This window comes from Burkholderia sp. 567 (assembly GCF_040545115.1).
Classification (GTDB): domain Bacteria; phylum Pseudomonadota; class Gammaproteobacteria; order Burkholderiales; family Burkholderiaceae; genus Burkholderia; species Burkholderia ambifaria.
On sequence record NZ_JBEPLG010000010.1, the window covers coordinates 225,330 to 280,859 of the forward strand.

Here is a 55,530-nt window from a genome sequence, read left to right on the forward strand (position 1 = left end):
GCACACGGCCGAAGGCTCGTGGGCGCCGGCGTCGAAGCGCTTCGTGCCGCGTTCCGACCTGGCCGTCTACGGCCGGCAGGTGTTCCGCGCGCCGCTGATCGGCGAAACCGGTGCGGACCCGAAGACGTACGGCAAGACGCTGTTCGAAACCGACGCGGTGCGTGCGTGGGTCGACGATCGGGCGGGCGAGGACGACGTCGTGATCGTGTCGTTCAAGTCGAAGATGAACACGATCGGGCCGAGCGTGATCGACGGCCTCGTGCAGGCGATCGAACTCGCGGAGAAGGATTACAAGGGCGTGGTGATCTGGCAGCCGACGTCGCTGAAGCTCGGCACGCCGGGCGGCCCGTTCTCGGCCGGCGCGAACCTCGAGGAGGCGATGCCCGCGTTCATGATGGGCGGCGCGAAGGGCATCGAGCCGTTCGTGAAGAAGTTCCAGGAAGGCATGCTGCGCGTGAAGTACGCGAACGTGCCGGTCGTCGCGGCCGTGTCGGGCATCGCGCTCGGCGGCGGTTGCGAGCTGATGCTGCACAGCGCGAAGCGCGTCGTGCACGTCGAGAGCTACATCGGTCTCGTCGAAGTGGGCGTCGGTCTCGTGCCGGCGGGCGGCGGCCTGAAGGAAGCGGCGCTGCGCGCGGCGGAGGCGGCCACGGCCGCGAACGCGACCACCGAGATCCTGAAGTTCGTCACGAAGTCGTTCGAGAACGCGGCGATGGCGAAGGTGTCGTCGTCGGCGCACGATGCGCGCGCGATGGGCTACCTGAAGCCGTCCGACACGATCGTCTTCAACGTGTTCGAACTGCTCGACACCGCGAAGAAGGAAGCCCGTGCGCTGGCCGACGTCGGCTATCGCGCCCCGCTGCGCGCGAAAGACGTGCCGGTGGCGGGCCGCTCGGCGATCGCGACGATCAAGGCATCGCTCGTCAACATGCGTGACGGCCGCTTCATCAGCGATCACGACTACCTGATCGCGAGCCGCATCGCCGAAGCCGTGTGCGGCGGCGACGTCGAAGCCGGCAGCCTCGTCGACGAGCAGTGGCTGCTCGCGCTCGAGCGCCGCGCGTTCGTCGAGCTGCTCGGCACGCAGAAGACGCAGGAACGGATCATGGGCATGTTGCAGACCGGCAAGCCGGTGCGTAACTGAGTGAGCGAATGCATAGCATGGGACCAGAGTAAGCGCTGAAGCGCCAGCTCCGGTCGACAGGCCAAGGAGTTTCAAATGAGCAAACAATTGCAAGACGCATACATCGTCGCCGCCAGCCGCACCCCGATCGGCAAGGCCCCGCGCGGAGTCTTCAAGAACACGCGCCCCGACGAGCTGCTGGTTCACGCGATCCGCTCGGCGGTCGCGCAGGTGCCCGGCTTCGACACGAAGCTGATCGAGGACGCGATCATCGGCTGCGCGATTCCGGAAGCCGAGCAGGGCCTGAACGTCGCGCGCATGGGCGCGCTGCTCGCGGGCCTGCCGCAGACGGTCGGCGGCGTGACGGTCAACCGCTTCTGCGCGTCGGGCATCACGGCGCTGGCGATGGCGGCCGACCGCATCCGCGTCGGCGAATCCGATGCGATGCTCGCGGGCGGCTGCGAATCGATGAGCATGGTGCCGATGATGGGCAACAAGCCGTCGATGTCGCCGCACATCTTCGATCGCAGCGAAGACTTCGGCATCGCGTACGGGATGGGCCTGACCGCCGAGCGCGTCGCCGAGCAGTGGAAGGTGAGCCGCGAAGACCAGGACGCGTTCTCGGTCGAATCGCATCGCAAGGCGCTCGCCGCGCAGCAGGCCGGCGAGTTCGGCGACGAAATCGCCGCGTACACGCTCACCGAGCGTTTCCCGAACCTCGCGACAGGCGAAGTCGACGTGAAGACGCGCGAGATCGCGCTCGACGAAGGTCCGCGCGCGGATACGTCGCTCGAAGGCCTCGCGAAGCTGCGCACGGTGTTCGCGAACAAGGGCTCGGTCACGGCCGGCAACAGCTCGCAGACGTCGGACGGCGCGGGTGCGCTGCTCGTCGTGTCGGAGAAGGTGCTCAAGCAATTCAACCTGACGCCGCTCGCGCGCTTCGTGAGCTTCGCGGTGCGCGGCGTGCCGCCCGAAATCATGGGCATCGGTCCGAAGGAAGCGATTCCGGCCGCGCTGAAGGCCGCCGGCCTGAAGCAGGACGATCTCGACTGGATCGAGCTGAACGAGGCATTTGCCGCGCAGTCGCTGGCGGTGATCCGCGATCTCGGCCTCGACCCGTCGAAGGTCAACCCGGTCGGCGGCGCGATCGCGCTCGGCCACCCGCTCGGCGCGACCGGCGCGATCCGCGCGGCGACCGTCGTGCATGGCCTGCGCCGCCGCAACCTGAAGTACGGGATGGTCACGATGTGCGTCGGCACCGGCATGGGTGCGGCGGGCATCATCGAACGCCTGTAAGCGGGACGCGACGACAAGCGACGACGGTGCGCGGGCCACGAGCTCGCGCACCGTTTTTTCATTCCGGTAGAGGACGTCAAAGGAGACGGTTGTGGCCGAAATTCAAGTGGAACGCGCCGACGGCGTGATGACGATCACGATCGCACGCCCGGCGAAGAAGAACGCGCTGACGGCGGCGATGTACCAGACGATGGCCGATGCGCTCGCCGACGCGCAGGAAGACAAGGCGATCCGCGTGATCCTGCTGCGCGGCAGCGACGGCAACTTCAGCGCGGGGAACGATCTCGAGGATTTCCTGAAGGCGCCGCCGAAGGACGAGAACGCGCCGGTGTTTCAGTTTCTCGCGCGGATCAGCCAGGCAAGCAAGCCGATCGTCGCCGCGGTGCCGGGCGTCGCGGTCGGCGTCGGCGTGACGATGCTGCTGCACTGCGACCTCGTCTACGCGGCCGACGTCGCGACGTTCTCGCTGCCGTTCGCGCAGCTCGGGCTGTGCCCTGAAGCCGCGTCGAGCGCGCTGCTGCCGCGGCTGGCCGGCCATCAGGTCGCAGCCGAGAAGCTGCTGCTCGGCGAAGCGTTCGATGCGCTGGAAGCGTACCGGATCGGCATCGTCAATCGCGTGCTGCCGGCCGCCGAGCTCGACGCATTCGCGGCGAAGCAGGCCGCGAAGCTCGCGGCGCTGCCGGCGTCGTCGCTGCGCGTGACGAAGGCGCTGCTGAAGGATACGGGCGGGATCGCGGTTGCCGCGCGGATCGCCGAGGAAGCCGGCCACTTCTCCACGATGCTGCGCGCGCCGGAAGCGCGCGAGGCGATGACGGCGTTCTTCGAGAAGCGCAAGCCGGATTTCCGTCAGTTCGACTGACGCGGCGGGGCGCGCGGGCACGGACCCGCCGGCGCGCCCCGCACGGCAGGATGGCCGGCGTCAGGCCGTGCCGTAATCGACGTGGCCGGTTTCGCGGCAGAAGCTGACGAGCCGCAGGCCGGCCGCCTTTGCGATCTCGATCGCGAGCGACGACGGCGCGGAGATCGTCGCGACCATCGGAATGCCGACCCGCGCCGACTTGCGCACGAGCTCGTAGCTCGCGCGGCTCGACAGGAACACGAAGCCGTCGGTCGCGTCGGCGCGTGCCAGCACGAGCGAGCCGATCAGCTTGTCGAGCGCGTTGTGGCGGCCGACATCCTCGAACGCCATCCGGATCGTGCCCGTTGCATCGCACCATGCGGCCGCATGCAGGCCGCCGGTCAGCCGCGTGAGGGCCTGATGGGCCGGCAGCGCGTGGGCCGCGCGCGCGAGCGCGTCGGGCGCGAGGCGCGCGAGAAAGCCGGTGTCGGGCACCCGTTCCGGCGCGAGATCGAGCAGGTCGATGCTTTCGATCCCGCACACGCCGCAGCCGGTGCGCCCGGCAAGCGCGCGGCGCCGGTCCTTCAGCGCGGCGAACGCCTGCTGGACGACCTCCAGATGCACCTCCGCGTGCGGCAGCGCCGCGTCGGCGTGCAGGATCACGTCGATGTCCTTGATGTCGCTGCCGCGTTCGACGATCCCTTCCGAGATCGCGAAGCCGACCGCGAACGCCTCGAGGTCGCGCGGCGTGCACATCATCACCGCGTGCGAGATGCCGTTGAAGACCAGCGCGACCGGCCATTCCTGGCCGACGTAGTCGTGGGCCGTCTCGACCGCGCCGCCGCGCGTGCGGCGCACGGACAGCTCGATCGCGCCGCGCGGTTCTTCTGTTTCAGTCGGATTCACGAGCACTCCCGTTGATTCGACGCAGGGCGGCGACGATCGTGTGCGCCGCTTGCGCGCAGAGGTTCTAAAATACCCCAGGCAGGCCGGCCGCGCCGGCATCCGCCACTCGGGTAACGACCATGGGACTCAGCGACGCTCCGCTGCTATTCAATTTCGAACACGATTCGTCGGAAAACCTGACGTACATTCCGATGATCGTGCGTTTCAATCTCGACCGCTTCGGTCTGCGGATTTCACTCGAGCAGTGGCAGCTGCTGCCGCTCGAGGACCGCAAGCTGCTCGCGCGCTTTCCGGCCGACGACGACACCCTGATCGAGCCCAATTTCGATCACGCGCTGTTCGAAATGCTGCGCACGCATGCCGATCTCGAACCGTCGTGGTTCCAGCCGGACGAGCAGCCGAGCTGGCGCGCGACCGACACGGTGCCGGATGCGCTCGTGCAGCAGAGCGCGCTGGCGGGGCTGCCGGCGCCCGCGCTCGCGCAGTGGCAGCGGCTCGCGCCGTTCCAGCGCTACGTGCTGATGAAGCTGTCGCGCAAGCCGACGCTCAATCACGACTTCGTGCCGGCGATGCGCGAGTTCGGGCTGACGGCCACGCACTGACGGGCCCCGGGGAGCGCCGCATGCGGCGCCGCGGCGCGGCGCGTGCGGATCAGAGCGGCGGCAGTTGACGCGGCTTGCGGTCGGGACCGGTTGCCACATAGGTGAGCGTCGCTTCGGTCACCTTCACGATTTCGCCCATCAGGCGCATGCGCTGCGCGTAGACCTCGACGTCGACCGTCACCGACGTGTTGCCGGTGCGGATGATGGTCGCGTAGAAGCTCAGCAGGTCGCCGACGAACACCGGCTGCTTGAACACGAACGAATTGACCGCGACCGTCGCGACGCGGCCGTTCGCCCGCTGGCTCGCGGGGATCGAGCCGGCGATGTCGACCTGCGACATGATCCAGCCGCCGAACACGTCCCCATGGACGTTCGCGTCGTGCGGTTGCGGGACGACGCGCAGCGCGGGCTGCTTTGCCGGAAGTTCGAGGGTCGAATCGGTCATGGCGGGGCTTTCATCCTGTAATGAATTTGCCGCCGCGCGCAGGCCGGCCGGCGAGGGCGCCGGCAGCGGCGCGAGGCGGCTTCTGCGACAATACAACGTTCGCAAATTGTACGAGAAAGCGGGCGAGTCGGCCGCTGCAGCACGCGTCCGGCAGCACCGCCGATCCTTCCCCCCATGCGCCGATATTCCGCTTCCGGCGAGCCCGCGCCGGCTCCGACCGGGCCACGCAACGACTGGCAGACCATCCGGTCGCTGCTGCCGTACCTGGCCACCTACAAATGGCGCGTCGCGCTCGCGCTCGGCTGCCTGATCGGCGCGAAGGTCGCGAACCTCGGCGTGCCGGTCGTGATGAAGCGCATCGTCGATCACCTGTCCGCCGTGCAGCAGCTCACCGCGCTCGGCCGCGCCGAGCAGTCGGCCGGCATCGTGCTCGCGGGCGGCGTCGGCCTGCTGGTCGTCGCGTATGCGTTCGTGCGGCTGTCGACGTCGCTCTTCACCGAGCTGCGCGAGATCCTGTTCTCGAAGGTCACCGAGAGCGCGGTGCGCCAGCTCGCGCTGCAGGTGTTCCGGCATCTGCACGGGCTGTCGCTGCGCTTCCACCTCGAACGCCAGACGGGCGGCATGTCGCGCGACATCGAGCGCGGCACGCGCGGCATCCAGCAGCTGATTTCCTATTCGCTGTACAGCATCCTGCCGACGCTCGTCGAGGTCGGGCTCGTGCTCGGCTTCTTCGTGGTCAAGTACGAGGCGTACTACGCGTACGTGACGTTCGCGGCGCTCGTCACGTACATCGTGTTCACCGTGAAGGTCACCAACTGGCGCACGCACTTTCGCCGCACGATGAACGAGCTCGATTCGCGCGCGAACTCGCGGGCGATCGATTCGCTGATCAACTACGAGACGGTGAAGTACTTCGGCAACGAGGAGTGGGAGGCGCAGCGCTATGACGAGAACCTGAAGCGCTACCGCAAGGCCGCGATCCGCTCGCAGAACTCGCTGTCGGTGCTGAACTTCGGCCAGCAGGCGATCATCGGCACCGGGCTCGTGTTCATCCTGTGGCGCGCGACGCAGGGCGTGCTGGCAGGCAAGCTGACGCTCGGCGATCTCGTGCTGATCAACACGTTCATGCTGCAGTTGTACATTCCGCTGAATTTTCTCGGCGTCGTGTATCGCGAGTTGAAGCAGAGCCTCACCGACATGGACCGGATGTTCGGGCTGCTGGCGGCCGCGAAGGAAGTCCCGGACGCGCCCGACGCGCGGCCGCTCGCGGTGGCCGGCGCGCAGGTGCGCTTCGAGCACGTGAACTTCTCGTACGAAGCGTCGCGACAGATCCTGCACGACGTGACGTTTACGATCGACGCGGGCACGACGACCGCGGTGGTCGGTCACAGCGGCTCCGGCAAGTCGACGCTGTCGCGCCTGCTGTTCCGCTTCTACGATCTCGACCGGCAGGCGGGCGGCGCGATCCGGATCGACGGCCAGGACATCCGCGACGTCACGCAGGACTCGCTGCGCGCATCGATCGGGATCGTGCCGCAGGACACCGTGCTGTTCAACGATTCGATCTACTACAACATCGCGTACGGCCGGCCGACCGCGAGCCGCGACGAAGTGATCGCGGCCGCGCGCGCCGCGCACATCCACGACTTCATCGAGAGCTTGCCGAAGGGCTATGACACGCCGGTCGGCGAGCGCGGGCTGAAGCTGTCGGGCGGGGAGAAGCAGCGCGTCGCGATCGCGCGCACGCTGCTGAAGGATCCGCCGGTGCTGCTGTTCGACGAGGCGACGTCGGCGCTCGATTCGCGCTCGGAGCGTGCGATCCAGCACGAGCTCGACCACATCGCGCGGCACCGCACGACGCTCGTGATCGCGCACCGACTGTCGACGGTCGTGCATGCGCAGCAGATTCTCGTGATGGACCACGGGCGGATCGTCGAGCGCGGCACGCACGACGAGCTCGTGCGCGCGGACGGCCTCTATGCGCAGATGTGGGCGCTGCAGCAACAGCGCGCGGCGGCGGGCGGGGAAGCGGCCGAAGCCGCGTGAGCGTAGCGGCCCCCGCGCGGCGCGGGCGGATGGTTTGCCGGCCGTCCGGTAGCGGGCGGCGTTGCGCGGTCACCGCCGGATCGCCCGGCGGTCGGCCGCGAAACGATCAGCCCGCGGCGCGCAGCCGCGCGTCGAGTTCGCCGAGCTGCGCGGGCGTGCCGACGTTCTCCCAGATACCTTCATACAATTCGCCACTCGCGCGGCCGGCCTCGATGGTCGCCCTGAAGTAGGGCGACAGCGCGCGGTGCGTGCCGGGCACGATGTCGCGGAACATCCGCGTGTCGTACACGCCGATGCTGCCGAACGTGACGCGCGGGGCGCCGGCCAGCGCGAGCCGGCCGTCGTCGCGGAGCACGAAATCGCCGTCCGGATGGAACGGCGGGTTCGGCACCATCACGAGATGCATCGCGGGCACATCGAGCGTGGCCATTCGGGCGGCGGGGGCGGCGAGCGTCCCGTAGTCGAATGTGCAGTACACGTCGCCCGCGACGCCCGCGAACACGGTGGGCCGGCCGTCCCGCTCGAGCAGCGGCAGCGCCTGCGCGATGCCGCCGGCGGTTTCTAGCGCGTCGCCTTCGGCCGAATACGCGAGGCGCACGCCCCAGCGCGAGCCGTCGCCGAGCGTCGCCTCGAACTGTTCGCCGAGCCACGCATGGTTGATCACAATCGTCTCGATGCCCGCGCTGGCGAGTGCTTCGATCTGCCAGACGATCAGCGGCTTGCCGCCGGCTTCGAGCAGCGGCTTCGGGCGGGCGTCGGTCAGCGGACGCATCCGCTCGCCGCGCCCGGCGGCGAAAATCATCGCCGTGGTGAGGGTAGTGCTCATGTTGTTCGTCTGAATATGAGAGCGGTCAGAACGGTCAGAATGTATAGCCGACGTCGGCCGCGCCCTTGCCCTCGAGCTCGTCGAGCAGCTTCGCGAACGGCACGAGCGGGCGGTAGCGCAGCGCGACCTTGCGCGCATAGGCGACAAAGCGCGGCAGGTCGTTCAGGTAGTGCGGCTTGCCGTCGCGGTAGTTGATGCGCGCGAACAGGCCGAGGACCTTGATGTGGCGCTGCAGCCCCATCCATTCGAGCTGGCGGTAGAACTCGCCGAAGTCCGGATCGACCGGCAGACCGGCCTTCTTCGCCCGCTCCCAGTAGTACGCGAAGCAGTCGAGCTCGAACTCCTCGTCCCAGCTGATGAACGCGTCGCGCAGCAGCGACACGACGTCGTACGTGAGCGGCCCGTACACGGCGTCCTGGAAGTCGAGCACGCCCGGGTTCGGCTCGCAGACCATCAAATTGCGCGGCATGAAATCGCGCAGCATGAAGCCCTGCGGCTGCGCATGGGCGCTCGCGACCAGCAGCGCGAAGGTGCGATCGAGCGTGCCGCGCATCGCGTCGGTGACCGGCCTGCCGAGGTGCCGGCCGACGAACCATTCGGGCAGCAGCTCCATCTCGCGGCGCAGGAACGCGTCGTCGAACGGCGGCAGCACGTCCGGCCGCGACGTCAACTGGAAGCGGATCAGCGCGTCGAGCGCGTCGCGCATCAGCGGGCGTGCCGCGACCGGGTCGGCCGGATCGAGCACCGAGATGTACGACGTGCGGCCGAGGTCGGTCACGAGCATGAAGCCCGCGTCGAAATCATGGGCCAGCACGTCCGGCACGTGGTCGCCGGCCGCGGCGAGCAGCTGCGCGACCTGGACGAATTCACGGCACTTCTCGGGCGGCGGCGCGTCGACCGCGATCAGCGAGCCGCCGGGGCGCGTGGCCGACGCGACCCGGAAATAGCGGCGGAAACTGGCGTCCGACGACGCGGGTGCGAGGGTCGACAGGTCGAGGGCGAAGCGCTCGGCGAGCGGGCGCAGCCATGCGGTCAGGGCTTCGAGGCGGGCGTCGGGCTGGGATGCGGCGGATGGGGGCGTCATGAAACTCGGCGGAGGGGAGAACGTCTTGCCATATAATACCCCACGACTTTTTTGACGCGCCCCGCGTCAGCTTGCGCCGCGCAGGCCCGCCGCCTGTCGCGCCGTCCGCCCGATCGCCTCCCCGGTTTGCGCTCAGCCGCAGTCGCGGTGCGACGGCGTGGGCCGCCGCGCGCGAACGAATGTGCCGCCGGTGCGGTTGACAAGGGGCGATTCGCCAAACCGATAGATGCCGCCCAAACCGCTATTCCCGAATGTTTTCCCCGGTGACGGGGCGCCGCGCAAACGGCGGCTCGCGCTCGCGCTCCTGGCCGTGCCGGGCCTCGTGCCGGCCGTGTCGTACGCGCAGCTGTCGGGCGCGGCCGCGCAGCCGCAGCCGCTCGACTCGCCGTGGGATCTGCGTCTCGCCCCGCAGCTCGAGGATCATCCGCTGAAGGACGGCGCGAAGCCGGCCGCCTTCATGATTGCCGACCATACGAGCGGCACGGCCGAACAGGACCTCGCCGCGAAGGGCTCGGCCGAGCTGCGCCGCGGCGACGCCGTCGTGAAGGCCGACGCGCTCCACTACGATCAGGATACCGACATGGCCGATGCATACGGCCAGGTCCGGGTGATCAACGGCGGCACGTCGTTCGCGGGCCCCGAAGCGCATCTGAAGGTCGAGGCGAACCAGGGCTTCATGACGGCGCCGAAGTACCACTTCAACGTGACGGGCGGGTCCGGCAGCGCGGAGCGCGTCGACCTGCTCGACAGCGAGCGCTCGGTGTTCGTCAACGGCACCTACACCGCGTGCCAGTGCGCGACGGACCCCGCGTGGTACATCAAGGGCAGCCGCTTCGACTTCGATACGGGCGCCGACGAAGGCACCGCGCGCAACGGCGTGCTGTTCTTCCAGGGCGTGCCGATCTTCGCGAGCCCGTGGCTGACGTTCCCGTTGTCGGGCGAGCGGCGCAGCGGCCTGCTGCCGCCGACGTTCTCGTTGAACTCGAACAACGGGTTCGAGCTGACGCTGCCGTACTACTTCAACATCGCGCCGAACCGCGACCTGACGATCACGCCGCGCATCATCTCGCGGCGCGGCGTGCAGACCGAAGCGTCGTTCCGCTACCTGTCGCCAACGTATTCCGGCACGCTGACGGCCAATTACCTGCCGGATGACCGGCTCGCGCACCGCAACCGCTACGCGATCTACTGGCAGCACCAGCAGAACTTCGGCGGCGGCTTCGGCGGCTACGTCTACTTCAACAAGGTCTCGGACAACACGTATCCGGAAGACCTCGGGTCGACGAACGAGTTCATCAACGGCACGCAGACGCTGTACCAGCAGGAAGCCGGCCTCACGTACAACAACGGCCCGTGGTCGGTGCTCGCGCGCTACCAGCACTGGCAGACGCTGCCGCCGTCGATCGCGCCGTACAGTCGCGAGCCGCAGTTGAACGTGAAGTACACGAAGTACAACGTCGGCGGCTTCGACTTCGGCGCGGAAGCCGACTATTCGCGGTTCCGCATCACGACCGCCGATGCGACCGAAGGCGACCGGATCGTCTTCAACCCGTACATCGCGTATGGCGTGTACGGCCCCGGCTACTTCGTCGTGCCGAAGATCCAGTACCACTTCGCGTCGTACGACCTGAACTACCTGTCGTCGAGCACGCCGAACAGCCCGAAGCGCTTCACCGAGTCGATCCCGACCGTGAGCTTCGACACGGGCCTGATCTTCGACCGCTCGGTGCGCCTGTTCGGCCAGGACTTCATCCAGACCCTCGAGCCGCGCCTGTACTACGTGTACACGCCGTATCGCGACCAGTCGAACGCGCCGCTGTTCGACACCGCGGAATCGGACTTCGGCCTCGCGGAGATCTACCAGCCGAACACGTTCGTCGGCAACGACCGCATCGCGGACGCGAACCGGATCACGGCCGGCCTGACGTCGCGCTTCATCGATCCGCGCACCGGCGACGAACGCGCGCGCTTCGTGATCGCGCAGCAGTACTACTTCGCCAATCAGCGCGTCACGCTGAACTCGGTGCAGGCGCCCGTGCAGGCGCGCCACTCGGACCTGATCGTCGGTGCCGCGCTCAAGCTCGGCTCCGGCTTCATGTCGGAAACGGCGTTCCAGTACAACCAGAACAACAACCAGCTCGTGAAGTCGAGCATCGGTTTCGGTTTCAGCCCGGGCGAGCGCCGCGTGATCAACGTCGGCTACCGCTATACGCGCGCGAACACGACGCTCGACAACCAGCCGATCAACCAGTTCCTGGTGTCCGCGCAATGGCCGCTCACGCGCCGCCTGTACGCGGTCGGCCGCTTCAACTATGACCTGGCCGCCAACCGGGTCGTCGACGGTCTGCTCGGCTTACAATACGACGCGGATTGCTGGGCGCTCGGCGTCGGTGCCCAGCGGTTCGCGAACGGCGTGAACTCGTCGGGGCAGCAGAACTCGTCGACGCGATTCATGATGCAGCTGACGTTGAAGGGGCTGTCGAGCATCGACAATGGTCTCGTGGCGGCATTCCGCGCCGGGGTGCCGGGCTATACGCCGCTGCCGTCCGCGCCGCCGCCGATGTCCCGCTTCAGTAACTACGAGTAACGCCGGCTTGTCTGCACCGGTCAGCACGATTTCAATGGAGTATCAGTGGCAATGAAGAAAACCCTTCGTTTCGCGGCAGTCGTGTCCAGCCTCGCCGCGTCCGCCGCGCTGCTCGCCGCCGCGCCGGCCGCGGCGCAGGCGCTTGGTTCGCGAGGCGCGCAGCTCGCCGACGAAGTCGTCGCGGTCGTCAACAACGACGTGATCACGGGCCGCGAACTCGACCAGCGCGTCGGCCTGATCGCGCGCCGGCTGCAGCAGCAGAATGCACCGGTGCCGCCGGCCGACCAGTTGCGTGCGCAGGTGCTGAACCAGATGGTCCTCGAACGCATCCAGGTGCAGAAGGCCAAGGACGACGGGATCCGCATCGACGATGCGACCGTGCAGTCCACGCTGCAGCGCCTCGCGCAGGCGAACGGGATGACGCTCGAACAGTATCGCGCGCGTCTCGAGGCGCAAGGCGTGCCGTGGACCGTGTTCACGAGCGACGCCCGCACCGAGCTGATGCTGTCGAAGCTGCGCGAGCGCGAGGTCGACGGCAAGATCACCGTGTCGGACGCCGAGGTCGTGAACTACATCGCGAGCCAGCGCGGGCCGAGCGCGGCGCAGCAGCAGGACCTGCGCTTCCAGCATATCTTCATCAAGGCGCCGACCAACGCGCCGCAGGCCGAGATCGAAGTCGCGCAGAAGAAGGCCGAAGCGCTGCTGCAGCAGGCCACGTCGGGCGCCGATTTCGAGAAGCTCGCGAAGAACAATTCGGAAGCGAACGACGCGAAGAAGGGCGGCGACCTCGGCTTCAAGGCGCCGGGCGCGCTGCCGGCGGAGGTTGTCGACGCAGCATCGAAGCTGCGTCCGGGCCAGGTCAACCCGACGCTGATCCGCGTGCCGGACGGCTTCGAGATCGTGCGTCTCGTCGACCGCCGCCAGAGCCAGGGCACGAGCGCCGCGGCACCGAAGATCGTCCAGACGCACGTGCGCCACATCCTGTTGCGCGTCGGCGAGGGCAAGTCGGAAGGCCAGGCCCGTCAGCAGCTGCAGGACATTCGCCGGCAGGTCGAGGCCGGCGGCGATTTCGCGAAGTTCGCGCGCACCTACTCGCAGGACGGTTCGGCGTCGCAGGGCGGCGATCTCGGCTGGATCAGCCCGGGCGAGACCGTGCCGGAATTCGAGCGCGCGATGAACAACCTGCAGGACGGCCAGATCAGCCAGCCGGTGCGTACCGAGTACGGTTACCACCTGATCCAGGTGATCGATCGCCGCGAGTCGGAAGGCTCGGTGCAGCAGCAGATGGATATCGCGCGTCAGGCGATCGGCCAGCGCAAGGCCGAGCAGGCGTATGCCGACTGGCTGCGCGAGCTGCGCGATTCGTCCTACGTGCAGTACAAGATCGGCGGCGTCGGCCCGGCGAACTGAGCGAGCTTCACATGACGGCATCCGCGCTGCAGATCGCGATCACGACGGGCGAACCCGCGGGTGTCGGCCCGGAGCTGACCGTGCAGGCGCTGCAGGATGCCGCCCGACGCTGGCCCGGCGCGCATTTCACCGTGCTCGGCGACGCCGCGCTGCTCGACGCGCGCGCGGCGGCCGTCGGGGCCGATAGGGCGCTGCTCGCCGGCGGCGGGCCGGTGTTGGTCGAGCATCATCCGCTCGCCGCGCCCGCGCAGGCAGGCAAGCTCGACTCGGCCAACGGCCGCTACGTGCTCGCACTGCTCGATGCCGCGATCGACGGTGCGCTGGCGGGCCGGTTCGACGCGATCGTCACCGCACCGCTGCAGAAGAGCACGATCAACGATGCCGGCGTGCCGTTTACCGGCCATACCGAATACCTGGCGGAGCGCACGCACACGCCGCGCGTCGTGATGATGCTGGCCGGCACGGGCGAGCGGCCGCTGCGCGTCGCGCTCGCGACCACGCATCTGCCGCTCAAGGACGTGTCGGCCGCGCTGACGATCGACGGGCTCGTCGAGACGCTCGCGATCATCGATCGCGACCTGCGGCGCGACTTCGGTCTCGCGGCGCCGCGCATCCTCGTGACGGGGCTGAACCCGCACGCGGGCGAGAACGGCTATCTCGGGCGCGAGGAGATCGACGTGATTTCCCCGGCGCTCGCACGCGCGCAAGCGCGGGGCATCGACGCGCTCGGCCCGTATCCAGCCGACACGCTGTTCCAGCCGCGCCATCTCGAGGGCGCCGATTGCGTGCTCGCGATGTTCCACGATCAGGGCTTGCCCGTGCTGAAGTATGCGACGTTCGGCGAGGGCATCAACGTCACGCTCGGGCTGCCGATCATCCGCACGTCGGTCGATCACGGCACCGCGCTGGATCTGGCCGGCACGGGCCGCGCGGATCCGGGCAGCATGGTCGCCGCCCTCGACACGGCCGTCGCGATGGCGCGCCATCGCCGCGCGTCGTGACGCACCCAGGCGCAGGCCTGACCTAACTCGTCGTATTTTTCGTTTTTCTCAGTCGATGTCGAACAGCAGACAGCACCAAGGCCACTTCGCGCGCAAGCGCTTCGGGCAGAACTTCCTCGTCGATCACGGCGTGATCGACTCGATCGTCACGACGATCGGCCCCGCGCGCGGCCAGCGAATGGTCGAAATCGGCCCCGGGCTCGGCGCGCTGACCGAGCCGCTGATTCAGCGACTCGCGACGCCCGAGTCGCCGCTGCATGCGGTCGAGCTCGACCGCGACCTGATCGGCCGCCTGCAGCAACGCTTCGGCCCGCTGCTGGAGCTGCATGCGGGCGACGCGCTCGCGTTCGACTTCCGCTCGCTCGCGGCGCCCGGCGACAAGCCGTCGCTGCGGATCGTCGGCAACCTGCCGTACAACATTTCCAGCCCGCTGCTGTTTCACCTGATGACGTTCGCCGATGCGGTCATCGACCAGCATTTCATGCTGCAGAACGAAGTCGTCGAACGGATGGTCGCGGAGCCGGGCACGAAGGCGTTCTCGCGGCTGTCGGTGATGCTCCAGTATCGCTACGTGATGGAGAAGATGCTCGACGTGCCGCCGGAATCGTTCCAGCCGCCGCCGAAGGTCGATTCGGCGATCGTCCGGATGATTCCGTACGAACCGCACGAGCTGCCGGACGTCGATCCGGTGCTGCTCGGCGAAGTCGTCACGGCCGCGTTCTCGCAGCGCCGCAAGATGCTGCGCAATACGCTCGGCGACTATCGCGAGACGATCGATTTCGACGGGCTCGGCTTCGATCTCGCGCGACGCGCGGAGGATGTGAGCGTGGCCGAATATGTCGGTGTCGCGCAGGCGCTGGCGGCCGTGCGCAAGGCCGCGGAGTAACGGCGAACCCCCCCGGGCCGGGAAGCGCGCGCTGGCTCGAGATTCATGAGGCTGTCCTGACGGGCAGCCTTTTTATTTTTCCGATCCGCTTTCGTCGACGAAGGACCGCGGCCGCGCGCCCTTACGCGCGTCGGCGTGGCGGCGCGTTGACGAGCGCGATCCCGGTCAGCACCAGCGCGGCCGCCGACATGAAGCGCCAGCCGACCGATTCGCCGAGCAGCAGCACGCCGAACGCGACGCCGAACAGCGGCGACAGGAACGTGAACACGGACAGCCGCGACGCGCTGTAGCGCGTCAGCAGCCAGAACCACGACAGATAGCTGACGAACGCGACGATCACCGACTGGTAGGCGAGGCTCGCGAGCGCGACCGGCGTGACCTGCGCGAACGACATCTGGCCGAGCAGCGCGGCGAGCGCGACCAGCACGACGGCCGACACCGCGAGCTGGTAGAACAGCGTCTTGCTCGCGCTGGCCCGCGCGAGCGACGTCGAGCGCACGACGACCGTCGTCGCGGCCCACATCGCGCCGCCGAGGATCCCGAGGGCGTCGCCGGCGAGCCCCGCCAGTACCGACGCGCCGGGTGCACGCGGCTCGAGGAAGCCGTCCGCGAACGCGAGCGCGATGCCGGCGAACGCGAGGCCGACGCCGGCCCACTGAACGCGTTGCAGCCGCTCGCCCGGCGTGAACAGGTGCAGGCCGAGCGCGGTGAAGCACGGTGCCGTGTACAGGAAGATCGCCATGTGCGATGCGCTCGTCAGCGTCAGCCCGAAGAACACGCAGATGAACTCGCCGGCGAACAGCGCACCGGCGGCGATGCCCGCGCCGAGCGTGCCGTCCGCGCGGAACAGCGGCGTGCCGCGCGAGCGCGCCCAGCCCCACAGCAGCAGCGCGGCGATCACCGAGCGCAGCCCGGCCTGGAACATCGGCGGGATCGCCGCGTTCGTGCTCTTGATCGCGACCTGCTGGAAGCCCCAGATCGCGCACAGCAGCAGCATCACGCCGATGGCGCGCGTGTCGAGCGCGCGGCGCACGGGCGACCCGGCAAGCGCGGTCATCGACGAGCCTCGCCGAGGCGGGCAGGGGGCACGGACATCGGCAGGGGCAGCGGCGGGCGGACGGCGGGTCCGGCACGCCCGAATCGGCGGTTTCGCACGGCAGGCGGTGTGGCTGAATGGGGTGGTGGTCGCGTTCCGGCGGCGGCGGGCATGCCCGCTTTTGGTGCGAAGTGGGAGGATGTTACCCGATCGGCCGGGATGGCGGGCATCGTCGAACGGCGGGCTTTCACCGGCGCACGGACGTCGGCCCCATTGCGCGGACGCGCGGTATCAGTCGGCGGTGGACGAGGCGCCGTCGGCGAGATTCACGTGACTCCGGTAGAATTTCCGGCTCTGGAAAGTCCCCACAGGAGTACAACAATGCGTTTGCTGCATACGATGCTGCGAGTCGGCGATCTCGACCGCTCGATCAAGTTCTACACCGAATTGCTCGGCATGAAGCTGCTGCGTCGCGAGGATTATCCGGAAGGGAAGTTCACGCTCGCGTTCGTCGGCTATGAAGCGGAAAGCACGGGCACCGTGATCGAGCTGACCCATAACTGGGATACGCCGTCCTACGATCTCGGCAACGGCTTCGGCCATCTGGCGGTGGAAGTCGACGACGCGTACGCGGCCTGCGACAGGATCAAGGCGCAAGGCGGCAAGGTGACCCGCGAAGCGGGCCCGATGAAGCACGGCACGACCGTGATCGCCTTCGTCGAGGATCCGGACGGCTACAAGATCGAGTTCATCCAGAAGAAGGCGCACTGAGCGCGGGATGAGCGGCGCGCGGCGCACGATGTGCGTCGCGGGCAACGAAAACGGGCGATGCGGAGGAATCCGCATCGCCCGTTTGCATTTGTGGGTGCGACTGATCGCGCTACAGCGCCGGCAGCAGTTCGGGCGGGTGATGCTTGAGCGTGTGCCGTGCTTCGCGGAATTCCGGGAAGATCGATTCGACCGTCTGCCAGAAGGCCGGGCTGTGGTTCATTTCGCGCAGGTGCGACAGCTCGTGCGCGACGACGTAGTCGACGATCGACATCGGGAAATGGATCAGCCGCCAGTTCAGCCGGATCTTGCCGTCGCTCGAGCAGCTGCCCCAGCGCGTCGCGGCCGACGATAGCGCGTACATCGAATACGTGACGCCGAGCTTTTCCGCGTAGACCACCAGCCGTTCGCCGAAGATCCGCTTCGCTTCGCCCTGCAGCCAGCCCTGCACGCGATCCTTGATCTGCTGCATGTCCGCCTGCACGGGCAGCGGCAGCGACAGCCGCAGCGCGTCGGCGTCGAATGCGACGGCACCCGCGCCGAGCGCGATCGTGATCGTCTTGCCGAGATACGGGAGTTGCGCGCCGTCGCGCCAGTCGATTTGCGGCAGCGCGCGCTGCTCGGTGCGGGTCTTCCACTCCGCGAGCTTCGCGAAGATCCAGCGCTGCTTCTCGGCGATCGCCGCTTCGATGTCGGCGAGCGTGACCCAGCGCGGCGCGGTGATCGACAGGCCGCTGCCGTCGATCGTGAAGCCGATCGTGCGGCGCGCGGAGCGCTTGAGCCGGTATTCGAGCACGCGGCTGTCGAGTGCGAACGTACGGACGCGGGAGCGATCGCGCGCGGGGCCCGGATCGAGCGGTGCGGTGGGCACCGCGGGCGCCGCGGCCGCTTCAGGTGACGTGGGCGGCGCGGCGGGCGCCGACGGTGCCGGCGCGGCTGCTGCCGGCCCGTCGAAGAGCGGCAGGTCCATCTGGCGATGATCGAGGGCCACGACGGCAGGCCGTGGCCGCGGACGCTTTTTCATCAGTTCGCTTCGTTTCGTCGTTCGCAACGGCTGCAATCCGGGTGATTCAGACGCGCGCGGCATCGCGCGTGCCGGCGTTGCCCGGCTGGCGATACGCATCGGGATCGATGCGGCGCATTTCCGCTTCGATCCAGGCTTCGACCTGCGAGTTCAATACGTCGGGCGTCTTGCCGTCGACGGGAATCGGCTTGCCGATCGACACGGTGACGACGCCCGGGAACTTCGTGAACGAATTGCGCGGCCACACCCGACCTGCATTGTGCGCGATCGGCACGACCGGCGTATTGGTTTCGATCGCGAAGCGCGCGCCGCCCGTTTTGTACTTGCCCTGCTTGCCGACCGGCGTGCGCGTGCCTTCCGGGAACATGATCATCCACGCGCCTTCCGACAGGCGCTTCTTGCCCTGGCGGATCACCGACGTGAACGCGTTCTTGCCTTCCTTGCGGTCGATGTTGACCATGTGCAGCAGCCCGAGCGCCCAGCCGAAGAACGGCACGTAGAGCAGTTCGCGCTTGAACACGTAGCACAGCGGCTTCGGCATCAGCGCCGGAAATGCGAGCGTCTCCCACGCCGACTGGTGCTTCGACAGCAGCACGGCCGGGCCGTCCGGCAGGTTTTCCATCCCTTCGATCCGGTAGTGGATGCCGTTCAGCCAGCGCACGACCCATAGCGTCGACTTGCACCAGCCGGCCGCCATCCAGTAGCGCGCGTCGGGGCGCATGAACGGGAACGCGATGAAGCACGCGGTGGCGTACGGCACCGTGTACAGGATGAAGTAGATCAGCAGCAGCAGGGAGCGGACGAAGCGCATCGGCGTGGGTCTGGTGGTAAGGAGGATGCGCGCGGCGGCCGCATCACTCGTGTTCGTGTGAAAGGAAGTCGAGCGCGAACGCGCGCAGGTCGTCGTGGACCTTCGTGCCGTCCGGCAGATTGCCCGCGGCGAGCGTCTTCTTGCCCTTGCCGGTCAGCACGAGGTGCGGCCGGAAGCCGACCGCGACGGCGGCCTGCAGGTCGCGCAGCGAATCGCCGACGGCCGGCGTGTGACCGGGATCGATCTCGAAGCGCTCGGCGATCATCTGCATCATGCCGGGTTTCGGCTTGCGGCACTCGCAACGATCTTCGGCCACGTGCGGGCAGAAGAACACCGCGTCGATGCGCGCGCCGACCGCGGCCGCCGCGCGATGCATCTTCTGGTGCATCTCGTTGAGCGCGGCCATGTCGAACAGCCCGCGGCCGATGCCGGACTGGTTGGTCGCGACGACCACGCGATAGCCTGCGTGGTTGAGCCGTGCGATCGCCTCGAGGCTGCCGGGCAGCGCGATCCATTCGTCGGGCGTCTTGATGAACGCGTCCGAATCGACGTTGATCACGCCGTCCCGGTCGAGGACGACGAGCTTGCGGTTGGGGCTGATCGGCATCGTTCGGCCTTTATGCGGCGAGCTTCGAGATGTCGGCGACACAGTTCATCTGCTGATGCAGCGCGAACAGCAGCGCGAGACGGTTGGCGCGCAGCGCGGGATCCTCGGCGTTGACCATCACGTCGTTGAAGAACGTATCGACCGGTGCGCGCAGCGCGGCGAGCGCCGACAGCGCGCCCGTGTACGCACGTGCCTCGAGCTGCGACTGCACGTGCGGCGTCACGGCCGCGAGCTGTTCGTGCAGCGCCTTTTCGGCGGCTTCGACGAGCAGCGTCGGCTGCACCGTGCCGTTCGCGCCGCCTTCCGACTTCTTCAGGATGTTCGAGATCCGCTTGTTCGCGGCCGCGAGCGCCTCGGCTTCCGCGAGAAGCGTGAATTCGCGCACCGCGTCGAGGCGGGCGACGAGATCGTCGACGCGCGTCGGGTTCAGGCTCAGCACCGCGTCGACTTCGCCGGCCGAGTAGCCGCGTTCGCGCAACAGGCCGCGCAGGCGGTCCATGAAGAACGCGAAGATCGCGTCGGTCGATTCCGCGACGCCCGGCACGCCTTCGAAGCGCGCATGGGCCGTGCGCAGCAGCGCGACGAGATCGAGCGGCAGCTGCTTCTCGAGCAGCAGGCGCAGCACGCCGAGCGCGTGGCGGCGCAGCGCGAACGGATCCTTTTCGCCCGTCGGCGCGAGGCCGATGCCCCAGATGCCGACGATCGTCTCGAGCTTGTCGGCCAGCGCGACGGCGGTCGACACCGGCGTGGTCGGCAGCGCGTCGCCGGAGAAGCGCGGCTGGTAGTGCTCGGCGCACGCGAGCGCGACGTCGTCGGGCTCGCCGTCGTGACGCGCGTAGTACGTGCCCATCGTGCCCTGCAGTTCCGGGAACTCGCCGACCATGTCGGTCAGCAGGTCGGCCTTCGCGAGGCGCGCGGCGCGCTTCGCGTGCGCGGCGTCGGCGCCGATCGCGGGCGCGATCTCGCCGGCCAGCGCCTCGAGGCGCTCGACGCGCGCGAGCGCCGAACCGAGCTTGTTGTGATAGACGACGTTCGCGAGCAGCGGCACGCGGTCGGCGAGCGGCTTCTTCTTGTCCTGCTCGAAGAAGAACTTCGCGTCGGCGAGGCGCGGGCGCACGACGCGCTCGTTGCCTTCGATGATCTCGCCCGGCGTCTTCGTGTCGATGTTCGACACGATCAGGAAGCGCGAGCGCAGCTTGCCGCCGACGTCGGTCAGCGCGAAGTACTTCTGGTTCGTCTGCATCGTGAGAATCAGGCATTCCTGCGGCACCTGCAGGAATTCGTCCTCGAAGCGGCACGGATAGACGACCGGCCATTCGACCAGCGACGTCACTTCGTCGAGCAGCGCTTCGGGCATCACGACCGTGTCGCCGTTCGCGTGTTCGTTCAGCTGCGTGCGGATCGTTTCGCGGCGATCGGCGAAGTGCGCGATCACGCGGCCCTTGTCGCGCAGCGTGTCGGCATACGCGTGCGCATGCTGGATCGCGACGAGGCCGTCGGACAGGAAGCGGTGGCCGAGCGTGGTGTCGCCGGCGTCGATGCCGAACGCGGTCACGGGCACGACGCGATCGTCGTGCAGCACGGTCAGGCGGTGCACCGGGCGCACGAACTTCACGTCGGTGCCGTCCGGGCGCTGGTAGGTCATGAACTTCGGGATCGGCAGCTTCGCGAGCGTTTCGTCGAGCGCGGCCTGCAGGCCGTCGGCGAGCGTCGCGCCGGCTGCCGAGTAATTGACGAAGAACGCTTCGGCCTTGCCGTCCTGCGCGCGCTCGAGATCGGCGATCGACAGGTGCGGGTGACCGAGCGCCGCGAGCTTCTTCGCGAGCGGGGCCGTCGGCTTGCCTTCGGCGTCGAGCGCGACCGAGACGGGCAGGACCTTTTCGCGGACCTGCTTTTCAGGCGCGACGGCGCGCACGTTCTGCACGACGACGGCGAGGCGGCGCGGCGTGGCGTAGCGTTCGAACACGAGTTCGCCTTCGACGAGGTCGCGCGCCGCGAGGCGTTGCGCGAGACCTTCGGCGAATGCGTCGCCGAGGCGCGCGAGGGCCTTCGGCGGCAGCTCTTCGGTCAGCAGTTCGACGAGCAGGGGGGCGGGATGGTTATGCGTCATGTGTGGAATCAATCTCGTCTCGTCAGTCCTGATCGATCTTGCGTTCGACCTTGAGCGGCGGCGCCCATGCCGGCTGCGCGGCGTCCTGGGCGTCGGTGGTGAGGCCCGGCACGCCCGGCGGGTTGCCGAGCATCGGGAAGCCGAGCTTCTCGCGCGAGTCGTAGTAAGCCTGCGCGACGAGACGCGACAGCGCGCGGATGCGGCCGATGTAGGCCGCGCGTTCGGTGACCGAGATCGCGCCGCGCGCATCGAGCAGGTTGAACGTGTGGCCGGCCTTCAGCACGAGTTCGTACGCGGGCAGCGCGAGCTGCGCGTCGATCATCTTCTTCGCTTCCGCTTCGTAGCTGTTGAAGAACGTGAACAGCAGGTCGACGTTCGCGTGCTCGAAGTTGTAGGTCGACTGCTCGACCTCGTTCTGGTGGTAGACGTCGCCGTACGACAGGCGGCGCAGCTCGGGGCCGTTCGGGCCTTGCTCTTCCCACTCGGTCCAGACCAGGTCGTACACGTTCTCGACCTTCTGCAGGTACATCGCGAGGCGCTCGAGGCCGTACGTGATTTCGCCGAGCACCGGCTTGCATTCGAGGCCGCCGACTTCCTGGAAATACGTGAACTGCGTGACTTCCATCCCGTTCAGCCACACTTCCCAGCCGAGGCCCCACGCGCCGAGCGTCGGGTTCTCCCAGTCGTCCTCGACGAAGCGCACGTCGTTCTGCTTCAGGTCGAAGCCGAGCGCTTCCAGCGAGCCGAGGTACAGGTCGAGGATGTTTTCCGGCGCCGGCTTGAGCACGACCTGGTACTGGTAGTAATGCTGCAGGCGGTTCGGGTTCTCGCCGTAGCGGCCGTCCTTCGGGCGGCGCGACGGCTGCACGTACGCGGCGCGCCACGGCTCGGGGCCGACCGCGCGCAGGAACGTGTGGACGTGCGACGTGCCCGCGCCGACTTCCATGTCGATGGGCTGGAGCAGGGCGCAACCCTGCTTGTCCCAGTAGGACTGCAGCGTCAGGATGATTTGCTGAAACGTAAGCATGAAGAGCCTTCGTGGCGCTGGCGCTCCGTTGCGAACGGCGCTCCGGGCGGAGCCCGGAGGGTCGGCTCGCGCGGCGGCGCGGCTTGTTAGTGTGCTGAAACGCGTAATTTTACCGGATCGGCGACCGGATGCGGCCGGAACGCCGACGAAGGGCTGTCGGCGGTGTTCCGGCGGCCCGTGCGAAGCCGGTGCGCGGGGTGCCGGCGCGCGCGTCGCGGCCGCTTGTGCGGCGTCGCGATGCGCGTGTCGCGTCGGCGGCCGCAGCGCTTTGCGCGGGCGTTAAGATGCACGTATTGCGGCGCGCGCGACGCGTGCCGCGTGACCGATTGCCCACTCCGGACCGCATGGACGATTCGAACGACCTCCTCATTCCGCTGATCCCGCCGCTGCTCGCCATGCTCGGGCAGGCCGTCGACGCCCATGCGCGCGGCGAGCACGATGCGCACGCGCTGTGGCTTGCCGCCGCCGGCCATCTGCACGCGGTCGACATGGCCGCGCTCGCGCAGCTCACGTCGGCGCTCGTCGCGCGACAGCGCGCGGCCGACGCGCTCGCGCTGGCCGAATGCGCGGTGCGCGTGCATCCGGGCGCCGGTGCCCGTTTCAATCACGGCTACGTGCTGCAGATGCTCGGCCGTCACGCCGAGGCCGTCGCGCCGTATCGCGCCGCCTATGCGCTCGATCCGCGCTGGCCGTCGCTGCGCAACAACCTCGCGATCGCGCTGCGGCTGTCGGGCGGCGACCGCAACGAGGAAATCGCGCTGCTCGACGCGGCCGTGGAGGCCGATCCGCACGACGTGCAGGCGTGGATCAACCTGGTCGTCGCGCGGCTCGCGGCACAGGACCTCGACGGCGCGCTCGCGGGTGCGGCGCGGCTCGCGCAGATCGCGCCCGACAATGCGCTCGCGCTGAACAACATCGCGATGGCGATGAAGGAAGCGCAGCGCTGGGACGACGCCGAGCGCTACGCGGCGCGCGCGTGCGAGCTGGCGCCCGACGACGCGTCGTTCCGTTTCAATCTCGCGATCATTCAACTCGTGCGCGGCAACTACGCGGCCGGCTGGCGCGGCCACGAGGCGCGCTGGGACGGTGCGGGAGAGCTGCGCGGGCGCCGGCCGGCGCTGCCGGGCCCGCGCTGGCAGGGCGAGCCGCTCGCGGGCAAGACGCTGCTCGTGTGGGGCGAGCAGGGGCTCGGCGACGTGCTGCAGTTCGCGCGCTTCGTCGCGCCGCTCGCCGAGCGCGTGCACCGCGAGGGCGGCCGGCTCGCGTGGAACACGTTTCCGCAGGTGGGCACGCTGATGCAGCGCAGCCTCGGTGCGCATGCGGACGCGTTCAGCGCGGGCGGCAGCGTCGACGAGTTGCCCGCCTTCGACTACGAAGTGCCGTTGATCGGGCTGCCGCTGATGCTCGGGATGGAGACGTCGACGCTCGGCGAGTCGGTGCCGTACCTGCATGCCGACCGCCACGCGCGCGACGCGTGGCGCGCGCGGCTCGCGGGCGATGGCCGGTTGAACGTCGGGCTCGTCTGGACGGGCAGTCCGGGACACCAGCGCAACCCGTTCCGGCGCGTCGGGCTCGATCGCTACGCCGATGCGTTTCGCGGTATCGACGGCGTCACGTTCCATTCGCTGCAGCCGGGCGCGGACGCGGATGTCGCCGCGGCGCGTGCGGCCGGTTTCGCGATCAAGGACTACACGGCCGAACTGAAGAGTTTCGACGATACGGCCGCGTTCATCGGCGCGCTGGATCTGGTGATCACGGTGTGCACGTCGGTCGCGCATCTGGCGGGCGCACTGGGCGCGCGCACCTGGGTGCTGCTCGACGTGAATCCGCACTGGCCGTGGCTGCTCGAACGCACCGACAGCCCGTGGTATCCGACCGCCACGCTGTACCGGCAGCCGACGTTCGGCGCATGGGCGCCGGTGATGGCGGCGCTCGGGCGGGATCTGCGCGGCCTGGCCGCGCAGGCGAAGCGGCCGGCCTGAGCGGCCGGCCGAGGCGTCATACGTTGCGGTCGTCGCCGGCCTTCGAGCCGTTGCGGCGGCGCAGGCCCGGCCCGAACGTGAAGCCGAACGCGAGCAGCACCAGCGATACCGCGAGCACGACATTGTTGCCGCTCGTCACGTACGGCGTGAACCCGCTCGTGCCTTCGATCCGCAGGTCGAGCGAGCCGATCGTGAACGGTTTCAGCTGGCCGAGCACGCGGCCGCGCGCGTCGATCGCGGCCGTCATCCCGGTATTGGTCGCGCGCAGCATCGGCCGGCCCGTCTCGAGCGCGCGCATCCGCGCGATCTGCAGATGCTGGTCGAGCGCGATCGTGTCGCCGAACCACGCGAGGTTCGTCACGTTGACGAGCACGCCGGGCGGCTGCGGATTGTCGCGGATCGTCGCGGCGATTTCCTCGCCGAACAAGTCCTCGTAGCAGATGTCGGCCATCACCGGCTGGTTGTGCACGAGGAACGGCTTCTGCACCGGCGCGCCGCGCGCGAAGTCGCCGAGCGGCATCTTCATCAGGTCGACGAACCACCGGAAGCCCCACGGGATGAATTCGCCGAAGGGCACGAGATGGTGCTTGTCGTAGTGATAGATGTCGCGCGAATGCGGCGTCACGCCGTACAGGCTGTTCGTGTAGTCGACGTAGCGGCCTTCGGGCGTGACCGACGCGCCGACCGCGCCGAACAGCACGGCCGAGTTCGTCGTGTCGCTGAACTTGCGGATCGCGACGGCGAACGGCTCGGGCAACTCCTGGATCATCACCGCGATCGCGGTCTCCGGCGTGACGATCAGGTCGGCGGGCTTCTCGACGATCATCTGCTGGTACATCTTGATCGCCGCGTCGATGCCCGCCTGCTCGAACTTGATGTCCTGCTTCACGTTGCCCTGCAGCAGCCGCACGCTGAGCGGCGCGTTCGCGGGCACGGTCCACGTGGCCTGCGACAGGCCGATGCCGGCCGCGACGAGCGCGACGGCGACGCCGGCCGGCGCGGCGATGCGGATGCGTGCGTTGCCGCCGGCGCGTTCAGCGGCCGGCGACCGGCGCGCGGCGACGAGCGCCTGCACGATCAGCGCGGCGAACAGCGCGAGCACCCAGGCGATCCCGTACACGCCGACCACCGGCGCGAAGCCCGCGAACGGGCCGTCGACCTGCGCATAGCCGCTCGCGAGCCACGGAAAGCCGGTCAACACGGTGCCGCGCAGCCATTCGCCGAGCGCCCAGGCGCTCGCGAATGCGAACGCGCCGTGCCAGGTCGGCGAGAACGGCCGCGGGTCGGCTTCGCGGCGATGCCACGCATGGCCCGCGCAGAACGACCACAGCCCGGCCGAGAACGCCGGGTACAGCGACAGGTACAGCGAGAACAGCACCAGCGCGCCGCCCGCGAGCGGCGCGGCCATCTCGCCGTACACGTGCATGCTGATGTAGAGCCACCACACGCCGGTGATGAAGTTGCCGAAGCCGAACGCGCCGCCGGTGAGCGCGGCGCCGCGCCAGCTCGACGTGCGCGTCAGCTGCGCGAAAAACCAGACGAATACGACGAGCTGCAGCCAGCCGCCGTGCGGAGTCGGGGCGAAGCCGAGCGTATTGGCCGCGCCGGCGAGCAGCGCGGCCGGATAGTGCCAGCGCGGCAGCGCGCGGCCGGGCGCCGGCGCGAGAAGGCCGCCAGCCGGGCGGGACGGGATCGGATCGTCCATGTGAAGCGAAAGGGGCGAGCGGTTGAAGGAGGCGCGGGCGGCGCGAGACGGTCAGTCTTCGTGCGAGGTTTCGGCGCGGCGGCTCGCGTGCGGGTTGCGGCGCACCAGCAGCACGTGGACCTGGCGCGCATCGCCGCGCTGGATCTCGAACACGAGGTTGCCGAGCTGCAGTTTCTCGCCGCGGTGCGGTACGCGGCCGAAATGATGGGTGATCAGCCCGCCGATCGTGTCGACTTCGTCGTCGGGGAAGTCGGTGCCGAACGATTCGTTGAACTGTTCGATCTCGGTGAGCGCGCGCACGCGGTAGCGGCCGTCCGGCCCCGAGATGATGTTGCCGGCCTCTTCGTCGAAGTCGTATTCGTCCTCGATGTCGCCGACGATCTGTTCGAGCACGTCCTCGATCGTGATCAGGCCCGCGACGCCGCCGTATTCGTCGACGACGATCGCGAGGTGGTTGCGGTTCACGCGGAAGTCGTGCAGCAGCACGTTCAGGCGCTTCGATTCGGGAATGAACACGGCGGGGCGCAGCATCCCGCGCACGTCGAATTCCTCTTCGGCATAGAAGCGCAGCAGGTCTTTCGCGAGCAGCACGCCGATCACGTTGTCGCGGTTCTCCTCGAACACGGGGTAGCGCGAGTGCGCTTTCTCGAGGACGAACGGGATGAAGTCTTCAGGCTTGTCGGCGATGTTGATCGCGTCCATCTGCGCGCGCGGCACCATGATGTCGCGGGCGCACAGGTCGGACACCTGGAACACGCCTTCGATCATCGACAGCGAATCGGCGTCGATCAGGTTGCGTTCGTGGGCGTCCTGGAGGATTTCCAGCAGCTCGGTCCGGGATTCCGGCTCGGGCGAGATGAAGTCGGTCAGGCGCTCGAGCAGCGAGCGCTTTTCTTGCGGTTTGTCGGTGAGCTTACGACTGGGATACGAATCGTTCATGGTGGTGCGCCCGGGTCATGCCGGGGCGCGCGGTCACGGAGTAGGCAAGGATACACCAAGGGCATGGCGCGGCCGTGTCACCCCGGCCGTCCGGCCGGGGGCACGCGGCGCGCGCGGGCCCCGCTCGGGAACGGCCGCGCCGGGCGCCGCCGTCCTTCGTCTCCATCCTATCCCAGAACGACGCGCCGGGGCAGCGGCGGCAAAAAAGCGGGGCGCAACGGCGACCGGCCGGTCGGTCGATGCCGGCGACATTTCGTCGCGGGCCGGGGAGGCCGGGCTGACCGGCGCAGGCCCCGGAAATTCAGAAGCGCATGCCGGCCGAACAGCCGCCGCCCGCCGCGCCGTTGGTCGCGACGCCGCCGCAGCCCAGGACGCCGCAGCCGGACAGCGCGACACTCGCGGCGACGAGCAGCGCGGCCAGCGCGCGGCGCGATCCGCGTGACGATTTCATGGGCATGGCGCCTCCTTTCTCATGCATGTGCGTGGCGCAATCCCGCCTGTCGAACGTCATCGGCATCGCGCGAGCAGCCCTTCCAGCGCGCGATCGGGGATGCCGCTCGCGCGCAGCGCCTCCACGGTGCGGCTCACGTAGTCGAGCGTCGTGCCGTAGCGGCCGGCCGCGCAGCCGAACACCTCCTTCACGACGGGATCGGTCAGCTTGCCCGTGTAGGCCGGCGCGTCGCGGCGCATCACGAAGGCCAGCGCGTTCACGCGCTCGCCGGTCTCGAGCGAGCACGGCAGCCACGCGGGCCGGTACGAGCCCATCGGCATCTCGCGTTTCCACAAGGTTTCGAGATGCGGCTGCGCGGTCGGGCCGGCGAGCCGGAATGCGATGCCCGAGCACGAGCCGCCGCGATCGAGCGCGAGCACGAGGCCCGGCCGTTCGGGCGTGCCGCGGTTCACGCGCGACCACAGGTAGAGCCCGCGATGGTAGCCGTGCACCTTGCCGCGCACGGCGGCGACGGTCGGCAGCCCGGGGTTCCAGATCAGCGAGCCATAGCCGAACAGCCAGAGATCCTGCTGGCCGTCCCAGTCGCGCATCGTGTGCGCGAGCGAGGCCGCCAGTTCGTCTTGCGTCAGCAGCCTTCCCTCGCCGATCGACGGCGGGTAGGCGGGCGGCAGCATTGCGGCGTGGCGCATGGCGCGGACGGCTCTTACTGGTACGGGTTCGGGAAGCCCAGCTTCGCGAGGATGGCGACTTCGAGCGCTTCCATTTCGGCGGCGTCTTCTTCGCTCGTCTCGTGATCGTAGCCCTGCGCGTGCAGCGCGCCGTGCACCAGCAGGTGCGCGTAGTGGGCCGCGAGCGGCTTGCCCTGTTCCTGCGCTTCCTTCTCGACGACCGGGCAGCACAGCACGAGGTCGCCGATCACGGTGCCGTCGGGCAGCGGATCGTACGCGAAGGTCAGCACGTTGGTCGGGTAGTCCTTGTGGCGGTAGCCGTCGTTCAGCGTGCGGCCTTCTTCCTCGCCGACGAAGCGCACGGTGAGCTGCGCACTCGAGAACAGCGCCGGCTCGATCCACTCGGCGATCAGCTTGCGCTTGGGGCACGCCTTGCGGACGTCGCCGGTGACTTCGTCGCCGTACTGCACGGACAGGTCGAACTCGAGCTCGCGCGGCTCGTCCGCCATTTCCGCGATTTCCTCATCGCGCGGCGCGGGTTCGGCGCCGACGTGCAGGGTCACGCTGTCGTAATGCTCGGGCTGCAGCGCGAGTTTCGCGCGCATCGCCGGGTCGTTGTGCTGCGCGACGATCGCGACGGCCGTGTCGCCCGAGCTGCCCGACAGGTCGAACATCAGGCTGCGGCCATCCGGGAAGTCGATTCGCAGCCCTTGCGCGGCGACGGTCCGGGCCTTGCCCTTCGCATCGAACAGCGAAACACGGGGGGAATCGGGCGCGGCGGACTGGTCGCGCCCGGACTTGCGAGAACGGGAAGATTTCATGACGGGTGCGGCGATTGGAACGCGTTGAGGATACACCAAACGGCCGATCGCTCCCGAATTCGCACCGGCCGCGGGCGAGCGAAAAAAAGCCCGGCGCGCCGTCGGGCGGGCCGGGCCGTGGGCCGGTGCGGCGCGCGGGCGCCGCCCGTGCGTCACACGTCCTTGTGCTGCGCGTGGAAGTCGTCGTACGCCTCGACGATGCGCGCGACGAGCGGATGACGCACGACGTCCACGCTCGTGAAGCGCGTGAGCGCGATGCCGCGCACGCCGCCGAGCACTTGCTGCGCCTCGACGAGGCCGCTCTTGTGCCCGCGCGGCAGGTCGACCTGGCTCGTGTCGCCGGTCACGACGGCCTTCGAGCCGAAGCCGATCCGCGTGAGGAACATCTTCATCTGCTCGGGCGTCGTGTTCTGCGCCTCGTCGAGGATGATGAACGCGTGGTTCAGCGTGCGGCCGCGCATGTACGCGAGCGGCGCGATCTCGATCATCTGGCGCTCGAACATCTTCGCCGTCTTGTCGAAGCCGAGCAGGTCGTACAGCGCGTCGTACAGCGGCCGCAGGTACGGATCGACCTTCTGCGCGAGATCGCCCGGCAGGAAGCCGAGCCGCTCGCCGGCCTCGACGGCCGGGCGCGTCAGCACGATCCGCTTGACCTGGTCGCGCTCCAGCGCGTCGACCGCGCACGCGACCGCGAGGTAGGTCTTGCCGGTGCCGGCCGGCCCGATGCCGAACGTCACGTCGTGCGACAGGATCTGCTTCAGGTATTCGCGCTGAGCGGGCGTGCGCCCGCGCAGGTCGGCGCGCCGCGTGTACAGCTTCGGCCCGGGTTCCTCCTCGGGCCCCGCGTCGTCGAGCTGCACGGCCGGTTCGTCGAACGGATGGTCCGGGTCGCCGCGAAAGCGCACGTCGAGCGTGTCCTGGCGGCCGTTGCCGGCGGTGTGACGCACTTCGACCAGCGCGAGCTGGATATCGTCGACCGACAGCGGATCGCGCGAGCGGTTGTAGAAGTTCTCGAGCGCCGCGAGTGCGAGCTTCGCGCCGCGTCCGCGGATCGTGATCCGGTGGCCGCGCCGCGCGAGCGTGACGTCGAGCGCCTGTTCGATCTGCCGCAGGTTCTCGTCGAGCGGGCCGCAGAGGTTGGCGAGGCGCGCGTTGTCTTCGCGCGGCGCGGTGAATTCCAGTGCTTGGACGGTCTTCAAAGTAGCGTCGGGCTCCTGTCGGGCGTCAGTCGGTCAGTGGGTGGCCGCGCTCGCGTCGTCGCTCACGAGCAGCAGCTCGCCGCGCAGCGAATGCGGGTACGCATGGTTGATCTTCACGTCGATCATCTGGCCGATCAGGCGCGGGTGCGACGCGAGCGGCGCCGGGAAATTCACGACCCGGTTGTTCTCGGTGCGGCCCGACAGTTCGTTCGGATCCTTGCGCGACGGGCCCTCGACGAGGATCCGCTCGACCTTGCCGACCATCGACCGGCTGATGCGCGCGACGTTTTCCTCGATGGTCGCCTGCAGATGTTGCAGGCGTTTGAGCTTGACCTCGCGCGGCGTGTCGTCGTGCAGGTTCGCGGCCGGCGTGCCGGGGCGCGGGCTGTAGACGAACGAGAAGCTGGTGTCGTAGCTCATCTCGTGCACGAGCGCCATCATCTTGTCGAAATCCTCCTCGGTCTCGCCGGGGAAGCCGACGATCATGTCGGTCGACAGCGACAGGTCCGGGCGGATCGCGCGCAGCTTGCGGATCACCGACTTGTATTCGAGCACCGTGTAGCCGCGCTTCATCGCCATCAGGATGCGGTCGGAGCCGTGCTGCACGGGCAAGTGCAGGTGGCTCACGAGCTTCGGCACCTTCGCGTAGGTGTCGATCAGGCGCTGCGTGAATTCCTTCGGGTGCGACGTCGTGTAGCGGATGCGCTCGATGCCGGGGATGTCGGCGACGTATTCGATCAGCGTCGCGAAATCGGCGATTTCCGTCGAGCCGGCCGTCAGTGCGCCGCGGTACGCGTTCACGTTCTGGCCGAGCAGCGTGACTTCGCGCACGCCCTGGTCGGCGAGGCCGGCCACTTCGGTCAGCACGTCATCGAGCGGGCGCGACACTTCGTCGCCGCGCGTGTATGGCACGACGCAGTAGCTGCAGTACTTCGAACAGCCTTCCATGATCGACACGAACGCGCTCGGCCCCTCGACGCGCGCGGGCGGCAGGTGGTCGAACTTCTCGATCTCGGGGAACGAGATGTCGACCTGCGCACGGCCGCTCGCGCGGCGCTGGTCGATCATCTGCGGCAGGCGGTGCAGCGTCTGCGGGCCGAACACGAGGTCGACGTACGGTGCGCGCGACACGATCGACGCGCCTTCCTGGCTGGCGACGCAGCCGCCGACGCCGATCAGCAGGCCCGGCTTCGCTTCCTTCAGCTCGCGCACGCGGCCGAGGTCGGAGAACACCTTTTCCTGCGCCTTCTCACGCACCGAGCACGTGTTGAACAGGATGATGTCCGCGTCTTCCGGGGTATCGGTCTTTTCGAGGCCTTCGGCCGCATTGAGCACGTCCACCATCTTGTCCGAGTCGTACTCGTTCATCTGGCAGCCGAAGGTCTTTACGTAAACTTTTTTCGTCATGGGGATTCGCCGTTCGCAGTGGTTGACCTGGGGGCGTCGTCAAGGGTGTATCGGGACGGCTGCAGCGGTGCAGCGGCTCGTGCCGGCGCCGCATGGCGGACCGGGGCGCGCGGTGCGCGTCGAGCGAGCGTGGCGTGCACGCGTGAAAAGCCGTCGGGCAAGCCTTCCATTATAGCTTTACGCGCCGTCCCGGGCGGGCGGCGGGTTGCGGCCGCGCGACGCCGTTCTGCCCGCTCCGACCCTGATAGGGCGGCGCACGCGAGCGTCAGTGTCGGCGTCAGCGGCACGCATTCAGCAGGTCGTCGAGCGCCGCTTCCTCGCGGGCGAAGCGTTCGGCGAGGAAATCGAGCAGCACGCGCACGCGCGGCGCCATGTAGCGCTTGCTGTGATAGATCGCGTGCAGCGGCGCGTCCTGGTGCCGCCAGTCGGGCAGCAGCACGCGCAGCCGGCCGGCGCGCACGTCGTCGGCGATGTCCCACAGCGACTTCAGCGCGATGCCGTGGCCGCGCAGCGTCCATTCGCGGGTGAGACCGCCGTCGTTGGTCTCGAACGCGGTCGACACCGGCACCGTGTGAGTCTGTACTTCGTCGCCGCGCGTGAAGCGCCACGTGTTCATCGGCCCCGACGCGATCGTGATCACGTTGCACGGAAATCGGGCCAGATCGTGCGGATCGGCCGGCACGCCGTGGCGCTCGACGAACGACGGCGCCGCGCACAGCACGCGCCGGTTCGCGGCGAGCCGGCGCGCGATCAACGCGCCGTCGGGCGGCGCGGCGAAGCGGATCGCGAGGTCGATTTCGTCCTGCCACAGGTTCGACGCCGAATCGGACGCCGTCAGCGAGAACGTGACGCCCGGATGCAGCGTGGTGAATTCGTCGAGCCAGTCGAGCAGCTGGTTGCGGCCGAAATCGGACGTCGACGACAGCCGCACCTTGCCGGCCACCACGTTGCGGCCTTCCTGCAGCAGCGCGTGCGCGTCGTCGAGCGCCTGCAGCGCCTGCCGGCAGCAGTTCAGGTAGAGCCGGCCTTCGTCGGTGAGCCGCAACTGTCTGGTGGAGCGCTCGAACAGCCGCGTCGCGACCTTGGCCTCGAGCTTCGCGAGGCGCGCGCTCGCGGCGGCCGGCGTGACGTTCAGCTTGCGCCCGGCCGCGGACAGGCTGCCCAGTTCCGCCGCCTCGACGAACAGCCGGATGTCGCCCAGTCGATCCATTGGATTTTCCAGAATTTTTTGAAAATGGTTCAAATGCCACGCCAATTATCAAAGATAGGCGTATTCGGGACAATGCGCGCACATCCCGCTTTTTTGTGCGGTGCGGCACCGACCGGGCGCCGCGTCCGCCGCCTTCCGGAGAACGTCATGCCCATCCCGTTACTGGCGCTCGCGATCAGCGCGTTCGCCATCGGCACCACCGAATTCATCATCATGGGGCTTCTGCCCGAAGTCGCGCACGACCTCGCCGTGTCGCTGCCGTCGGCCGGCCTGCTCGTCACCGGCTACGCGCTCGGCGTCGCGGTCGGGGCGCCGCTGCTCGCGGTGCTGACGAGCCGCATGCCGCGCAAGGCCGCATTGCTGCTGCTGATGGCGATCTTCATCGTCGGCAACGTGCTGTGCGCGAGCGCGTCCGGCTACGCGATGCTGATGGTCGCGCGCGTCGTCACGTCGTTCGCGCACGGCTCGTTCTTCGGGATCGGCGCGGTGGTCGCCGCGTCGCTCGTGCCGGCCGACAAGCGCGCGAGCGCGATCGCGCTGATGTTCACGGGCCTCACGCTGTCGAACGTGCTCGGCGTGCCGTTCGGCACCTTCGTCGGCCAGCTGCTCGGCTGGCGCGCGTCGTTCTGGATCGTCGCCGCGCTCGGCGTGCTGTCGCTCGGCGGCGTCGCGCTGCTGGTGCCGAACCGTCATGACGGCGGGCCCGTCGGCCTCGGCCACGAAGTGCGCGTGCTGAAGGAGCCGCAGGTCTGGCTCGCGTTGCTGATGACCGTGCTCGGCTTCGGCGGCGTGTTCGTCGTGTTCACGTACATCGCGCCGATCCTCGAAACCGTCACCGGCTATTCGCCACGGGCGGTCGCGCTGATCCTCGTGCTGTTCGGCGCCGGGCTCACGGTCGGCAACACGCTCGGCGGCAAGCTTGCCGATCGCGCGCTGATGCCGTCGCTGATCGCGATCCTGGTCGCGCTGATGGCGGTGATGGCCGTGTTCGCGAAGACCAGCCACCTGCCGGTCGCGGCCGCGGTGACGGTGTTCGTGTGGGGGATCGCCGCGTTCGCGACGGTGCCGCCGCTGCAGGCGCGCGTCGTCGAGAAGGCCGCGAGCGCGCCGCATCTGGCGTCGACGCTGAACATCGGCGCATTCAATGTCGGCAATGCGGGCGGTGCGTGGCTCGGCGGACTGGCGCTGGAGCACGGCTTCGCGCTCGATGCGCTGCCGTGGGTCGCCGTCGCGGTGACGTTCGCGGCGCTCGTCGTCACGTGGTTCGCGATGCGGCTCGATGCGCGCGCGCCGGCGCGCGGCGCGGCGCCGGCCGCGCATTGAGCGGCGCTGCGCCGACGCCATGGCGACGGGAAAACGTTCGCGGGGAACGCATTCCTCCGCGATGCTGATAACGGTGTGAAGATAACTTCGTTTGCCGGGGCAGGGCCGGGTGATAGCGTCTCGATACGCGCCGTTCGTGGCGCAACCCGATTCCGGCTCACCCCATTCGCAGGGCCGCACGGCGGCCCGGAGGCCATGCTATGTCTTCATCCCTGGCGCTGGTGCGCGACGTGTCTTCCTTCGAGTCCGGCGAGGCCGCCGGCGCGCGAGCGGCCGCGTCGCTCGACGTCCTCGAGCAGGTCGTCGGCGTGAACCTCGCGCGCTTGCGCGCCGAGCGGCAGCTGTCGCTCGATGCGCTTGCGCGACTGTCCGGCGTATCGCGCGCGATGCTCGCGCAGATCGAATCCGCACGCAGCGTGCCGTCGATCAAGGTGCTCTGCAAGATCGCCGCGGCGCTGAAGGTGTCGGTCGCCGCGTTCCTGCGCCGCCACGCGGTGAACGGCTTCGAGCACCTGGCGGCGGAGCGCGCGGCGCGCGTCGTCAGCTCGAGCGGCCGTTTCTCGGCGCGTGCGCTGTATCCGGAGGGCGAACCGGCCGCGGCCGAATTCCACGAGCTGCGGATCGCGCCGCTGCACACGGAGCCCGGCACGCGCCGCGCGCCCGGCACGACGGTCAACCTGGTCGTCAGCGAGGGTACGCTCGAAGTCAGCGTGCACGATCGCCGCCAGTTGCTCGCGACCGGCGACGCGATCGTGTTCGACGCCGACCAGCCGTACAGCCTGCGCAATCCGGGCGACACCGAAGCGCGCGCGTTCCGCGTGACGGTGAGCCCCGAAGTGCCGCCGCGCTGGCTCGTGCCCGATGCGGCGCACGCGGCGGGCTGAGCGCGGGCGGGTTGCCGGTCCGGTGGGGCCGGCGCAGGTGCCGTGCGGGACGGCCGCGCCGGCCTGGTATCGGCTCGGTGTCGGCCGTTCGGACGATGCCGTTAGACGGAGTCGTCAGTAAGGTTTTAGGTGTGGTTGGCTGCGCGGCGCGCGCAGCTGTTGTATGCTTGGCCCGCCGGTTTTCCGGGGCATTCCCGGCCGGCAATCAGTGCGTCTTCAGGGCGGGGCGAAATTCCCCACCGGCGGTAGGCTGGCGAAAGCCGGCGAGCCCGCGAGCGCCCGCGCAACCGCGCGGGGTCAGCAGATCTGGTCGAATGCCAGAGCCGACGGTCATAGTCCGGATGAGAGAAGATGTGCAGATAGTCATGTCCGTCAGGGCTGCTTTGCCGTGCGTGCGAAGCGGGTTGTCGTTCTGTCTGTTTGCAATGCCCTGAAACGTTTTTCGCCCAAATCGAAATTGCGAGGAGCGTTTCACATGTCCTTCCTGTCCGTTTCGTCGGCACCCGCCGACGCCTTTGCCGATCTCCCGTTGCTCGATTCCGAACCGGTGCCGCCGCGCATCGCCGCCGCGCTCGACGCGTTGCGCGCGGGCCGCGCGGTCGTGTTGCAGGACGATCACGACCGGGAAAACGAGGCCGACCTGATCGTCGCCGCCGAGCGCATCACGCCCGAGACGATGGCGCTCCTGATCCGCGAGTGCAGCGGCATCGTGTGCCTGTGCCTGACCGACGACAAGGTCCGCGCGCTCGAGCTGCCGCCGATGGTGCAGACCAACGAGAGCCGCAACGGCACCGCGTTCACCGTATCGATCGAGGCACGCGAAGGCGTGCATACCGGCGTGTCCGCGGCCGACCGCGTGACGACGATTCGCGCGGCGATCGCCGACGACGCGAAGCCGTACGACATCGTGCGCCCCGGCCACGTGTTTCCGTTGCGTGCGCAACCGGGCGGCGTGCTGGCGCGCCGCGGTCACACCGAAGGGACGGTCGACCTGTCGATCCTGGCGGGTTTGAAGCCGGCCGGCGTGCTGTGCGAGCTGATGAATCCGGACGGCACGATGACGCGCGGCGACGACGTCGAGCGTTTCGCGCAGCAGCACGGGCTGCCGATGCTGACGATCGCGGAGCTGGTGGAATTCCGCGAGGCGCTGGCGGCCGTGCGCGAGCGCTGCTGCGAACCGGCCTGACAGCCGGCGTAGTGGGCGGGCCGATGCGCGCGCGGTACGGCGTGCGCATCGAGCCGCACGCCGCTTCTGTCGCTGCGGCGCGGCCGCTCGTCAGGACTGCACGTCGCCGAATTCGCCGCGCAGGCCGGCCGCGACGAGCGCCGGCAGTTCATCCATCCTGCGCATGATCCGCGTGATGCCCATCGCGCGCAGCGCGTCCGCGTAGTTGTCGGGGATGTGGCTCGCGCCGACGAACGCGATCGTCTTCATGCCCGCCGCACGCGCGGCGTTCAGGCCCGACACGCTGTCCTCGACGACGATGCAGCGCGCCGGCGCGACGCCGAGCGTGTTCGCCGCATGCAGGTACACGTCGGGGTACGGCTTCGGCCGCGCGACCTGCTCGGAGCTGAACACGCGATCGCCGAAGATTTCGGTGAGCGACGCGCGCTTCAGCGAGCTGCGCACGCGCACGAGCCGGCTGTTCGATACCACCGCGGCCGGCAGGCTGACCTTCAGCAACGCATCGCGCACGCCGGTGATCGGCGCGAGCGATTGCGCGAGACCGGTCTCGATGTTGCGCTCGATGGTTTCGATGAAGCCGTCCGGCATCCGTATTCCGAAATGCGCTTCGAGCCCCGCGAGAAAGCGCGACGTCTGCTGGCCGAACGCGGACTTCGCGGCGTCTTCGAAATCGAGGTGGGGGAAGGTGGCGGACAGCGTTTCGAACAGCACGCGGTCGGCAATGACTTCGCTGTCGACGAGCACGCCGTCGCAGTCGCAGATAAGGTGATCGAGCATGGTGGTGAAAAGGCGGGTGTCGGCGACGCCGATCATGCCGCCATGATACGTGCTTTCGCGGCCGTGCCGCGCACCGTTCGGCGAGCTGCTTGCGCGGCCGGATCGATCCGGCGTACCGGACGCGGCACGGTATCGCCGCACCGCGCCGCCGTGCACGTCACACCTCGATCACGCGCCCCGTCTGCCACGACGTCATCGCGGCCTCCGCCAGCTCGAGCGCGGCGAGCCCGTCGTCGATCGTCGTCCTGACCGGCGTGCCGTCGCGCAGCGCATCGACGAAGTGCGCGATCTCGGCCGCGTAGGCGTGCCGGTAGCGCTCAAGGAAAAACGGCTCCGGCACGTCGGTGGCGATGCCGTTCGCCGACCACGCGGTCACTTCGGTCGGCCGCACGTTGCCGGCCTGCAGCATGCCTTTGCTGCCGAGCAGCTCGAAGCGCTGGTCGTAGCCGTACGCCGCGCGGCGCGACGTATTGATCTGGCACAGCAGGCCGCGCCGCGTGCGGATCGTCACGGCGGTCGAATCGAGGTCGCCGGCGTCGCGCACGGCCGGATCGGTCAGGCAGCTGCCGGTCGCATGCAGCGTCTGCGCTTCGTCGCCGAGGATCCAGCGGAACACGTCGAAGTCGTGGATCAGCATGTCCTTGAAGATGCCGCCCGAGCTGCGGATGTAGTCGACGGGCGGCGCGCCGGGGTCGCGGCTCGTGACGACCAGCATTTCCGGCGCGCCGATGTCGCCGCGCTCGACGCGCGCCTTCAGCGCGGCGAAGGTCGGGTCGAAGCGGCGCTGGAAGCCGATCATGCAGGGGACGCCGCGGCGGCGCACGACCTCCGCGCATTCGCGCGAGCGTGCGACGCTCAGGTCGACCGGCTTCTCGCAGAACACGGCCTTGCCCGCGTTCGCCGCCGCGACGATCAGGTCTGCGTGCGTATCGGTGCTCGATGCGATCACGACGGCCTGTACGGACGTGTCGCCGAGCGCGCGTTCGATGTCGGCGACCTGCGCGCCGTGCGCATGCGCGAGCGCGTCGGCCGACGGCGCATGCCGATCGACCACGTACTTGAGTTTCGCGCCCGGGTGGCGCGCCAGATTCGCCGCGTGGATCTTCCCGATTCTTCCCGCACCGAACAAAGCGAATTCGATCATGCCGTTCTCCTGTTGACTCCGTTGAGTTCCGACAGCGCGCGGCGTCGGAACGAATGGTTGATGCCGATGTTCACGCCGGTCTGCGTATGGCCCCGCAGCGGATTCGCGAGGTTGTCGTTGTCCGTACCGGGGTTGTTGTTCGCGGCCGAGAAATTCGGGCCGCTCGCGTTGCGCACGTGCGCTTCGACAGGCTGTATGCGCCGCCGAGCGCGAACATCGGCGCGTGGCCGCACGGATCGTGCGTCGCCGCGACGCTCAGCGAGCCGCGAGCTCGCCGCGGAGGTAATCGATGCTGGCGCGCAGCCGCTGTTCGATGTCATCCGCTTCGGCGATCTCGTTCGCGAACGGCTCGAACGAGAACGCGCCGCGATAGCCGCGTGCGAGCAGTTCGCGCAGCTGTCGGACGTTGCCGAGCCGGTCGGCCATGCCGACCAGCACGCGATGGCCGTCGCGCATCCGGTCGATCGGCAGGTTGCTTTCCTCGACACCCGAGATGTGCACGAGGCCCGTCAGGTTCGGGAAGAAGATGTCCTCGCCCGACAGGTGATGGTGGAACGTGTCGTGCACGAGCCGGAATACCTGTTCGCCGGCCGCGGCGTAGATGCCCTTCACCGCGTCCGACTTGCGGCGCAGCGCGCATTCCTCGAAGCCGAGCGGCTCGATGAAGCCGAGGAGGCCGCGCGCAGCGAGGATCGGCTTGAGCGCGTTCAACGCCTTCACGAGATCTGCGTGGCGCGCGTCGGCGTTGCGCGTGTCGGCGCGGCTGTTGGTCGGGCACAGCACCAGTGCGCGCGCGCCGCATTGCGCGGCGTAGTCGGCGAGCACGGTCGCTTCGTCCGCGCGTTCGGCATTCCATTGCTCGAAGCGCTGCAGCGCGTTGATCGTCAGGATCGTCACGCCGCCGGCCTCGGCCGTCGCGCGCACGGCCGAGGCCGGCGTGCCGTCGGTGATCTCGATGCCGTCGACATCGTTGCGGATCTCGATCGAGTCGACGCCGAGCCGCCGGCACAGTGCGACATAGCGGTCGAGCGGCAGGCGCGGCGCGCTCATCCGGTTCAGCGAAAAATGGAATGCTGGTTGCGTCATCGTTCGGTCCTCAGGTCTCGGGTGGGGCGGGCGAATCAGGTGAAGCCGTGCGCGCAGCCGCCGGCCGGTTTTTCCGCCGGCTGCGCGGCAAGCGCGTGCCACGTGTCGCGCAGCCACTGCGCGCAAGCGACGTTGTTGTCGAAGATCGAATAGCGGGCGCCGCCGCCATAGTCCGGAAACGGGATGAACTCGCAGCTGATCTGCTCGAGCAACGTCGGCCGCGCATGGACCTGCCACTGCAGCAGGTGCCGCAGCGCCGTCTTCCACGTGTCGAGCGGCGCCGGATGCCAATCGTCGTGATAGGCGCATGGCGCCGGTTCGACGAACGGGTACTGGATTCCGCGGCCGGGCCGGCCGTCCGCGCGGCGCATCCAGCGGTTCTCCGGATTGTTCGGGATCACGCTGCGCGCATGCGCGTGCCGGACCCAGCCGCGTGCGATCCAGTCGGCGTAGACGGCCGACGGCGACGCCGGGTCGAGCAAGTGGCGCGCGCTTCCGGCCGGCTCGTGCAGGCCCGACGCGTCGAGTTCGCCGCGATTGCCGATCTTGAACAGCAGATGCGAATGGTCGAGCGTGATCCTGAACGGCGCGCCGGCCTGCTCGACGCATTGCGCGACCCGCGCGACCCGCCGGAAATCCTCGCTCCACATGTCGACGTGCACTTCGAGGCTCGGCAGGCAGCCGACCGGCTCGCCGCGTTCGTACGCGCGCAGGTAGAAGGCGGCGACTTCGCGGTCCGACAACGGATGACCGTCCGCGTGGTGCGCGTACAGCTGGCAGTTGAGCACCGTGCTGCCGAACCGCGCGCCGGCGTCGATGATCTCGTCGACGTGCGCTTCGTCGCGGCCGGCGCACCAGATGCCGCCGATCACGCGAATCGGCAGCGCATGCCGGTCGACCAGCGCGAAGTACGGCGCGAGATCCTCGCCGCGCACCGGGTTCTTTTCGACATAGTCGAACACGCCGGCGCCGGCGATCATCCGGAACCGCTCGGCGGGCGTGGGCAGCGGCAGGCCGTCGTGTTCGAGCACGCCGTCGAGGTTTACGCCGATGAGGATCGCTTCAGCCATCGTCTCCTGTCCGTCCTGGTCCCTGGATGGCTGCCCAATGTACGGACATGCCGCGCGCGCCGCATGACAAACGTTGACGAAAACTCGCCCATGCGGCGGTCGATTTTTCGCGCCGCGCCTGCGCGCGACGCGCGACGCGGCGTCAGGTCTGCAGATACGCGCTGGTGCGCACGTTGGCCGAGCAGAACACGCGGAATTCGACCGGGTCGCCCGGCGGCGGCTGGTCGACGATGCCGCACGCATGCAGCACATGCTGCAGCGCGGAGATCGCCTGGCCGTCCGGATCCTGGTCGATCGCGATGTCCATCGAGCCGGCCTCGATGTAGGTGCGGTGCAGATCGATCATCTCGTGCCCGACCCAGACGACGCGTCCGGCCGCGCCCGCCTTGCGCAGCGCCGCCTCGATGCCGGCCGAGCCGGCGCCGCTGTTGTAGATCCCGACGATATCGTCGTACGTGTGCAGCGCGTTCGTGACCGCGCGGTAGCAGCGGTCGTCCTGATCGAGCGTTTCGACCGGCGCATCGTCGCAGGCGAGGGCGGCGAACGCCTCCTTCAGCTGGTCGACGCAGCCGGCCATCCGGTCGGCGTGCGCGCGATAGCCCATGCGTCCGCCCAGCAACAGCACGCGGCCGGGGCGCGCCGCGAGGCGGCCGATGTAGTAGCCGGCCGTGCGCCCGGCGCGATAGTTGTCGATGCCCGCGTAGTGCACGCGCGCGCCGCCGCCGATGTCGGTGACCATCGTGACGACGGTTTCGCCGCGCGCGATCGCGCCGGCCAGCGCGTCGCGCACGCGCGGCGTGTCGCGTGCGGTGACGATCAGCGCCGCGCGCCGGTAGGCGGGCCGCTCGATCAGCGCGGCGGCGCGTTCGTCGTCCGCGGCGGGCAGGATGGTCCGGTGCACGACCACGCGCCGGTCGAGCATCTGCAGCGAGCGCTGCAGCGCCTGCTGCAGCCGCCGGAAGAACGGCGCGTCGGTGTCCGGCAGCAGGACGTCGACGTGGAGCAGCCCGTGCCGCGTGTCGGGCAACTGGCGCGGCACGCCGAGCTGGCGCGCGGCCGCCACCACGCGCTCGCGCGCCTGCGCGGACACGCTGCCGCGCTCGTTCAGCACGCGGTCGACGGTGGTCGTGCTGACTCCGGCGAGTGCCGCGATCTCGTCGAAGCGCGCGGTGCGCTTGCGCCAGCGCGGACCGGACGGGTCGGTCATGGTCGTCTCCATGTTGTTCGTCGCCATCGGTGCGTGGCGCTGTCCGGAACGCTAAAGCGATGGCGAAATTTCGTCAACGTTTCGATTGAGCGGGCCAGGGCCGTCGCCTAATTTTGAATGCATGACGAAGCGCTCACCGCGCTTCCCGAGAACGAAAAACCAGGAGACACGCGTGGCCCATACGGACGACCAGGCGCACGAGCGCAGCGCGGCGGCGCGCCGTCAGGAATACCGAATGATCGGCGGCGCCGGCGAGCGCGCGCGGGCGGCGGGGCTCGTCAACGCCGAGTGGTACCGGTGCCCGGTGCCGCGGCCGCTGATGAAGCAGCTGATGCAGCGCGACGACGTGCGCGCGATCCGCGACACGCTGATCTGGTACGCGGCGATCGTCGCGAGCGGCGTGCTCGCGTGGCTCGCATGGCGTGCGCATTCCGCGTGGGCGATTCCCGCGTTCTTCGTGTACGGCACGCTCTACTGCAGCCCGGCCGACTCGCGCTGGCACGAGTGCGGGCACGGCACCGCGTTCCGCACGCGCTGGATGAACGACGTGCTGTACCAGGCCGCGTCGTTCCAGGTGTTCCGCCGCGCGACGGTATGGCGCTGGAGCCACGCGCGCCATCACACCGACACGCTCGTCGTCGGGCGCGATCCGGAGATCGCCGCGCCGAAGCCGACCGACTGGCTCGGGCTCGCGCTGAACGTGATTGCGCTCAAGCATGTGGCGAGCGAGCTGCGCAAGATGGTCGTGCTCGCGTTCGCCGGCCGGCTCGACGACGCGGAGCGCACCTACGTGCCCGAATCGGAGTGGCCGAAGGCCGTGCGCGAAGCGCGGATTCATCTGACCGTTTATGCCGTCGTGATCGCCGCGGCGCTGTACTGGCACACGATCCTGCCGCTGCTCTACATGGGGTTGCCGAGCCTCTACGGCGCGTGGCTGTACCTGTACTTCGGCCTCACGCAGCACGCGGGCATGCCCGAGAACGTGCTCGATCACCGGCGCAACTGCCGGACCGTGATGATGAATCCGGTGTTTCGCTTCCTGTACTGGAACATGAACTACCACGTCGAACACCACATGTTCCCGATGGTGCCGTTCCACGCGCTGCCGAAGCTGCACGACGCCGTGAAGGCCGACATGCCGCCGCCGTACCGCAGCACGCTGGCCGCGTATGCGGAGATCGTGCCGGCGCTCGTCCGGCAGACGCGCGACCCGTCCCATCACGTCGTGCGGCCGGTGCCGGACGCCGCGCGTGCATGACCGGCATCGAAGATTCCAACGAAGGAGACACGCATCATGACGCAATGGATCGACACCGGCGCCCTCGACGATATCGACGACGAGGACGTCGCCCGCTTCGACCACGACGGCCGCACCTACGCGATCTACCGGATCGACGGCAACGTGTATGCGAGCGACGGGCTGTGCACGCACGAGCACGTGCATCTCGCGGACGGGCTGGTGATCGACCACGTGATCGAATGTCCGAAGCACAACGGGCGTTTCGACGTGCGCGACGGCCGCGCGCTGTCGGCGCCGGCCTGCGAAAAACTGCGCACCTACCGCGCGAAGGTCGAGGACGGCCGCATCCTGATCGAGGTGTGACGCGATGACGAACGACCGGGTGATGGCGATCGTCGGCGCGGGACATGCGGGCGGCCGCGCGGCGCAAGTGCTGCGCGAGGGCGGCTGGCGCGGGCGCATCGTGCTGATCGGCGCGGAGGCGCACCTGCCGTACGAGCGGCCGCCGTTGTCGAAGGGGGTGTTGACCGGCGAGCGCAGCGCGGCGCAATGCGGGTTGCGCGATCCGGAGGCGTGGCGCGCGGACGGCATCGATCCGCTCGTCGCGACGGTCGAGCGGATCGATCCGGTTGCGCGCGAAGTACACGTATCGGGCGGCCGCGGCTTCACCTACGACGCGATGCTGCTCGCGACCGGCGGCCGCGCGCGCCGCCTCGCGATTCCGGGTGCGGAACTCGACGGCGTATTCGCATTGCGCACGCTCGACGATGCGGCGGTGCTCGGCGCGCGGCTCGTGCCCGATGCGCGGATCGTGCTGATCGGCGGCGGCTTCATCGGCCTCGAGGTCGCGGCGTCGGCGCGCTCGCGCGGCGCGCGCGTGAGCGTGCTCGATGCGGCGCCGCGTCTGCTCGGGCGCGCGGTGCCGGAGCCGATCGCTGCACGCGTGCACGCGCTGCATGTGCGGCGGGGCGTCTCGATCGGCCTGAACCGCCGACCCGTCGCGATCGAGCGGATGGTGGACGGCGCACTGGCCGTCGTGCTCGACGACGGCGACACGCTGATCGCCGATACGGTAGTTGCCGGCATCGGGATCGAACCGGCCGACGAGCTGGCGCGCGACGCGGGCCTCGTCGTCGAGCGCGGGATCGTCGTGAACGCGCGGCTCGAGACGTCGGCGCGCGGCATCTATGCGGCCGGCGATGTCGCGGTGTTCCCGAGCGCGGCGTCAGGGCGGCTCGTGCGTCAGGAAACCTGGCACGGCGCCGAAACGCAGGCGCGCGTCGCCGCCCGCAACATGCTCGGCGCCGACGAACCGTATCGCGAGGTGCCGTGGTTCTGGTCCGATCAATACGACGCGCAGCTGCAGGTCGCTGGCGAGCCTGCGCTCGGCGAGCGGACGGTCGCGCGCGTGCTCGGCGACGACGCGGAAATCCATTTCCACTTCGATGCGGGCGAGCGGCTCGTCGCGGCGAGCGGCTTCGGCCGTGCGTCGGGATTCGTGAAGGAGATGCGCGTCGCGCGCCTGCTGGTCGAGCGCGGGATCGGCGTGAGCCCGGCCGCGGTCGCGGATGCGGGGGTGAAGCTGAAGTCGCTAGTGCCGGCCGCGGGCGATCGCTAGCGGCGGTGTGAGGTGCCGGCGCAGCGGCGGCCGTGCCAGAAGGGAAGAGGGAGAAGGGAGGAGGGGCGGAGGAACCGCAAGCGCGCGGCAGCCGCTGCCGCGCGCTCGCACTCGAGTGAAGAAACGCGTTCAGGCCATTGCGTGCAGACGCAGATACAGGCCGGCCGCGGCGGCGCCGCCGAGCAGCGGACCGATCACCGGCACCCACGCATAGCGCCAGTCGCTGTCGCGCTTGCCGGGGATCGGCAGCAGCGCATGCATCAGGCGCGGCGACAGGTCGCGCGCCGGGCTCATCGCATAGCCGGTCGGGCCGCCGAGCGAGATGCCGATGCCGAGCACGAGCAAGCCGACGGGCAGCGCGTCGAGCGCGCCGAGGCCGACCTGCGGCGACGCGAGGTACAGCACGCCAAGAATCAGCACGAACGTGCAGATCGCTTCGGTCAGCACGTTGTGCGTGACGCTGCGGATCGCGGGCGCCGTGCAGAACACCGCGAGCTTCAGGTCCGCATCGGCTTCCTTCGCGAAGTGCTGGCGATACGCGAGCCACACGAGTAACGCGCCGGCCATCCCGCCGAGCATCTGCGCAACAATGTAGCCGCCGACCTTCGACCACGCGAACTTGCCCGCGAGCGCGAGGCTGATCGTGACGATCGGGTTCAGGTGCGCGCCGCTGAACGAAGCCGTCACGTAGACGGCGACGAACACCGCCATCGCCCAGCCCATCACGATGACGATCAGATCCGCGCCTTTGCCCTTGGTCTTCGCAAGCAGCACGTTTGCGACCGCGCCGTTGCCGAGCAGCACGAGGATCGCCGTGCCGATGAATTCCGCAATATAAGGTGACATGTTGTCTCTCGTAGATGACGGCGGACTCGCGCGCCGCGCGGTCCGCCGGTGTTGTTGTATTTCGTTTGTATAGGTGTGCTGCGCTTACTGCGTGTCGTCGGCCCATGCCTTGGCGGCGCGCACCGCGCGCTGCCAGCCGGCCATGCGTTGCTCGACCTGCTCCTTCGGCATCGACGGCGCGAAGCGGCGATCGAGCTGCCACTGGCTGCGCACTTCGTCGAGGTTCTTCCAGTAGCCGATCGCGAGGCCGGCGAGGTAGGCCGCACCGAGCGCGGTCGTCTCGGTGATCTGCGGACGCACCGCGTCGACGCCGAGCAGGTCGGCCTGGAACTGCATCAGCAGGTCGTTCGCGCTCGCGCCGCCGTCGACGCGCAGCTCGCCGATGCTGATGCCCGAGTCGGCTTCCATCGCGGCCAGCACGTCGAGCGACTGATACGCGATCGCATCGAGCGCCGCACGCGCGAGATGCGCGGACGTCGTGCCGCGCGTGACGCCGAACACCGAACCGCGCGCCCGCGCGTTCCAGTGCGGCGCGCCGAGGCCGGCGAACGCCGGCACGAGATAGACGCCGTCGGTATGCGGCACGCTCGCGGCGAGCGCTTCGATTTCGGCGGCGGTCTTGATGATGCCGACGCCGTCGCGCAGCCACTGCACGACCGCGCCCGCGATGAAGATGCTGCCTTCGAGCGCGTACTGCACGTCGTCGCCGATCTGCCAGGCAATCGTCGTGACGAGGTTGTTCTTCGACTCGATCGGCTTGTCGCCGGTGTTCATCATCAGGAAGCAGCCGGTGCCGTAGGTGTTCTTCACCATGCCCGACGTCGTGCACATCTGGCCGAACAGCGCCGCGTGCTGGTCGCCGGCGATGCCCGCGAGCGGGATCTTCGACGCGAACACGGTGGTTTTCGTGTGGCCGTAGATTTCCGACGACGCCTTCACGTCCGGCAGCATGCTGCGCGGGATGTCGAGCAGTTCGAGCAGCTCGCTGTCCCACTCGCGCGTGTGGATGTTGAACAGCATCGTGCGCGACGCGTTCGTCACGTCGGTCACGTGCAGCTCGTGCTTCGTGAAGTTCCACACGAGCCAGCTGTCGACGGTGCCGAACGCGAGCTTGCCCTGGCGTGCCTTGTCGCGCGCGCCCGGCACGTTGTCGAGGATCCAGCGGATCTTCGTCGCGGAGAAGTACGAGTCGATCGGCAGGCCGGTCTTCGCGCGCACCTTCGCCTCGAGGCCCTGCTTCTTCAGCGAATCGCAGAAGTCGGCGGTGCGGCGGTCCTGCCAGACGATCGCGTTGTAGACGGGCTGGCCCGTCTCGCGATCCCAGACGATCGTCGTCTCGCGCTGGTTGGTGATGCCGATCGCGGCGATCGACGTGCCGTTCAGGCCGGTGCGCGTGACGGCTTCCGCCGCGACGCCTGCTTGCGTCGACCAGATTTCCTGAGGGTCGTGCTCGACCCAGCCGGGTTGCGGGTAGATCTGTTCGAATTCCTTCTGGGCAATCGATACGATATTGCCCTGGCGATCGAACAGCATTGCGCGGGAACTCGTGGTGCCCTGGTCAAGCGCGAGGATGTACTGGTCCTGCATGTCTCTCATCTCCATCCGTGGATCGGCGTAGTTGTGATGCGCGCCGCATGTCGGGCGGCGCGTCGGTGAATCAACATCGGTAAGACAACTGCAACTGCAAGCGGATCATGCGTGCGGCGCGTGCGCGGCGGCGAACCACGCGTCGACCGCGGCCGTCACCGCGTCGAGCGTGCCCGGCGCGACGTGCAGGCCGAGCTTCGAGCGACGCCACAGCACGTCCTGCGCGCAGGTCGCCCATTCGACGTCGCGCAGGTAGCGCAGTTCGGCGTCGTAGAGGCCCGGCGCGATTTCGGTGCCGAGATCGGCGAGCGCGCGCGCGCCGTCGACCACGCGTTCGGCACGCGTGCCGTACGCACGCGCATAGCGGCGCGCGAGCGCGGCGGGCAGCCACGGATGGCGCTTCGCGAACGCGTCGGCGAACACGTCGAACTTCGCGTTCGCGATGTCGCCGCCCGGCAGCGGCGCGGCGGCGGTCCAGGTCTTCGCATCGCGGCCGAGCGCGCCGCACAGCAGGTCGCCGGCTTCTTCCGCGAGCTTGCGGAAGGTCGTGATCTTGCCGCCGAATACCGACAGCAGCGGCGCGCCGGCGCCGTCGTCCAGCTCGAGGCGATAGTCGCGCGTGACGGCCGATGCGTTCGCGGCGTTCTCGTCCTCGAGCAGCGGGCGCACGCCCGAATAGGTCCAGTGCACGTCGGCCGGCGAGATCTTGCGCTTGAAGTAGCGGTTGATCGAATCGCACAGATACTGCGTCTCGTCGCGATCGATCGCGACCTTCGCGGGATCGTTCGTGTATTCGACGTCGGTCGTGCCGATCAGCGTGAAGTCGTGCTCGTACGGAATCGCGAAGATGATCCGCTTGTCCGGATTCTGGAAGATGTACGCGTGGTCGTGATCGAACAGGCGCCGCGTGATGATGTGGCTGCCCTTCACGAGCCGCACGCTGTGCTGCGCGCCGCGGCCGAGCGCGCCGTGCAGCACGTCGCCGACCCACGGCCCGGCCGCGTTCGCGACCGCGCGCGCACGCACGACGCGAATCGAGCCGCCCGCGTGCTGCAGCCGCGCTTCCCATTCGTCGCCGTGACGCTCCGCCGACACGAGCTTCGTGCGCGTGAGGATCTCGGCGCCGCGCTCCTTCGCATCGAGCGCGTTCAGCACGACGAGGCGCGCATCGTCGACCCAGCCGTCCGAATACACGAAGCCGTGCTTGATCGAGTCGATCAGCGGCGCGCCGGCCGCATGACGGCGCATGTCGATGCCGCGCGAGCCGGGCAGCAGTTCGCGTTTCGCGAGGTGATCGTAGAGGAACAGGCCGATGCGGATCAGCCAGGCCGGCCGCAGGTTCGGCATGTGCGGCATCACGAAGCGCAGCGGCCACATGATGTGCGGCGCCGCGCGCAGCAGCGTCTCGCGCTCCTGCAGCGCTTTGCGGACGAGTCCGAATTCGTTGTATTCGAGGTAGCGCAGGCCGCCGTGAATCAGCTTCGTGCTGCACGACGACGTGTGCGACGCGAGGTCGTCCTGCTCGCAGAGCAGGACCGACAGGCCGCGGCCGGCCGCATCGCGCGCGATGCCCGCGCCGTTGATGCCGCCGCCGACGACGAGCAGATCGTAGCGATTCGGTTGGGTCACCTGCTGTCCTTATCGTCTGATGGAAATGGGCGAACATGAAATGTTCGAATTCGAAATTTAACGAACGAAATCGAAAAAGTAAAGTTCGAAAAAGCGGGGCCAGTAGCGCGCGCGGCGATCCCGGACGATACTGGCGGCATCGACCGTTTCGCGAGGTGAATCATGCGTATTGGGATGTGGGCCGGCGTTTGCGCCGTCGTTCTGGCAGGGTGCGCTTCGGGCACGCCGCCGCTTGCCGGCAACTGGCGTGCGCCGTCATTCGTCGACCTGCAGACGTCGTGCGGCGGCACCGCGCACGATTGGGGCGCGGACGCGCAGCCGGTCTACTCGACGCTGTACGACGCGTACGTGGCGAAACGGTATCGCGGGCTCACGCAAGCGAACTATTGCGCGTTCGTAAACGAACTTTCGACCCGCTATGCGGCACCGGATGCGGCGGGGCGCGCCGGATGGGTCGCGTATTTCAACGGCGCACGTGCGCAGGCCGTCAGCTGGCGGGCCGCGGTCGATCCGACGCTGCGCGGCGGCTGACGCGGGGAAGCTGACAGAGGCGGGAAAGGCGGAAAAGCGGCGCGGCCGGGAAAATCCGGCCGCGCGCGCTCAGGTCAGGAGCAGCGGTAGTTCAGGAATATCGGTATTTGATGGATCGCAACGCGGCGTCGCCGGTCTCGGTCACGCAGTATTTGCGTCCCGAGCCGAGCCCTTCCAGGCGGACGAGCTGCTGTTCGAGCAGTGCGTCGATTTCGTCCCGATCCATGTTGGTTTGATCGGGAGCGTCCTTCACAAGCAATAGCGTGGCGAATTCATGCGGACTCAGCATCGTTCTCTCCATGGCGACCAGTATGCCCGCGCGGCCGGCGCGAACGCCGCAGCGCGATACCCCACACGGGGGTATGGCTTGGGGGGAAAGCTGTATTGGCCGGCCTGGGAGTTCGCACACGCCTTGGCACGGGCGGATCGGGCGAACGGGCCGGGGAACTGGAGTCTAGTCGAGCGCGCGAGCAACGACAAATCGTGCCCCGTTAATTTTCCGTTTGACAGGCACGCGGGGCGCTAGCGGTTCGGTTGGTGCGCCAACTTCTTGATTTCACTTGAAGTTTCGGGTGCGGTGCAGCATCGCAAGTGTTATTCAGCGACGTACACTTCGGTGCCTGCGGCGGCCACCGCGTCGGCCATCTCCGGCGGCAGCGGCTTGTCGGTGAAGAGCGCATGAACCTGGCTCAGATGCCCCTGACGCACGAGCGCCGGGCGGCCGACCTTCGAGTGGTCGGCAACGAGGTAGACCGTGCGCGCATGCTGCATGATCGCCTCGGCCACGCGCACCTCGCGCGTGTCGAAGTCGCGCAGCGTGCCGTCGGCCTCGATCGCCGACGTGCCGATGATCGCGTAGTCGACCTTGAACTGGCGGATGAAGTCGATCGCGAGTTCGCCGACGATCCCCTTGTCCCACGGCCGCACGATGCCGCCCGTGATCAGCACCTCGCAGTCGGGATAGCCGCTCATCATCGACGCGACGTTCAGGTTATTCGTGATCACGTGCAGCCCGTGATGGCGGTTCAGCGCGCGCGCGACTTCCTCGGTCGTCGTGCCGAGGTTGATGAACAGCGACGCCTGGTCGGGAATGTGCGACGCCGCCAGCGCCGCGATGCGCCGCTTCTCGTCGTGGAACATCCGCTGGCGCGCGGTGTACGACACGTTCTCCGAGCTGGTCGGCAGGCTCGCGCCGCCGTGGTAGCGGCGCAGCAGGTTCAGGTCCGCGAGCCAGTTGACGTCGCGGCGGATCGTCTGCGGCGTGACCGCGAAGTGCGCGGCGAGATCGTCGACGGTCACGAAGCCGTCGCGCTGCACCCATTCGAGCAATTCCTGCTGGCGCGCGTTGAGGGTGAGGCGGGGATCTCGGGTCATGGCTGGGCGGTCGGATCGTGAGGCGGAGCGCGTATTGTAAGGGGCGGAAAGGGCGTTCGGCCGGCGCACGGCGCGCGGTTGCCCGTCATTCATGCGGAGCGCGCATGGATTCATTTGACAAATGAATTTGCGCGATCGCGCGGATCGCGCTGCAATGGCGGACTGTCCGCGCACGCCGAACTTGCGCGCGGCGCGTTCATTCCGCTTTCGACGAGGTGGCACCGATGACTGACTTCAACTGGCACAACCCGTATCCGACGATCCGCATTCCGGTGTTTGCGCGCAACGTCGTGTCGACGTCGCACCCGCTCGCCGCGCAGGCCGGGCTGCGGATGCTGTGGAAGGGCGGCAATGCCGTCGATGCGGCGCTCGCCGCCGCGGCCGCGATCACGGTGGTCGAGCCCGTGTCGTGCGGGCTCGGCGGCGATGCGTTCGCGCTCGTGTGGGACGGCGGGCGGTTGTCCGGGCTGAATGCGTCGGGTGTCGCGCCGGCCGCGTGGAACCCCGACTACTTCCGCAAGCGCCACGGCGAGGACGCGCACGGCATCGCGAACAAGCCGACGCGCGGCTGGGACACCGTGACGGTGCCGGGCGTGATCGCGGGCTGGGAAGCGCTGCATGCGAAGTTCGGTTCGCTGCCGTTCGCGGACCTGCTCGAGCCGGCGATCGAGCTCGCCGAGCGCGGCTATTCGGTGTCGCCGATCGTCGCGCACAAGTGGGCGGCCGCGGTGCCCGAGCTGCAGGGGCTGCCGGGCTTCGCCGATACCTTCATGCCGCGCGGGCGCGCGCCGCTCGTCGGCGAACGCATGTGCCTGCCGGGCCACGCGCGCACGCTGCGCACGCTCGCGAAGGACGGCCCGCGCGCGTTTTACGAGGGCGCGCTCGCCGCGCAGCTCGCGGCGTTCGCGCGCGAAGGCGGCGGCGCGTTGACCGAAGCCGATCTGCACGGCTACCGCCCGGAATGGGTCGAGCCGATCGGCAAGCGCTTCGGCCGTCACACGATCCACGAGATCCCGCCAAACGGGCAGGGCATCGCCGCGCTGATCGCGCTCGGGATCGCCGAGCACGCGGGCGTGACCGAATGGCCTGTCGATTCGGTCGACTCGCAGCACCTGCAGATCGAGGCGATGAAGCTCGCGTTCGCGGACGTCTATCGCTACGTCGCCGATCCGCGTGCGATGGAGCTGACGCCCGAACAGATGCTCGACGACGCGTATCTCGCCGAACGCGCGAAGCTGATCGACCGCACGCGCGCGACGCACTTCGCCGCCGGCCGGCCGCATTCGGGCGGCACGATCTATCTGTCGGCGGCGGACGAGCGCGGGATGATGGTGAGCTTCATTCAGTCGAACTACATGGGCTTCGGCTCGGGGCTCGTCGTGCCCGGGACGGGCATTGCGTTGCAGAACCGCGGGCACGGCTTCTCGATGGACCCGGCCTCGCCGAACGTCGTCGCGGGCGGCAAGCGGCCGTTCCACACGATCATCCCGGCGTTCGTCACCGAGGAGATCGACGGCCGCACCGAGGCCGTGATGAGCTTCGGCGTGATGGGCGGCGACATGCAGCCGCAGGGCCATCTGCAGACCATCGTGCGGATGCTCGGCTACGGACAGCAGCCGCAGGCCGCGTGCTGCGCACCGCGCTGGAAGGTCAATCGCGACTTCACGCTCGACGTCGAGGCGACGATGAACCGCGACACGGTCGACGCGCTCGCCGCGCGCGGCCATACGATCAAGTCGGTCGACGATCCTTACATGGATTTCGGCTCCGGGCAGTTCGTGTGGCGCCTCGATCCCGACGATCCCGACCGCGGCTACGTGGCCGCGAGCGACAGCCGTCGCGATGGTCTCGCGGCCGGTTTCTGACGGAACGCTTCCAGATTCCTGCGCGCGACGGGCGGCCGAATGGCCGCCCGTCTTGCCTGATGCCGCGCATGCCACCGAGCGCGCGCAACCGGTTCGAAGAACTCGTCTAACGAACCGCAACACCCGCGGCGGAACTGCGCCCGCCGGGCATGGTCAGTGCTTTGAAGCACGAACATTCAAGTGCGGCTAAGATGCCAGCATGGTTCGGCCGGACCAATCCACTATAAATGCAAGCAACACGTCGCCTGCGGGCGCGCCGGGCCCGTGCCGAGGGCATCGGCCGCGCGGCCGCGCGACGACTGGGAGCGCATCACCATGCCTACTGAAACGACGCATGTCATGCCGTGGCGTATCGAGGACATCGACCTGAACCGGATCGATCGTCAGCGCGCCGCCGCAAACGAGGATCTGCTGCTGCTGCTGTGCGCGTCGTCGTTCATCGAAAGCGGCTCGGATCTGTACACGAGCAACCTGAGCGAGTTCTTCAACGACGACCCGGAAGTGTCCGCGTGGCTCAACACGGCGTGGGAGCCCGAGGAACTGCAGCACGGGCGCGCGCTGAAGGCGTACATCGCGCACGTGTGGCCCGAGTTCGACTGGGACACCGCGTTCGCGAATTTCTTCGCAGAGTATTCGAAGACCTGCTCGGTCGACGCGTTCGAGAAGACCCGCGCGCTCGAGATGGTCGCCCGCTGTGTGGTCGAGACGGGCACGGCCACGCTTTATCGCGCGATCAACGAATGCTCGGACGAGCCGGTGCTGAAGGAAATCACCGACAACATCCGCACCGACGAAGTGCGTCACTACAAGCACTTCTTCAAGTTCTTCAAGAAGTACAACAAGCTCGAAGGCAACGGCCGGCTCGCGGTGCTCGGCGCGTTGATGCGCCGCGTGATGGAAATCAAGAACGAGGATTCGGAGATCGCGCTGCGCCACGTGTTCGCGATCCGCTATCCGGATCGCGTCGGCGACAGCCAGTACAACCGCGAGCGCGTCGCCCGCATCAGCTCGCTCGTGCGGCGCAACCTGTCGGCCGACATGTGCGTGAAGATGCTGCTCAAGCCGCTCGACCTGCCCGCGAAGATCCAGCCGGGCGTCCACTATCCGCTGACGAAGATCACGCGGCACGTGTTCATGCGCTGATCGTCACCGCGCGGCCCAGCGCGTATGCTGCGGCATCGTCGTCTGCTTTTCACCGGGGCCGCCATCATGACCGATTCCCATCGCCACGCGCTCGAACAATGGACGTTCGACGCGTGGCCGCCGGCCGTCGTCGCGCTGTTCGACGGCACCGCGCTCGAGCGCCATGCCGACGTCGCCGCGTCGCTGATCGTCGCGACCGACGACGGCCAGCTGCGCACGACGCTGCTCAGTGTCGGCGAGATCCATGCGCGCGACGCGCATACGCTGTTGCTCGCGCTATGGCCGCAATCGCGCGCGGCGCGTGCGATCGCGCAGCGGCGCGCGGCCGCGCTGACGCTCGTCGCGGACGGCGCATTCTTTCAGGCACAACTGAGGATCGAGCCGCTCGAAGGAGACTTCGGCGGACTGGCCGGCTTCGCTGCGACGATCGCGCACGGCGATGCGCAGCGGGTCGGCTATGCGCGTCTCGCGACGGGTGTCACGTTTGCGCTGGAAGGAGAGGTGCGCGCCGAGGTGCTCGCGCGCTGGCAAAGCCAGGTCGAGCACCTGCGGCGCGCGGCCGCGCGGCTTCAGTGACCGCGCTGGCCGCTGCGCGACGAACGGTTGCGGTTCGGGTGCGCGGCGTTGCCGCTCGCGGGGCGTGCGGCGTTGCCGCCGGACGGACGGCCGCCGCCGGCATTGCCGCCCGCGCCGCCGGCCGTGCGCGGCTTGGCTGCCTTCGCGGCCTTCGGCTGTGCACTGCCTTCGCGCTTCGCGGCCGGCTGGCCTGAGCCGCCTGCACGCGGCTGGCGATTGCCACCGCCGCCGCCGGCATTGCCGCCACGCGGCTGCTGCCCGCGGCGCTGCTGGATCGGTTCCGGCTTCGCGCTCGGATCGGGTTCGAAGCCCGCGATCACTTCCTGCGGAATCTCGCGCTTGATCAGCCGCTCGATGTCGCGCAGCAGCTGCTTCTCGTCGACGCACACGAGCGACACGGCTTCACCGGTCGCGCCCGCGCGGCCCGTGCGGCCGATCCGGTGCACGTAGTCTTCCGGCACGTTCGGCAGGTCGAAGTTGACGACGTGCGGCAGCTGGTCGATGTCGATCCCGCGTGCGGCGATGTCGGTGGCGACCAGCACCTGCAGCGTGCTGCTCTTGAACTCCGCGAGCGCGCGCGTGCGGGCCGACTGGCTCTTGTTGCCGTGGATCGCCATCGCGCTGATGCCGTCCTTCGTCAGCTGTTCGGCGAGCCGGTTCGCGCCGTGCTTGGTGCGCGTGAACACGAGCACCTGGAACCAGTTGTGTTCGCGGATCAGGTGCGTGAGCAGCTCGCGCTTGCGATCGCGATCGACCGGGTGAATCTTCTGCGCGACGCTTTCCGCGGTGGTGTTGCGGCGCGCGACTTCGATCAGCGCCGGCGAGTCGAGCAGGCTGTCGGCGAGCGACTTGATCTCGTCGGAGAACGTAGCCGAGAACAGCAGGTTCTGGCGCTGCGGCGGCAGCTTCGCCAGCACGCGCTTGATGTCGTGGATGAAGCCCATGTCGAGCATCCGGTCGGCTTCGTCGAGCACGAGGATGTCGAGATTCGACAGGTCGATCGTCTTCTGCTGCATGTGGTCGAGCAGACGCCCCGGCGTCGCGACGACGATGTCGACGCCGCGCTTGAGCGCGTCGATCTGCGGATTGATGCTGACGCCGCCGAACATCACGGTCGAGCGCAGCTTCACGTACTTGCTGTACGCGCGCACGCTTTCCTCGACCTGGGCGGCGAGTTCGCGCGTCGGCGTGAGGATCAGCGCGCGCACCGCGCGCTTCGCGCCGCGATGCTCGGCGTAGTACGTGTGCAGGCGCTGCAGGATCGGCAGCGTGAAGCCGGCGGTCTTGCCGGTGCCGGTTTGTGCGCCGGCGAGCAGGTCGCCGCCGCCGAGGACGGCGGGGATGGCTTGCTGCTGGATGGGGGTCGGCGACGTGTAGCCGAGCTCATTGACCGCCTTGACCAGCGGTTCGGCCAAGCCGAGAGATTCGAAAGACATAGATACCACTCTTGAGTTTTATGATTTGCGACGCCTCGCGCGGCCTGCGCGGGGAATGGCGTCGCAAAAAGCAAAGGGGCGGGGGGGGGGGGTTGGCCCACCCGCGCGCCCCCCGGTGGGGGGCCGGCGTTTTTAACAACCCGCGGGCAGCAAGGAGGTCACCAGGTGCGGGGGCAGTGGCGAAACGGTGGTT

At 68.7% G+C, this 55,530-nt stretch carries 51 protein-coding genes and 1 riboswitch (1 of these 52 cut by a window edge); of the genes, 21 read left to right on the top strand and 30 right to left on the bottom strand.

Annotated features, from left to right (window positions below; all coding sequences use genetic code 11):
- From ABIC50_RS26975 to ABIC50_RS26985, 3 genes are all read left to right on the top strand, one after another.
- A protein-coding gene (locus ABIC50_RS26975; protein ID WP_354168013.1) for a 3-hydroxyacyl-CoA dehydrogenase/enoyl-CoA hydratase family protein crosses the window boundary here: on the top strand, positions 1 to 1,144 show its 3' end. 1,292 nt of this gene lie to the left of the window's left edge; the window shows 1,144 of its 2,436 coding nt (coding positions 1,293-2,436); the start codon falls outside the window, past its left edge; the stop codon is at positions 1,142 to 1,144.
- 75 nt (positions 1,145 to 1,219) lie between these two features.
- Positions 1,220 to 2,419: an acetyl-CoA C-acyltransferase gene (locus tag ABIC50_RS26980; RefSeq protein WP_011657892.1), complete on the top strand. Its 1,200-nt coding sequence runs from the start codon at positions 1,220 to 1,222 to the stop codon at positions 2,417 to 2,419.
- 91 nt (positions 2,420 to 2,510) lie between these two features.
- A complete protein-coding gene (locus ABIC50_RS26985) occupies positions 2,511 to 3,278 on the top strand; it encodes an enoyl-CoA hydratase (RefSeq protein ID WP_175702987.1) in 768 nt (255 codons plus the stop codon).
- 60 nt (positions 3,279 to 3,338) lie between these two features.
- Here ABIC50_RS26985 and fdhD read toward each other — a convergent pair whose 3' ends face one another.
- A complete protein-coding gene (gene fdhD, locus ABIC50_RS26990; RefSeq protein ID WP_105834524.1) occupies positions 3,339 to 4,169 on the bottom strand; it encodes a formate dehydrogenase accessory sulfurtransferase FdhD in 831 nt (276 codons plus the stop codon).
- A gap of 113 nt (positions 4,170 to 4,282) precedes the next feature.
- Between fdhD and ABIC50_RS26995 the strand changes: the two genes are divergently transcribed.
- Positions 4,283 to 4,765, top strand: a complete 483-nt coding sequence (locus tag ABIC50_RS26995) for a nitrate reductase associated protein (RefSeq protein ID WP_006751492.1) — start codon at positions 4,283 to 4,285, stop codon at positions 4,763 to 4,765.
- Positions 4,766 to 4,814: 49 nt separating this feature from the next.
- Here ABIC50_RS26995 and ABIC50_RS27000 read toward each other — a convergent pair whose 3' ends face one another.
- Positions 4,815 to 5,210, bottom strand: coding sequence for an acyl-CoA thioesterase (locus ABIC50_RS27000; RefSeq protein ID WP_012364680.1), 396 nt, complete (start codon positions 5,208 to 5,210; stop codon positions 4,815 to 4,817).
- A gap of 174 nt (positions 5,211 to 5,384) precedes the next feature.
- On the opposite strand from ABIC50_RS27000, the gene ABIC50_RS27005 reads away from it, so the two are divergent.
- Positions 5,385 to 7,256 carry an ABCB family ABC transporter ATP-binding protein/permease gene (locus ABIC50_RS27005; RefSeq protein ID WP_126228480.1) on the top strand — a complete coding sequence of 624 codons (1,872 nt, stop codon included), beginning with the start codon at positions 5,385 to 5,387 and terminating at the stop codon, positions 7,254 to 7,256.
- Between the two features lie 106 nt (positions 7,257 to 7,362).
- On the opposite strand, the gene murU is transcribed toward ABIC50_RS27005, so the two are convergent.
- Both murU and ABIC50_RS27015 read right to left on the bottom strand, forming a co-directional pair.
- Entirely contained in the window at positions 7,363 to 8,082 is a 720-nt protein-coding gene (gene murU, locus ABIC50_RS27010) for an N-acetylmuramate alpha-1-phosphate uridylyltransferase MurU (RefSeq protein ID WP_354168015.1), read from the bottom strand.
- 34 nt (positions 8,083 to 8,116) lie between these two features.
- Entirely contained in the window at positions 8,117 to 9,166 is a 1,050-nt protein-coding gene (locus ABIC50_RS27015; RefSeq protein WP_354168016.1) for an aminoglycoside phosphotransferase family protein, read from the bottom strand.
- Positions 9,167 to 9,392: 226 nt separating this feature from the next.
- On the opposite strand from ABIC50_RS27015, the gene ABIC50_RS27020 reads away from it, so the two are divergent.
- From ABIC50_RS27020 to rsmA, 4 genes are read left to right on the top strand one after another with little or no spacing between them, the layout of a single operon-like run.
- Positions 9,393 to 11,753 (top strand): LPS-assembly protein LptD, encoded by a 2,361-nt coding sequence (locus ABIC50_RS27020; protein WP_354168018.1) that lies wholly within the window; start codon positions 9,393 to 9,395, stop codon positions 11,751 to 11,753.
- Positions 11,754 to 11,804: 51 nt separating this feature from the next.
- On the top strand, positions 11,805 to 13,163 hold the full coding sequence (locus ABIC50_RS27025) for a peptidylprolyl isomerase (RefSeq protein ID WP_354168020.1): 1,359 nt from the start codon (positions 11,805 to 11,807) through the stop codon (positions 13,161 to 13,163).
- A gap of 11 nt (positions 13,164 to 13,174) precedes the next feature.
- A complete protein-coding gene (pdxA, locus tag ABIC50_RS27030) occupies positions 13,175 to 14,164 on the top strand; it encodes a 4-hydroxythreonine-4-phosphate dehydrogenase PdxA (protein ID WP_354168022.1) in 990 nt (329 codons plus the stop codon).
- 55 nt (positions 14,165 to 14,219) lie between these two features.
- The gene (gene rsmA / locus ABIC50_RS27035; RefSeq protein WP_175669894.1) at positions 14,220 to 15,050 is read left to right on the top strand and encodes a 16S rRNA (adenine(1518)-N(6)/adenine(1519)-N(6))-dimethyltransferase RsmA; all 831 of its coding nucleotides are present in this window, start codon (positions 14,220 to 14,222) and stop codon (positions 15,048 to 15,050) included.
- Between the two features lie 121 nt (positions 15,051 to 15,171).
- On the opposite strand, the gene ABIC50_RS27040 is transcribed toward rsmA, so the two are convergent.
- A complete protein-coding gene (locus ABIC50_RS27040; RefSeq protein WP_354168024.1) occupies positions 15,172 to 16,107 on the bottom strand; it encodes a DMT family transporter in 936 nt (311 codons plus the stop codon).
- Between the two features lie 360 nt (positions 16,108 to 16,467).
- Here ABIC50_RS27040 and gloA point away from each other — a divergent pair, with 360 nt between their 5' ends.
- On the top strand, positions 16,468 to 16,857 hold the full coding sequence (gene gloA, locus ABIC50_RS27045; protein WP_012364670.1) for a lactoylglutathione lyase: 390 nt from the start codon (positions 16,468 to 16,470) through the stop codon (positions 16,855 to 16,857).
- 109 nt (positions 16,858 to 16,966) lie between these two features.
- On the opposite strand, the gene ABIC50_RS27050 is transcribed toward gloA, so the two are convergent.
- From ABIC50_RS27050 to glyQ, 5 genes are read right to left on the bottom strand one after another with little or no spacing between them, the layout of a single operon-like run.
- Positions 16,967 to 17,878: a M48 family metallopeptidase gene (locus ABIC50_RS27050; protein ID WP_354168025.1), complete on the bottom strand. Its 912-nt coding sequence runs from the start codon at positions 17,876 to 17,878 to the stop codon at positions 16,967 to 16,969.
- 46 nt (positions 17,879 to 17,924) lie between these two features.
- Entirely contained in the window at positions 17,925 to 18,689 is a 765-nt protein-coding gene (locus ABIC50_RS27055) for a lysophospholipid acyltransferase family protein (protein WP_011657878.1), read from the bottom strand.
- Between the two features lie 43 nt (positions 18,690 to 18,732).
- A complete protein-coding gene (gmhB, locus tag ABIC50_RS27060; RefSeq protein WP_006751479.1) occupies positions 18,733 to 19,296 on the bottom strand; it encodes a D-glycero-beta-D-manno-heptose 1,7-bisphosphate 7-phosphatase in 564 nt (187 codons plus the stop codon).
- 10 nt (positions 19,297 to 19,306) lie between these two features.
- Positions 19,307 to 21,406 carry a glycine--tRNA ligase subunit beta gene (gene glyS, locus ABIC50_RS27065; protein WP_011657877.1) on the bottom strand — a complete coding sequence of 700 codons (2,100 nt, stop codon included), beginning with the start codon at positions 21,404 to 21,406 and terminating at the stop codon, positions 19,307 to 19,309.
- Between the two features lie 22 nt (positions 21,407 to 21,428).
- Positions 21,429 to 22,433, bottom strand: a complete 1,005-nt coding sequence (gene glyQ, locus ABIC50_RS27070; protein ID WP_006477868.1) for a glycine--tRNA ligase subunit alpha — start codon at positions 22,431 to 22,433, stop codon at positions 21,429 to 21,431.
- A gap of 344 nt (positions 22,434 to 22,777) precedes the next feature.
- Between glyQ and ABIC50_RS27075 the strand changes: the two genes are divergently transcribed.
- Complete coding sequence (locus ABIC50_RS27075) at positions 22,778 to 24,415, top strand: tetratricopeptide repeat protein (RefSeq protein WP_354168027.1); 1,638 nt, start codon at positions 22,778 to 22,780, stop codon at positions 24,413 to 24,415.
- Between the two features lie 16 nt (positions 24,416 to 24,431).
- Here ABIC50_RS27075 and lnt read toward each other — a convergent pair whose 3' ends face one another.
- The 8 genes from lnt to ABIC50_RS27115 all read right to left on the bottom strand — a co-directional run bounded on the left by lnt (position 24,432) and on the right by ABIC50_RS27115 (position 32,815).
- The gene (gene lnt / locus ABIC50_RS27080; protein ID WP_354168029.1) at positions 24,432 to 26,120 is read right to left on the bottom strand and encodes an apolipoprotein N-acyltransferase; all 1,689 of its coding nucleotides are present in this window, start codon (positions 26,118 to 26,120) and stop codon (positions 24,432 to 24,434) included.
- Between the two features lie 51 nt (positions 26,121 to 26,171).
- Positions 26,172 to 27,059 (bottom strand): CorC family transporter, encoded by an 888-nt coding sequence (locus tag ABIC50_RS27085; RefSeq protein ID WP_006755523.1) that lies wholly within the window; start codon positions 27,057 to 27,059, stop codon positions 26,172 to 26,174.
- A gap of 301 nt (positions 27,060 to 27,360) precedes the next feature.
- Positions 27,361 to 27,510: a hypothetical protein gene (locus tag ABIC50_RS27090; protein WP_175736521.1), complete on the bottom strand. Its 150-nt coding sequence runs from the start codon at positions 27,508 to 27,510 to the stop codon at positions 27,361 to 27,363.
- Positions 27,511 to 27,566: 56 nt separating this feature from the next.
- Positions 27,567 to 28,199, bottom strand: coding sequence for a gamma-glutamylcyclotransferase (locus ABIC50_RS27095; protein ID WP_011657874.1), 633 nt, complete (start codon positions 28,197 to 28,199; stop codon positions 27,567 to 27,569).
- Between the two features lie 14 nt (positions 28,200 to 28,213).
- Positions 28,214 to 28,999 (bottom strand): rRNA maturation RNase YbeY, encoded by a 786-nt coding sequence (gene ybeY / locus ABIC50_RS27100; RefSeq protein WP_165751997.1) that lies wholly within the window; start codon positions 28,997 to 28,999, stop codon positions 28,214 to 28,216.
- Between the two features lie 152 nt (positions 29,000 to 29,151).
- Positions 29,152 to 30,198 (bottom strand): PhoH family protein, encoded by a 1,047-nt coding sequence (locus ABIC50_RS27105; protein WP_011657872.1) that lies wholly within the window; start codon positions 30,196 to 30,198, stop codon positions 29,152 to 29,154.
- A gap of 33 nt (positions 30,199 to 30,231) precedes the next feature.
- The gene (miaB, locus tag ABIC50_RS27110) at positions 30,232 to 31,605 is read right to left on the bottom strand and encodes a tRNA (N6-isopentenyl adenosine(37)-C2)-methylthiotransferase MiaB (RefSeq protein WP_354168031.1); all 1,374 of its coding nucleotides are present in this window, start codon (positions 31,603 to 31,605) and stop codon (positions 30,232 to 30,234) included.
- Between the two features lie 277 nt (positions 31,606 to 31,882).
- Entirely contained in the window at positions 31,883 to 32,815 is a 933-nt protein-coding gene (locus ABIC50_RS27115; RefSeq protein WP_165751996.1) for a LysR family transcriptional regulator, read from the bottom strand.
- Positions 32,816 to 32,962: 147 nt separating this feature from the next.
- Between ABIC50_RS27115 and ABIC50_RS27120 the strand changes: the two genes are divergently transcribed.
- The 3 genes from ABIC50_RS27120 to ribB all read left to right on the top strand — a co-directional run bounded on the left by ABIC50_RS27120 (position 32,963) and on the right by ribB (position 36,208).
- Positions 32,963 to 34,138, top strand: a complete 1,176-nt coding sequence (locus ABIC50_RS27120) for an MFS transporter (protein WP_011657869.1) — start codon at positions 32,963 to 32,965, stop codon at positions 34,136 to 34,138.
- A 200-nt stretch (positions 34,139 to 34,338) separates the two neighbouring features.
- Positions 34,339 to 35,022 carry a helix-turn-helix domain-containing protein gene (locus tag ABIC50_RS27125; RefSeq protein WP_175660384.1) on the top strand — a complete coding sequence of 228 codons (684 nt, stop codon included), beginning with the start codon at positions 34,339 to 34,341 and terminating at the stop codon, positions 35,020 to 35,022.
- A gap of 208 nt (positions 35,023 to 35,230) precedes the next feature.
- Positions 35,231 to 35,379: riboswitch (FMN riboswitch) on the top strand.
- Between the two features lie 118 nt (positions 35,380 to 35,497).
- Positions 35,498 to 36,208, top strand: a complete 711-nt coding sequence (gene ribB, locus ABIC50_RS27130; RefSeq protein ID WP_175669901.1) for a 3,4-dihydroxy-2-butanone-4-phosphate synthase — start codon at positions 35,498 to 35,500, stop codon at positions 36,206 to 36,208.
- A gap of 90 nt (positions 36,209 to 36,298) precedes the next feature.
- Here ribB and ABIC50_RS27135 read toward each other — a convergent pair whose 3' ends face one another.
- The 6 genes from ABIC50_RS27135 to ABIC50_RS27160 all read right to left on the bottom strand — a co-directional run bounded on the left by ABIC50_RS27135 (position 36,299) and on the right by ABIC50_RS27160 (position 41,492).
- Entirely contained in the window at positions 36,299 to 36,985 is a 687-nt protein-coding gene (locus ABIC50_RS27135; RefSeq protein ID WP_041491396.1) for an HAD family hydrolase, read from the bottom strand.
- 157 nt (positions 36,986 to 37,142) lie between these two features.
- The gene (gene iolG, locus ABIC50_RS27140) at positions 37,143 to 38,129 is read right to left on the bottom strand and encodes an inositol 2-dehydrogenase (protein ID WP_354168033.1); all 987 of its coding nucleotides are present in this window, start codon (positions 38,127 to 38,129) and stop codon (positions 37,143 to 37,145) included.
- Positions 38,126 to 38,305: a hypothetical protein gene (locus tag ABIC50_RS27145; RefSeq protein WP_354168035.1), complete on the bottom strand. Its 180-nt coding sequence runs from the start codon at positions 38,303 to 38,305 to the stop codon at positions 38,126 to 38,128. The genes iolG and ABIC50_RS27145 overlap by 4 nt, the downstream gene beginning before the upstream one ends.
- A gap of 79 nt (positions 38,306 to 38,384) precedes the next feature.
- Positions 38,385 to 39,215 (bottom strand): TIM barrel protein, encoded by an 831-nt coding sequence (locus tag ABIC50_RS27150; RefSeq protein WP_354168036.1) that lies wholly within the window; start codon positions 39,213 to 39,215, stop codon positions 38,385 to 38,387.
- Between the two features lie 35 nt (positions 39,216 to 39,250).
- A complete protein-coding gene (locus ABIC50_RS27155; RefSeq protein ID WP_354168037.1) occupies positions 39,251 to 40,285 on the bottom strand; it encodes a xylose isomerase in 1,035 nt (344 codons plus the stop codon).
- Positions 40,286 to 40,427: 142 nt separating this feature from the next.
- Complete coding sequence (locus ABIC50_RS27160) at positions 40,428 to 41,492, bottom strand: LacI family DNA-binding transcriptional regulator (RefSeq protein ID WP_175656329.1); 1,065 nt, start codon at positions 41,490 to 41,492, stop codon at positions 40,428 to 40,430.
- A gap of 172 nt (positions 41,493 to 41,664) precedes the next feature.
- Here ABIC50_RS27160 and ABIC50_RS27165 point away from each other — a divergent pair, with 172 nt between their 5' ends.
- Genes ABIC50_RS27165 through ABIC50_RS27175 form a run of 3 tightly spaced genes read left to right on the top strand, consistent with a single transcriptional unit; the run spans position 41,665 to position 44,350 of the window.
- Complete coding sequence (locus ABIC50_RS27165; protein WP_471686020.1) at positions 41,665 to 42,750, top strand: fatty acid desaturase family protein; 1,086 nt, start codon at positions 41,665 to 41,667, stop codon at positions 42,748 to 42,750.
- 36 nt (positions 42,751 to 42,786) lie between these two features.
- Positions 42,787 to 43,095, top strand: a complete 309-nt coding sequence (locus ABIC50_RS27170) for a non-heme iron oxygenase ferredoxin subunit (RefSeq protein ID WP_011657860.1) — start codon at positions 42,787 to 42,789, stop codon at positions 43,093 to 43,095.
- Positions 43,096 to 43,099: 4 nt separating this feature from the next.
- Positions 43,100 to 44,350 (top strand): NAD(P)/FAD-dependent oxidoreductase, encoded by a 1,251-nt coding sequence (locus tag ABIC50_RS27175; RefSeq protein ID WP_354168041.1) that lies wholly within the window; start codon positions 43,100 to 43,102, stop codon positions 44,348 to 44,350.
- A gap of 129 nt (positions 44,351 to 44,479) precedes the next feature.
- Here the strand turns inward: ABIC50_RS27175 and ABIC50_RS27180 are convergent, their stop codons facing one another.
- The 3 genes from ABIC50_RS27180 to glpD form a co-directional block, all read right to left on the bottom strand.
- Positions 44,480 to 45,196, bottom strand: coding sequence for an MIP/aquaporin family protein (locus tag ABIC50_RS27180; protein ID WP_006757965.1), 717 nt, complete (start codon positions 45,194 to 45,196; stop codon positions 44,480 to 44,482).
- A gap of 84 nt (positions 45,197 to 45,280) precedes the next feature.
- Positions 45,281 to 46,783: a glycerol kinase GlpK gene (gene glpK, locus ABIC50_RS27185; protein ID WP_011657858.1), complete on the bottom strand. Its 1,503-nt coding sequence runs from the start codon at positions 46,781 to 46,783 to the stop codon at positions 45,281 to 45,283.
- A gap of 105 nt (positions 46,784 to 46,888) precedes the next feature.
- A complete protein-coding gene (glpD, locus tag ABIC50_RS27190; RefSeq protein ID WP_354168043.1) occupies positions 46,889 to 48,412 on the bottom strand; it encodes a glycerol-3-phosphate dehydrogenase in 1,524 nt (507 codons plus the stop codon).
- Between the two features lie 162 nt (positions 48,413 to 48,574).
- On the opposite strand from glpD, the gene ABIC50_RS27195 reads away from it, so the two are divergent.
- A complete protein-coding gene (locus ABIC50_RS27195) occupies positions 48,575 to 48,943 on the top strand; it encodes a hypothetical protein (RefSeq protein WP_354168045.1) in 369 nt (122 codons plus the stop codon).
- 91 nt (positions 48,944 to 49,034) lie between these two features.
- On the opposite strand, the gene ABIC50_RS27200 is transcribed toward ABIC50_RS27195, so the two are convergent.
- Positions 49,035 to 49,232 carry a hypothetical protein gene (locus ABIC50_RS27200; RefSeq protein WP_006751304.1) on the bottom strand — a complete coding sequence of 66 codons (198 nt, stop codon included), beginning with the start codon at positions 49,230 to 49,232 and terminating at the stop codon, positions 49,035 to 49,037.
- A gap of 305 nt (positions 49,233 to 49,537) precedes the next feature.
- Positions 49,538 to 50,317 carry a DeoR/GlpR family DNA-binding transcription regulator gene (locus ABIC50_RS27205; protein ID WP_012364650.1) on the bottom strand — a complete coding sequence of 260 codons (780 nt, stop codon included), beginning with the start codon at positions 50,315 to 50,317 and terminating at the stop codon, positions 49,538 to 49,540.
- Between the two features lie 224 nt (positions 50,318 to 50,541).
- On the opposite strand from ABIC50_RS27205, the gene ABIC50_RS27210 reads away from it, so the two are divergent.
- From ABIC50_RS27210 to ABIC50_RS27220, 3 genes are all read left to right on the top strand, one after another.
- Positions 50,542 to 52,182 carry a gamma-glutamyltransferase family protein gene (locus tag ABIC50_RS27210; protein WP_354168047.1) on the top strand — a complete coding sequence of 547 codons (1,641 nt, stop codon included), beginning with the start codon at positions 50,542 to 50,544 and terminating at the stop codon, positions 52,180 to 52,182.
- A 315-nt stretch (positions 52,183 to 52,497) separates the two neighbouring features.
- Entirely contained in the window at positions 52,498 to 53,325 is an 828-nt protein-coding gene (locus ABIC50_RS27215) for a ferritin-like domain-containing protein (RefSeq protein WP_105785056.1), read from the top strand.
- A gap of 66 nt (positions 53,326 to 53,391) precedes the next feature.
- On the top strand, positions 53,392 to 53,901 hold the full coding sequence (locus ABIC50_RS27220; RefSeq protein ID WP_175665402.1) for a hypothetical protein: 510 nt from the start codon (positions 53,392 to 53,394) through the stop codon (positions 53,899 to 53,901).
- Here ABIC50_RS27220 and ABIC50_RS27225 read toward each other — a convergent pair.
- Complete coding sequence (locus tag ABIC50_RS27225) at positions 53,895 to 55,337, bottom strand: DEAD/DEAH box helicase (protein WP_354168049.1); 1,443 nt, start codon at positions 55,335 to 55,337, stop codon at positions 53,895 to 53,897. The two genes, ABIC50_RS27220 and ABIC50_RS27225, sit on opposite strands and share 7 nt — an antisense overlap.
- Positions 55,338 to 55,530: the final 193 nt, after the last annotated feature.

Bases quoted from the DNA above. Each gene is read 5' to 3' on its own strand.
- ABIC50_RS26980 (WP_011657892.1), top strand. From the start codon at position 1,220: ATGAGCAAACAATTGCAAGACGCATACATCGTCGCCGCCAGCCGCACC.
- ABIC50_RS26995 (WP_006751492.1), top strand. From the start codon at position 4,283: ATGGGACTCAGCGACGCTCCGCTGCTATTCAATTTCGAACACGATTCG.
- ABIC50_RS27000 (WP_012364680.1), bottom strand. From the start codon at position 5,210: ATGACCGATTCGACCCTCGAACTTCCGGCAAAGCAGCCCGCGCTGCGC.
- ABIC50_RS27005 (WP_126228480.1), top strand. From the start codon at position 5,385: ATGCGCCGATATTCCGCTTCCGGCGAGCCCGCGCCGGCTCCGACCGGG.
- murU (WP_354168015.1), bottom strand. From the start codon at position 8,082: ATGAGCACTACCCTCACCACGGCGATGATTTTCGCCGCCGGGCGCGGC.
- ABIC50_RS27015 (WP_354168016.1), bottom strand. From the start codon at position 9,166: ATGACGCCCCCATCCGCCGCATCCCAGCCCGACGCCCGCCTCGAAGCC.
- ABIC50_RS27020 (WP_354168018.1), top strand. From the start codon at position 9,393: ATGCCGCCCAAACCGCTATTCCCGAATGTTTTCCCCGGTGACGGGGCG.
- ABIC50_RS27025 (WP_354168020.1), top strand. From the start codon at position 11,805: ATGAAGAAAACCCTTCGTTTCGCGGCAGTCGTGTCCAGCCTCGCCGCG.
- pdxA (WP_354168022.1), top strand. From the start codon at position 13,175: ATGACGGCATCCGCGCTGCAGATCGCGATCACGACGGGCGAACCCGCG.
- rsmA (WP_175669894.1), top strand. From the start codon at position 14,220: ATGTCGAACAGCAGACAGCACCAAGGCCACTTCGCGCGCAAGCGCTTC.
- ABIC50_RS27040 (WP_354168024.1), bottom strand. From the start codon at position 16,107: ATGACCGCGCTTGCCGGGTCGCCCGTGCGCCGCGCGCTCGACACGCGC.
- gloA (WP_012364670.1), top strand. From the start codon at position 16,468: ATGCGTTTGCTGCATACGATGCTGCGAGTCGGCGATCTCGACCGCTCG.
- ABIC50_RS27050 (WP_354168025.1), bottom strand. From the start codon at position 17,878: ATGAAAAAGCGTCCGCGGCCACGGCCTGCCGTCGTGGCCCTCGATCAT.
- ABIC50_RS27055 (WP_011657878.1), bottom strand. From the start codon at position 18,689: ATGCGCTTCGTCCGCTCCCTGCTGCTGCTGATCTACTTCATCCTGTAC.
- gmhB (WP_006751479.1), bottom strand. From the start codon at position 19,296: ATGCCGATCAGCCCCAACCGCAAGCTCGTCGTCCTCGACCGGGACGGC.
- glyS (WP_011657877.1), bottom strand. From the start codon at position 21,406: ATGACGCATAACCATCCCGCCCCCCTGCTCGTCGAACTGCTGACCGAA.
- glyQ (WP_006477868.1), bottom strand. From the start codon at position 22,433: ATGCTTACGTTTCAGCAAATCATCCTGACGCTGCAGTCCTACTGGGAC.
- ABIC50_RS27075 (WP_354168027.1), top strand. From the start codon at position 22,778: ATGGACGATTCGAACGACCTCCTCATTCCGCTGATCCCGCCGCTGCTC.
- lnt (WP_354168029.1), bottom strand. From the start codon at position 26,120: ATGGACGATCCGATCCCGTCCCGCCCGGCTGGCGGCCTTCTCGCGCCG.
- ABIC50_RS27085 (WP_006755523.1), bottom strand. From the start codon at position 27,059: ATGAACGATTCGTATCCCAGTCGTAAGCTCACCGACAAACCGCAAGAA.
- ABIC50_RS27090 (WP_175736521.1), bottom strand. From the start codon at position 27,510: ATGAAATCGTCACGCGGATCGCGCCGCGCGCTGGCCGCGCTGCTCGTC.
- ABIC50_RS27095 (WP_011657874.1), bottom strand. From the start codon at position 28,199: ATGCGCCACGCCGCAATGCTGCCGCCCGCCTACCCGCCGTCGATCGGC.
- ybeY (WP_165751997.1), bottom strand. From the start codon at position 28,999: ATGAAATCTTCCCGTTCTCGCAAGTCCGGGCGCGACCAGTCCGCCGCG.
- miaB (WP_354168031.1), bottom strand. From the start codon at position 31,605: ATGACGAAAAAAGTTTACGTAAAGACCTTCGGCTGCCAGATGAACGAG.
- ABIC50_RS27115 (WP_165751996.1), bottom strand. From the start codon at position 32,815: ATGGATCGACTGGGCGACATCCGGCTGTTCGTCGAGGCGGCGGAACTG.
- ABIC50_RS27120 (WP_011657869.1), top strand. From the start codon at position 32,963: ATGCCCATCCCGTTACTGGCGCTCGCGATCAGCGCGTTCGCCATCGGC.
- ABIC50_RS27125 (WP_175660384.1), top strand. From the start codon at position 34,339: ATGTCTTCATCCCTGGCGCTGGTGCGCGACGTGTCTTCCTTCGAGTCC.
- ribB (WP_175669901.1), top strand. From the start codon at position 35,498: ATGTCCTTCCTGTCCGTTTCGTCGGCACCCGCCGACGCCTTTGCCGAT.
- ABIC50_RS27135 (WP_041491396.1), bottom strand. From the start codon at position 36,985: ATGCTCGATCACCTTATCTGCGACTGCGACGGCGTGCTCGTCGACAGC.
- iolG (WP_354168033.1), bottom strand. From the start codon at position 38,129: ATGATCGAATTCGCTTTGTTCGGTGCGGGAAGAATCGGGAAGATCCAC.
- ABIC50_RS27150 (WP_354168036.1), bottom strand. From the start codon at position 39,215: ATGACGCAACCAGCATTCCATTTTTCGCTGAACCGGATGAGCGCGCCG.
- ABIC50_RS27155 (WP_354168037.1), bottom strand. From the start codon at position 40,285: ATGGCTGAAGCGATCCTCATCGGCGTAAACCTCGACGGCGTGCTCGAA.
- ABIC50_RS27160 (WP_175656329.1), bottom strand. From the start codon at position 41,492: ATGACCGACCCGTCCGGTCCGCGCTGGCGCAAGCGCACCGCGCGCTTC.
- ABIC50_RS27170 (WP_011657860.1), top strand. From the start codon at position 42,787: ATGACGCAATGGATCGACACCGGCGCCCTCGACGATATCGACGACGAG.
- ABIC50_RS27175 (WP_354168041.1), top strand. From the start codon at position 43,100: ATGACGAACGACCGGGTGATGGCGATCGTCGGCGCGGGACATGCGGGC.
- ABIC50_RS27180 (WP_006757965.1), bottom strand. From the start codon at position 45,196: ATGTCACCTTATATTGCGGAATTCATCGGCACGGCGATCCTCGTGCTG.
- glpK (WP_011657858.1), bottom strand. From the start codon at position 46,783: ATGCAGGACCAGTACATCCTCGCGCTTGACCAGGGCACCACGAGTTCC.
- ABIC50_RS27195 (WP_354168045.1), top strand. From the start codon at position 48,575: ATGCGTATTGGGATGTGGGCCGGCGTTTGCGCCGTCGTTCTGGCAGGG.
- ABIC50_RS27200 (WP_006751304.1), bottom strand. From the start codon at position 49,232: ATGCTGAGTCCGCATGAATTCGCCACGCTATTGCTTGTGAAGGACGCT.
- ABIC50_RS27205 (WP_012364650.1), bottom strand. From the start codon at position 50,317: ATGACCCGAGATCCCCGCCTCACCCTCAACGCGCGCCAGCAGGAATTG.
- ABIC50_RS27210 (WP_354168047.1), top strand. From the start codon at position 50,542: ATGACTGACTTCAACTGGCACAACCCGTATCCGACGATCCGCATTCCG.
- ABIC50_RS27215 (WP_105785056.1), top strand. From the start codon at position 52,498: ATGCCTACTGAAACGACGCATGTCATGCCGTGGCGTATCGAGGACATC.
- ABIC50_RS27220 (WP_175665402.1), top strand. From the start codon at position 53,392: ATGACCGATTCCCATCGCCACGCGCTCGAACAATGGACGTTCGACGCG.
- ABIC50_RS27225 (WP_354168049.1), bottom strand. From the start codon at position 55,337: ATGTCTTTCGAATCTCTCGGCTTGGCCGAACCGCTGGTCAAGGCGGTC.